Origin of the sequence: Streptomyces sp. NPDC046977 (assembly GCF_040644455.1) — a bacterium.
Taxonomy (GTDB): Bacteria; Actinomycetota; Actinomycetes; order Streptomycetales; family Streptomycetaceae; genus Actinacidiphila.
Genome location: NZ_JBEYWO010000007.1, coordinates 230,686 through 287,174 on the forward strand (window position 1 = coordinate 230,686; position 56,489 = coordinate 287,174).

Annotated in this window: 51 protein-coding genes (2 of these 51 only partly in view); 19 read left to right on the forward strand and 32 right to left on the reverse strand. The window is 71.4% G+C overall.

Features of this window, described 5'->3' with window-relative positions; all coding sequences use genetic code 11:
• Positions 1-511 carry the beginning of an AAA family ATPase gene (locus ABZ883_RS13585; RefSeq protein ID WP_360905775.1) on the reverse strand. The gene continues 716 nt to the left of window position 1, outside the view, so 511 of the gene's 1,227 nt are visible here — the first part of the coding sequence; the start codon lies at positions 509-511; the stop codon falls past the left edge of the window.
• A gap of 102 nt (positions 512-613) precedes the next feature.
• Here ABZ883_RS13585 and ABZ883_RS13590 point away from each other — a divergent pair, with 102 nt between their 5' ends.
• Positions 614-1,153, forward strand: a complete 540-nt coding sequence (locus tag ABZ883_RS13590; protein WP_360905776.1) for a DUF1697 domain-containing protein — start codon at positions 614-616, stop codon at positions 1,151-1,153.
• A 15-nt stretch (positions 1,154-1,168) separates the two neighbouring features.
• Here the strand turns inward: ABZ883_RS13590 and ABZ883_RS13595 are convergent, their stop codons facing one another.
• Complete coding sequence (locus ABZ883_RS13595; protein WP_360905777.1) at positions 1,169-2,164, reverse strand: PHB depolymerase family esterase; 996 nt, start codon at positions 2,162-2,164, stop codon at positions 1,169-1,171.
• A gap of 299 nt (positions 2,165-2,463) precedes the next feature.
• On the opposite strand from ABZ883_RS13595, the gene ABZ883_RS13600 reads away from it, so the two are divergent.
• From ABZ883_RS13600 to ABZ883_RS13615, 4 genes are all read left to right on the forward strand, one after another.
• Positions 2,464-3,039: a TetR/AcrR family transcriptional regulator gene (locus ABZ883_RS13600; protein WP_360905778.1), complete on the forward strand. Its 576-nt coding sequence runs from the start codon at positions 2,464-2,466 to the stop codon at positions 3,037-3,039.
• A 105-nt stretch (positions 3,040-3,144) separates the two neighbouring features.
• Positions 3,145-3,939: an oxidoreductase gene (locus tag ABZ883_RS13605; protein ID WP_360905779.1), complete on the forward strand. Its 795-nt coding sequence runs from the start codon at positions 3,145-3,147 to the stop codon at positions 3,937-3,939.
• Between the two features lie 156 nt (positions 3,940-4,095).
• On the forward strand, positions 4,096-4,488 hold the full coding sequence (locus tag ABZ883_RS13610; protein WP_360905780.1) for a PPOX class F420-dependent oxidoreductase: 393 nt from the start codon (positions 4,096-4,098) through the stop codon (positions 4,486-4,488).
• A 180-nt stretch (positions 4,489-4,668) separates the two neighbouring features.
• On the forward strand, positions 4,669-5,193 hold the full coding sequence (locus ABZ883_RS13615) for an SRPBCC family protein (protein ID WP_360905781.1): 525 nt from the start codon (positions 4,669-4,671) through the stop codon (positions 5,191-5,193).
• On the opposite strand, the gene ABZ883_RS13620 is transcribed toward ABZ883_RS13615, so the two are convergent.
• The gene (locus ABZ883_RS13620) at positions 5,178-5,843 is read right to left on the reverse strand and encodes a hypothetical protein (protein WP_360905782.1); all 666 of its coding nucleotides are present in this window, start codon (positions 5,841-5,843) and stop codon (positions 5,178-5,180) included. The two genes, ABZ883_RS13615 and ABZ883_RS13620, sit on opposite strands and share 16 nt — an antisense overlap.
• A gap of 239 nt (positions 5,844-6,082) precedes the next feature.
• Here ABZ883_RS13620 and ABZ883_RS13625 point away from each other — a divergent pair, with 239 nt between their 5' ends.
• Positions 6,083-6,550, forward strand: coding sequence for an ATP-binding protein (locus ABZ883_RS13625; protein ID WP_360905783.1), 468 nt, complete (start codon positions 6,083-6,085; stop codon positions 6,548-6,550).
• Positions 6,547-6,987, forward strand: a complete 441-nt coding sequence (locus tag ABZ883_RS13630) for a Fur family transcriptional regulator (RefSeq protein WP_360905784.1) — start codon at positions 6,547-6,549, stop codon at positions 6,985-6,987. Before ABZ883_RS13625 ends, ABZ883_RS13630 begins: the two co-directional genes overlap by 4 nt.
• A 90-nt stretch (positions 6,988-7,077) precedes the next feature.
• On the opposite strand, the gene ABZ883_RS13635 is transcribed toward ABZ883_RS13630, so the two are convergent.
• The 5 genes from ABZ883_RS13635 to ABZ883_RS13655 form a co-directional block, all read right to left on the reverse strand.
• Positions 7,078-8,922, reverse strand: coding sequence for an alkaline phosphatase family protein (locus tag ABZ883_RS13635; protein WP_360905785.1), 1,845 nt, complete (start codon positions 8,920-8,922; stop codon positions 7,078-7,080).
• 187 nt (positions 8,923-9,109) lie between these two features.
• The gene (gene efeB / locus ABZ883_RS13640; RefSeq protein WP_360905786.1) at positions 9,110-10,357 is read right to left on the reverse strand and encodes an iron uptake transporter deferrochelatase/peroxidase subunit; all 1,248 of its coding nucleotides are present in this window, start codon (positions 10,355-10,357) and stop codon (positions 9,110-9,112) included.
• The gene (locus tag ABZ883_RS13645; protein WP_360905787.1) at positions 10,354-11,553 is read right to left on the reverse strand and encodes an EfeM/EfeO family lipoprotein; all 1,200 of its coding nucleotides are present in this window, start codon (positions 11,551-11,553) and stop codon (positions 10,354-10,356) included. Before ABZ883_RS13645 ends, efeB begins: the two co-directional genes overlap by 4 nt.
• Positions 11,554-11,737: 184 nt before the next feature.
• Entirely contained in the window at positions 11,738-12,349 is a 612-nt protein-coding gene (wrbA, locus tag ABZ883_RS13650; protein ID WP_360905788.1) for an NAD(P)H:quinone oxidoreductase, read from the reverse strand.
• 195 nt (positions 12,350-12,544) lie between these two features.
• On the reverse strand, positions 12,545-13,933 hold the full coding sequence (locus ABZ883_RS13655) for an MFS transporter (protein ID WP_360905789.1): 1,389 nt from the start codon (positions 13,931-13,933) through the stop codon (positions 12,545-12,547).
• Positions 13,934-14,175: 242 nt separating this feature from the next.
• On the opposite strand from ABZ883_RS13655, the gene ABZ883_RS13660 reads away from it, so the two are divergent.
• The 4 genes from ABZ883_RS13660 to ABZ883_RS13675 all read left to right on the forward strand — a co-directional run bounded on the left by ABZ883_RS13660 (position 14,176) and on the right by ABZ883_RS13675 (position 16,587).
• Complete coding sequence (locus ABZ883_RS13660; protein ID WP_360905790.1) at positions 14,176-14,853, forward strand: TetR/AcrR family transcriptional regulator C-terminal domain-containing protein; 678 nt, start codon at positions 14,176-14,178, stop codon at positions 14,851-14,853.
• A gap of 221 nt (positions 14,854-15,074) precedes the next feature.
• Positions 15,075-15,446 (forward strand): nuclear transport factor 2 family protein, encoded by a 372-nt coding sequence (locus ABZ883_RS13665; RefSeq protein WP_360905791.1) that lies wholly within the window; start codon positions 15,075-15,077, stop codon positions 15,444-15,446.
• 77 nt (positions 15,447-15,523) lie between these two features.
• Positions 15,524-16,093, forward strand: a complete 570-nt coding sequence (locus tag ABZ883_RS13670) for a hypothetical protein (protein ID WP_360905792.1) — start codon at positions 15,524-15,526, stop codon at positions 16,091-16,093.
• A 20-nt stretch (positions 16,094-16,113) separates the two neighbouring features.
• Positions 16,114-16,587, forward strand: a complete 474-nt coding sequence (locus tag ABZ883_RS13675; RefSeq protein WP_360905793.1) for a hypothetical protein — start codon at positions 16,114-16,116, stop codon at positions 16,585-16,587.
• Here the strand turns inward: ABZ883_RS13675 and ABZ883_RS13680 are convergent.
• From ABZ883_RS13680 to ABZ883_RS13695, 4 genes are all read right to left on the reverse strand, one after another.
• Positions 16,551-17,129, reverse strand: a complete 579-nt coding sequence (locus ABZ883_RS13680; protein ID WP_360905794.1) for a helix-turn-helix domain-containing protein — start codon at positions 17,127-17,129, stop codon at positions 16,551-16,553. The genes ABZ883_RS13675 and ABZ883_RS13680 overlap by 37 nt on opposite strands.
• A 385-nt stretch (positions 17,130-17,514) precedes the next feature.
• On the reverse strand, positions 17,515-19,137 hold the full coding sequence (locus tag ABZ883_RS13685; protein WP_360905795.1) for an FAD-dependent oxidoreductase: 1,623 nt from the start codon (positions 19,135-19,137) through the stop codon (positions 17,515-17,517).
• Entirely contained in the window at positions 19,134-19,433 is a 300-nt protein-coding gene (locus ABZ883_RS13690; RefSeq protein ID WP_360905796.1) for a hypothetical protein, read from the reverse strand. The genes ABZ883_RS13685 and ABZ883_RS13690 overlap by 4 nt, the downstream gene beginning before the upstream one ends.
• A 35-nt stretch (positions 19,434-19,468) precedes the next feature.
• Positions 19,469-20,266: an alpha/beta hydrolase gene (locus ABZ883_RS13695; protein WP_360905797.1), complete on the reverse strand. Its 798-nt coding sequence runs from the start codon at positions 20,264-20,266 to the stop codon at positions 19,469-19,471.
• A 377-nt stretch (positions 20,267-20,643) separates the two neighbouring features.
• Between ABZ883_RS13695 and ABZ883_RS13700 the strand changes: the two genes are divergently transcribed.
• Entirely contained in the window at positions 20,644-20,787 is a 144-nt protein-coding gene (locus ABZ883_RS13700) for a hypothetical protein (protein WP_360905798.1), read from the forward strand.
• 430 nt (positions 20,788-21,217) lie between these two features.
• Here ABZ883_RS13700 and ABZ883_RS13705 read toward each other — a convergent pair whose 3' ends face one another.
• Genes ABZ883_RS13705 through ABZ883_RS13715 form a run of 3 tightly spaced genes read right to left on the reverse strand, consistent with a single transcriptional unit; the run spans position 21,218 to position 27,032 of the window.
• Complete coding sequence (locus ABZ883_RS13705; RefSeq protein ID WP_360905799.1) at positions 21,218-22,573, reverse strand: MFS transporter; 1,356 nt, start codon at positions 22,571-22,573, stop codon at positions 21,218-21,220.
• 53 nt (positions 22,574-22,626) lie between these two features.
• A complete protein-coding gene (locus tag ABZ883_RS13710) occupies positions 22,627-23,823 on the reverse strand; it encodes a PLP-dependent aminotransferase family protein (protein WP_360905800.1) in 1,197 nt (398 codons plus the stop codon).
• Positions 23,820-27,032 (reverse strand): BTAD domain-containing putative transcriptional regulator, encoded by a 3,213-nt coding sequence (locus ABZ883_RS13715; protein WP_360905801.1) that lies wholly within the window; start codon positions 27,030-27,032, stop codon positions 23,820-23,822. The genes ABZ883_RS13710 and ABZ883_RS13715 overlap by 4 nt, the downstream gene beginning before the upstream one ends.
• 605 nt (positions 27,033-27,637) lie before the next feature.
• Here ABZ883_RS13715 and ABZ883_RS13720 point away from each other — a divergent pair.
• Positions 27,638-28,237: a cupin domain-containing protein gene (locus ABZ883_RS13720; RefSeq protein ID WP_360905802.1), complete on the forward strand. Its 600-nt coding sequence runs from the start codon at positions 27,638-27,640 to the stop codon at positions 28,235-28,237.
• Positions 28,238-28,250: 13 nt separating this feature from the next.
• The gene (locus ABZ883_RS13725; protein ID WP_360905803.1) at positions 28,251-28,835 is read left to right on the forward strand and encodes a hypothetical protein; all 585 of its coding nucleotides are present in this window, start codon (positions 28,251-28,253) and stop codon (positions 28,833-28,835) included.
• 138 nt (positions 28,836-28,973) lie between these two features.
• Here the strand turns inward: ABZ883_RS13725 and ABZ883_RS13730 are convergent, their stop codons facing one another.
• The 3 genes from ABZ883_RS13730 to ABZ883_RS13740 all read right to left on the reverse strand — a co-directional run bounded on the left by ABZ883_RS13730 (position 28,974) and on the right by ABZ883_RS13740 (position 34,996).
• Entirely contained in the window at positions 28,974-30,935 is a 1,962-nt protein-coding gene (locus tag ABZ883_RS13730; RefSeq protein WP_360905858.1) for a hypothetical protein, read from the reverse strand.
• Positions 30,851-32,155 (reverse strand): BTAD domain-containing putative transcriptional regulator, encoded by a 1,305-nt coding sequence (locus tag ABZ883_RS13735; RefSeq protein WP_360905804.1) that lies wholly within the window; start codon positions 32,153-32,155, stop codon positions 30,851-30,853. Before ABZ883_RS13735 ends, ABZ883_RS13730 begins: the two co-directional genes overlap by 85 nt.
• A 264-nt stretch (positions 32,156-32,419) precedes the next feature.
• Positions 32,420-34,996, reverse strand: coding sequence for an FAD-dependent oxidoreductase (locus ABZ883_RS13740; RefSeq protein ID WP_360905805.1), 2,577 nt, complete (start codon positions 34,994-34,996; stop codon positions 32,420-32,422).
• A 390-nt stretch (positions 34,997-35,386) separates the two neighbouring features.
• Here ABZ883_RS13740 and ABZ883_RS13745 point away from each other — a divergent pair, with 390 nt between their 5' ends.
• Genes ABZ883_RS13745 through ABZ883_RS13755 form a run of 3 tightly spaced genes read left to right on the forward strand, consistent with a single transcriptional unit; the run spans position 35,387 to position 36,694 of the window.
• On the forward strand, positions 35,387-36,106 hold the full coding sequence (locus ABZ883_RS13745; RefSeq protein ID WP_360905806.1) for an alpha/beta hydrolase: 720 nt from the start codon (positions 35,387-35,389) through the stop codon (positions 36,104-36,106).
• A gap of 51 nt (positions 36,107-36,157) precedes the next feature.
• Entirely contained in the window at positions 36,158-36,367 is a 210-nt protein-coding gene (locus tag ABZ883_RS13750) for a 2TM domain-containing protein (protein ID WP_360905807.1), read from the forward strand.
• Positions 36,368-36,406: 39 nt separating this feature from the next.
• Positions 36,407-36,694, forward strand: a complete 288-nt coding sequence (locus tag ABZ883_RS13755) for a DUF4188 domain-containing protein (RefSeq protein ID WP_360905808.1) — start codon at positions 36,407-36,409, stop codon at positions 36,692-36,694.
• A gap of 309 nt (positions 36,695-37,003) precedes the next feature.
• Here ABZ883_RS13755 and ABZ883_RS13760 read toward each other — a convergent pair whose 3' ends face one another.
• Both ABZ883_RS13760 and ABZ883_RS13765 read right to left on the reverse strand, forming a co-directional pair.
• Entirely contained in the window at positions 37,004-38,338 is a 1,335-nt protein-coding gene (locus ABZ883_RS13760) for a class I SAM-dependent RNA methyltransferase (protein ID WP_360905809.1), read from the reverse strand.
• Positions 38,339-38,410: 72 nt separating this feature from the next.
• The gene (locus ABZ883_RS13765; protein ID WP_360905810.1) at positions 38,411-40,462 is read right to left on the reverse strand and encodes an APC family permease; all 2,052 of its coding nucleotides are present in this window, start codon (positions 40,460-40,462) and stop codon (positions 38,411-38,413) included.
• Between the two features lie 137 nt (positions 40,463-40,599).
• On the opposite strand from ABZ883_RS13765, the gene ABZ883_RS13770 reads away from it, so the two are divergent.
• A complete protein-coding gene (locus ABZ883_RS13770) occupies positions 40,600-41,268 on the forward strand; it encodes a TrkA family potassium uptake protein (RefSeq protein ID WP_360905811.1) in 669 nt (222 codons plus the stop codon).
• Complete coding sequence (locus ABZ883_RS13775; protein ID WP_360905812.1) at positions 41,265-41,933, forward strand: TrkA family potassium uptake protein; 669 nt, start codon at positions 41,265-41,267, stop codon at positions 41,931-41,933. Before ABZ883_RS13770 ends, ABZ883_RS13775 begins: the two co-directional genes overlap by 4 nt.
• A gap of 92 nt (positions 41,934-42,025) precedes the next feature.
• Here the strand turns inward: ABZ883_RS13775 and ABZ883_RS13780 are convergent, their stop codons facing one another.
• From ABZ883_RS13780 to ABZ883_RS13835, 12 genes are all read right to left on the reverse strand, one after another.
• A complete protein-coding gene (locus tag ABZ883_RS13780; RefSeq protein ID WP_360905813.1) occupies positions 42,026-42,787 on the reverse strand; it encodes a DUF3159 domain-containing protein in 762 nt (253 codons plus the stop codon).
• 3 nt (positions 42,788-42,790) lie between these two features.
• Positions 42,791-43,189, reverse strand: coding sequence for an OB-fold nucleic acid binding domain-containing protein (locus tag ABZ883_RS13785; protein ID WP_360905814.1), 399 nt, complete (start codon positions 43,187-43,189; stop codon positions 42,791-42,793).
• 31 nt (positions 43,190-43,220) lie between these two features.
• Positions 43,221-43,904 (reverse strand): response regulator, encoded by a 684-nt coding sequence (locus ABZ883_RS13790; protein WP_319659086.1) that lies wholly within the window; start codon positions 43,902-43,904, stop codon positions 43,221-43,223.
• A gap of 70 nt (positions 43,905-43,974) precedes the next feature.
• Positions 43,975-46,518 carry a sensor histidine kinase KdpD gene (locus ABZ883_RS13795; protein WP_360905815.1) on the reverse strand — a complete coding sequence of 848 codons (2,544 nt, stop codon included), beginning with the start codon at positions 46,516-46,518 and terminating at the stop codon, positions 43,975-43,977.
• Between the two features lie 147 nt (positions 46,519-46,665).
• On the reverse strand, positions 46,666-49,212 hold the full coding sequence (locus tag ABZ883_RS13800; RefSeq protein ID WP_360905816.1) for an ATP-binding protein: 2,547 nt from the start codon (positions 49,210-49,212) through the stop codon (positions 46,666-46,668).
• Between the two features lie 170 nt (positions 49,213-49,382).
• Positions 49,383-50,642, reverse strand: coding sequence for a hypothetical protein (locus ABZ883_RS13805; RefSeq protein ID WP_360905817.1), 1,260 nt, complete (start codon positions 50,640-50,642; stop codon positions 49,383-49,385).
• 370 nt (positions 50,643-51,012) lie between these two features.
• Positions 51,013-51,642: a potassium-transporting ATPase subunit KdpC gene (gene kdpC, locus ABZ883_RS13810; protein WP_360905818.1), complete on the reverse strand. Its 630-nt coding sequence runs from the start codon at positions 51,640-51,642 to the stop codon at positions 51,013-51,015.
• Positions 51,643-51,647: 5 nt separating this feature from the next.
• Positions 51,648-53,753 carry a potassium-transporting ATPase subunit KdpB gene (gene kdpB, locus ABZ883_RS13815; protein WP_360905819.1) on the reverse strand — a complete coding sequence of 702 codons (2,106 nt, stop codon included), beginning with the start codon at positions 53,751-53,753 and terminating at the stop codon, positions 51,648-51,650.
• A 35-nt stretch (positions 53,754-53,788) separates the two neighbouring features.
• A complete protein-coding gene (gene kdpA, locus ABZ883_RS13820) occupies positions 53,789-55,450 on the reverse strand; it encodes a potassium-transporting ATPase subunit KdpA (protein ID WP_360905820.1) in 1,662 nt (553 codons plus the stop codon).
• 9 nt (positions 55,451-55,459) lie between these two features.
• On the reverse strand, positions 55,460-55,549 hold the full coding sequence (gene kdpF / locus ABZ883_RS13825; RefSeq protein ID WP_360905821.1) for a K(+)-transporting ATPase subunit F: 90 nt from the start codon (positions 55,547-55,549) through the stop codon (positions 55,460-55,462).
• Complete coding sequence (locus ABZ883_RS13830; protein ID WP_360905822.1) at positions 55,546-55,701, reverse strand: hypothetical protein; 156 nt, start codon at positions 55,699-55,701, stop codon at positions 55,546-55,548. Before ABZ883_RS13830 ends, kdpF begins: the two co-directional genes overlap by 4 nt.
• 133 nt (positions 55,702-55,834) lie before the next feature.
• On the reverse strand, positions 55,835-56,489 hold the 3' portion of the coding sequence (locus ABZ883_RS13835; protein ID WP_360905823.1) for a DUF3710 domain-containing protein. 113 nt of this gene lie beyond the right edge of the window; 655 of the gene's 768 nt are visible here — the last part of the coding sequence; its start codon lies off the right edge, out of view; the stop codon is at positions 55,835-55,837.

Sequence of the window (56,489 nt, forward strand, 5' to 3'; positions counted from 1 at the left end):
GCGGCAGAAGGGAGGTGGCCAGTCGGTCGTCCGGCAGGGGTGCCCGGGTGACCGGGACCAGGCCCGCCGTGTGCCAGGCCGCCTGGACCTGGCGCCGGCCGGGATCACGCAGCGCCGTGGACAGCAGTGTCTCCCCGGCCCCGACCAACCGCTCGCCCACGATGCGCAGTTCGGGCTCGGTCTGCACGGCGACATCGAGCTGCACCGGACCGACCGGGCCCTGCACTGTGCAGCCGATGCGGAATCCGCGCCGGCCCTCGGCGTCCGGCTGGGCGCCGTCCGGCACACAGGCCGCGACTCCTCCGCGCACCCCGTCGAAGACCGCTTCGAGTTCCTCCCCGGCGGCAAGCTGCCCGAGCACGCCCAGCGCCTCCAGCACGCTCGACTTGCCCGATCCGCTCGGCCCGGCGAGCAGGGTGAGGGGGCCGAGGGGGAAGCTCGCGCCGCGGTGCGACTTGAAGGCGGACAGCCGCAACTCGGTCACGGAAGGCCGGTGACTGTTCGTGCTCATGCTCGCGAACGTATCGGTGCCGCGGGGTGGCGAACCGTTACGCCGGGCCACCGGTCCTCCGAAAGTGGGTACCTCTCGCGAGCCCGTCGTTAATGTGGCGTGGTGACCGGATACGTGGCGCTCCTGCGCGGGATCAATGTCGGGCCGACGACCAGACTGCCCATGCAGGATCTGCGGATGCTGCTGGAGGGCATCGGCGGCACGGGGGTGCGCACCCATCTCCAGAGCGGCAACGCGCTGTTCGACCACGACCGCGCCGATCCGGTGGCACTCGCCGACGAACTGGAGAAGGCGATCCGCGGCGAGTTCGGCCGCGACGTGCCGTGTGTGGTGCGCGAGGCGGCCGGATTGCGCACGGTGATCGAACGCAATCCGTTCGACATGACCGGCGTCAACCCGGCGCGCTTCCTCGTCACCTTCCTGTCCGGCCCGGTGGAACCGGACCGCATCGCCGGCCTCGACCCCGCGGACTTCGCCCCGGACGACTTCCGCCCGGGCGAGCGGGAGATCTACGTGCACTGCCCCGACGGTGTGCAGAAGACCCGCCTCTCGCACGCCTTCTGGGAGAAGCGACTGGGCCTGACGGCCACGGCCCGCAACTGGAACACCGTCACCAAGCTGGCCGCGATGGCCGGGGGGTGACCCGGGCGGCGGTGATCAGCCCAGCCCCCAGCTCTGCCCGAGCCGCGCGGCGGCACACAGGTTGACATCGAGCACATAGGGGGCGGCGGTCCCGCACTGGGCCGCGCCGGTACCGGGGTCCACGGGCTGTCCGTGTCCCATGCCGGTGATGCTGTACGTCTCCGCGACCGGGGCACCGGACGGGTCCTTGTACGTGCGGTGCGGGAAGCCGGCGACGGTGTCGCTCGTATCGGCGGTCTGGTCCGCGCCGTGGACGTCCGTCCACTGCCGCACCAGATCGTCCATGTTGACGGGCTTGACCGTGTAGTCGGCCGTTCCCTGGAAGACCGTCAGCCTCGGCCACGGCCCGGTGTACCCGGGGTAGGCGGCGCGTACCCGGTCGCCCCACTGCCGGGGCGTCTGCGTCGCACCGACGTACATGCACACGTACGGCGATCCCGCGGCCTGTGCGCACCCGTAGGGCAGGCCGGCCACGACGCCTCCGGCCGCGTACACGTCCGGGTACGCGGCCATCATGACCGCGGTCATGCCACCGCCCGCGGACAGCCCGGTCACGTAGACACGCGTGGGATCGGCGCCCGTGTCGGCGATCTGACGGGTGGTCATCTGCCGGATGGACGCGGCTTCGCCCTGGCCGCGGGCGATGTCCCCGGGCTGGAACCAGTCGAAGCACTGGCTGATGTTGTTGGCCGTGGTCTGGCCGGGCAGGACGACGGAGAAGCCCCACCGGTCGGCGAGGGCCGTCCACCCGCTCTGCGTCCCGTAGTCGCGGGCGTTCTGCGTGCAGCCGTGCAACGCGACGACGACGGGGCGTCCCTGGGGGAGCCCGGCGGGGACGTACCGGTACATCCTCAGCGCCCCCGGATTGCCGCCGAAGCCGGTCACCTCCTCGATGGCCCCCGCGGCCTTGGCGGCGGTGGTGGGCAGGAAGGCGGCGGCGAGCGCCGCGACCAGGACGAGCAGGACCGCGCGCAGGCGGCCCGTGCGATGTGCTGCTGCGTGAGTGGTCATGGTGTCGGACGGTAAGTGCCCCGCCCCCGGCGCGACATGGGACGGGGCACCACAGCGCGCGGCCCCGGCGTGGTGTCCGGTGCCGCGGTCAGGAACGGTCTCCGCCCGCGGCTCGACGGGGGGCCGCGACCTCCTGGCAGGGACGTCGAGGCCGAAGCGGTGCACGGGCTGGTACACCTTGGTGCCGGCCTGGTGCAGGGCACGCGACGGCGCCAGGGCGGTGAGACCGCGGACCGGGCGGGGCGGGGCGGACGCCGATAGTTTATCGACCGATCCAGAACCGTGGTACGGTGATGCACATGGGACGCAACCGGGAGTTCGACACCGACCAGGCGGTCGATCGCGCGATGGACCTGTTCTGGCGCCGCGGCTATGCCGAGACGTCCCTGCAGGACCTGCTCAAGGAACTGTCGATCGGGAGCGGCAGCCTGTACTCGGCCTTCGGGTCGAAGGAGCAGCTCTACGCCCGGGCCCTGGAGCGCTACTGCGCACTGCAGGCAGGCGGCCTGGCGGAGATCCTGGAGGACGCGACCGAGATCCGGCCCGCGGTGCACAGGGTCCTCACGGACATGGTCGAGGCCGACCTGACGGACCCCGGCCGGGGGTGCCTTGTGGTCAGCGCCGCCACCGAGCGCGGTGACGACCCGGGCACGGTGGACCGCGTCGGGGCTGCCATGCGCATGGTCGAATCGGCCCTGGCAGGCGCCCTGGAGCGGGCGAAGTCACGCGGCGAGCTGTCCCCGGACAAGAATCCGGTGGAACTGGCGCGCTTCCTGACCACCTTCGTCCAGGGCCTCCGCGTCGTCGGCCAGGCGCGACTCGGCCGGACGTTCACGGAGGACGCGGTCGCGACGGCTCTGCGCAGCCTGGACTGACACCCCCCCCACAGGCGCTCACCCCAGCGGCGGCGCTCCCGTCGCGCCGGCGGTCGCCTCTGCGTACCCTAATTGTTTATCAATCAATCCAGAAAAGGAAACGTCATGGAACTGCACCTCAAGGACAAGGTCGCCGTCGTCACCGGGGCCAGCAAGGGCATCGGCCTGGCCATCGTCGAGGCACTGGGCCGCGAAGGAGCCCGCGTCGTCGCCGGCAGCCGCTCCTCCACCCCCGAACTCGACGCGCTGCGCGACACCTACGACATCACGATCGTCCCGGTCGACCTGTCCACCGCCGAGGGCGCCGAGACGCTGGTGCGGCAGGCCGTGGAGCGGCACGAGCGGATCGACATCCTCGTCAACAACGTGGGCGGCGCTGACGCGCGGGCGGGATTCCTGGAGGTGGACGACGCCGAGTGGCACCGGATCTTCGACCTGACCTTCTTCAGCGCGGTGCGCGCGAGCCGCGCGGCACTCCCGCACCTGCTCGCGGCCGAAGGGGCCTCGATCGTCAACATCAGTTCGATCAACGCTCGCCTGCCCTTCCCGATGGTCGTGGACTACTCGGCGGCCAAGGCCGCGCTCACCAGCGTGACCAAGACGCTGTCGGAGGAGTTCGCACCGCGCGGCGTACGCGTGAACGCGGTCTCCCCCGGTCCGGTCCGCACCCCGTTCTGGACGGCCCCGGGCGCCTTCGCCGACGCGACGGCCAGCGCCGCGGGCACCACGGCACAAGAAGCCCTCGACGTCGTCGTGCCGCAGAGCATGGGCATCAGCACGGGCCGGATCACCGAACCGCACGAGGTCGCCGACCTCGTCCTCTTCCTCGCCTCGCCGGTCGCGGCCAACATCACCGGCACCGAGGTCCTCATCGACGGTGGCCAGAACAAGACGATCTGAGCCGCGCCGGGCGAACGCCCCCTGGCCGAGGGCACGATGCGGGGCATCGGCGAGCGGCGCGGGGGGGGGCCGGCGCTGGGGGGGGATCCGTCCCGGCGCCGGCCGAGCGACCCCGTAGGCTGCGCGCGCCAGGAACCACCGCACCGAGGGATCACCGTGAAGCTCTCCGCCGAACTGCTCGATCTGCTGGACCGGCCCAGCACTTGCTACCTCGCGACGACGATGCCCGACGGCTCGCCGCAGCTGACCCAGACCTGGGTCGACACCGACGGCGAGCACGTGCTCGTCAACAGCGTCCAGACGCACGTGAAGACCCGGAACATCCAGCGGGATCCGCGCGTCGCCGTGACGGTCTCGGATCCCGCCACCCCGACGCGCTACGTCCAGATCCGCGGGCGGGTGGTCGAGGTGAGGACCGAGGGCGCGGCGGAGCACATCGAGAAGCTGTCCCACAAGTACCTGGGCGGGCCCTACCCGTGGTTCGGCGGACGCGACCAGGTGCGCGTCCTGTTCGTGATCGCTCCGGAAAGCATCAGCGGCATGGGCTGACCCGGCCACTTCCCGCCGCGTCCACCCGCACCGCACCACACCGCTTCCGCACCGCCGTTGGTTGCACCGCGAACTCGATTTCACTCGTGCGAGAGCACTGCTCTTGACTTCGAGCAATGCACTGCGAGAGCATTGCTCACAGTTCGAAGCATGCCTCACCCGTCACGAATGGGGTTCGTCATGAAACTGCTCTACCGCGGCCCGAACCGGCAGGACCTGCACGACCAGTTCGCCAAGCGCCGCCGGATCGACGCCGACGCGCCGGTCGTGAGCATGTCGGAGATGCGGATCGAGGCACCGCCGGAGCGCGTCTGGCAGATCATCGCCGACCCCTCCGGGTGGTCGTCGGTACTGCCCGGCCGCCGGATCGTGCGGCTCGACAACGGGGTGACCCAGGACGCCGAGTTCGTCTGGGCCATGGGCCGGACCACGATCACGTCCCGTTTCGCCGTGGTCGACGAGGGACGTGAACTGACCTGGACCGGCGTCGCCATGGGCGTCAAGGCGGTGGACCGCCAAGTGCTCACGGCGACGCCGGACGGCGGGACCGTCCTGCGCGTGGAGGAGTCGATGGCGGCCCCGCTGGTCCGCCTCCTGTTCAGCCCCGGCAAACTCCGCGCCCAGCACGAGATATGGATGACCGCGGTCAAGGCCGCCGCGGAGCGCGGAGTCGGCGCCGGGGCGGACACTCAGCCGAAGGGGTAGCCGATCTGCTCGATGTCCTTGGCGAGATCGGCCGGGTCCACGTCAGGATTGAGCGCGGCGATCACCTCCGCGGTCAGCGGGCGGAGGGCAAGGACATGCCGGACGGCCTCCAGGTCGACAGGGGTCTCGTAACGGTCCTCCGCGAACTCCCGGCAGGCCTCCACCGAGCGGTCGGCCATCAGAGCGAAGAGACAGCCCGCACCGTCCGGGTCGTCGGTCCCGTCCTCGGGGAACTCGATCACTCCCGCCCGCCAGGCGGCATCCTGGGGCTGCCTCCACAGACAGACGGTCACCACCGGCATACCGTCCTCGTCCGAGAACGCCGGCTCCTCGACGTACGGACGGAAGACCTCGGGCACCTCGTCGAGGACGCCAGGCCACGGGCCGTCCGCCGCATAGGGACTCATCTGCGATTCGTGGGCGAACCCGCAGACATAGGCACCCGCCGGCGAGAAGACGATCGCGTACTCGTTGCCCGAGCCGTCGCGCATCGAGGCCATCTCCTCGGTCCCGGACCACCGGGAGTCGTAGGAGTGGTACCGGCCGGCCCACTCGGGACTGAGGATCGCATCCAGCATGGCCAACGCGCGGCAGTGGTCGCGGAGTACGGGGATGCCGGGCAGGCGCCGGGCGATGTCGTGAACGGTCATGCCCACATCCAAGAGCATGCCGTCGAACGACCCGCACCCGCCCAGGCGAATCCGGAGGCCGCCCCTCCCCGAAGCCGGGCACCACCGTCCAGCTGTGACGCGGAGTGACGGAGTCCGTTCATTCCAGCGACTGGAGCGACATCTATCGAGGAGCAAGTCGTTTCACTTGACTCTCTCCAGAAGAGGAGTACTGTCCTAATTAGAGCTTTTTATCCACCTTTCTCGAGCTGGTGTTGATCATGGGCGCTGCACTGCTGCCCTCCAAGACGCCTTGTTCCGGCAGCGCCGGAACGCCCTCCGCCGCCGCGGGATCCTGGGCTCTTCCGTGGTCCAGTCAGGCCTGCCACCACGCACGCGAAGCGGTTCGCGGAGCGCTGCGCCAGTGGGGCCTGGACAATGTGGTGGACACCGCCGAACTGCTGGTCAGCGAGCTGGTCGGCAACGCGCTGCGGCACGCCCGCGCACCGCTGGCTCTCAACTGCGTACTTCTGGGGGACACCATCTGCTGCGCCGTGATCGACGGAAGTCCGGACCTGCCCCGGGTCGTGGGGGCGGATTCCGACGACGAGAGCGGGCGCGGGCTGACGCTGGTCGAACTTCTCGCCACGCGCTGGGGCTCGGACACCAACCGGACGGGCAAAGCCGTGTGGTTCGAGCTGCACTGCGGTCCCGGCACGTCCCCGACGCACACGGAGCACACCCTGTGACCACCGTCGAACCCATGGCCGCCGCCACCGCCCGGCTGCGGGCGGCCGGGCTGCGGGTGACGGCGCAGCGCATCGCGCTGCTCATGGCGGTGGACGAGTCACCGGGCCACCCCGACGCCGAGACGCTGCGTCACGTGGCCCTGCGTGTCACGGGGGGCCTGTCCCTGCAGGCCACCTACAACGTCCTGCGCGCCCTCACGGACGCCGGGCTGGTCCGCTGCACCATGATCCCCGGCCAGCCGGGCCGCTACGAGACCGAGCGCGGCGACAACCACCACCACTTCGTCTGCCGCTCCTGCGGCAGCATCCGCAACGTCAAGTGCGCCGTGGGCCGTGCGCCGTGCCTGGACCCCGAGATCCCGGGCACCTACGAGATCGAGGAAGCCGCCGTGACCTTCTGGGGCCGCTGCCCGGACTGCGCCGTCACGGGGGACTGACGGCGGACTGACGGCGAACGCGGACGGAGGGCCCGCCCCCAGGGCAGGCCCTCCGACGTGGCGGCCGTCAGGCCGGCCGCCACATCCGCGTCAGGCGGCGGTACGCCGGCTGTGCCGGACCGTGAACCAGGTCCCGGTGGCACCGGCGGCCAGCAGGGCTCCGACGGCCAGGCCCACCGGCAGGGCCGGGAACGCCGGGGCGTCGGTGGTCGCGGCGGTGGTCCGCATGGCCGGTCCCGGCGTGATGCTCGTGGCGACGGGCGCCACGTGCCGGATCGGGCCGTAGGACTTGACCGAGCCGTCCGCGTTCAGCACCAGCTGCTTGTTGTTCGGGTGCCGGAAGTCGAACATGCCCGCCAGCGAGCCGGCCGTGGCGTCGAAGGAGTGGTCCCCGACCCGGCCGGTGTGCCAGTTGTCCTCGACGAAACGGATGATCGAGGACTGGTCCGTCAGCGTGTGGTCGACCTTGTTGACCTTGCTGTACGGGGAGACCACCAGGAGCGGCTGGCGGGTGCCGGGGCCGCAGCGGTCCGCGTAGCCACCGGCGGCCTTGGGGCCGGCCTGGCAGGCGGGGCTGTCGGTGGTCTTGCCGTTGGAGCCGACCGTGGTGTCCTTCGAGCCGTTGCGCGGCTTGACGAAGGTGTGGTCGTACCAGCCGTCGGAGTCGTCGTACGCGACGACGACAGCGGTGGAGCTCCACTGCGGCGACTGCTGCACGGCGTTGATCTGCTGGACGAGGAAGTGCTGCTCGTCGATCGGGTCGGAGTAGGCGCCGTGGCCGTCCTGGTACTCGGGCGCCTTGACGAAGCTGACGGCGGGCAGCTTGCCCGCCTTGAGGGCCGCGTCGAAGTCGGTCAGGTCGTAGTTGTGGTTGGCCTGGCCGTTGTGCCCGATCTCGTCGACGTTGCGGGGCGGGAGGTGGTGCGGGTTGGACGTCGACTTGTAGTACTCGAACGGCGAGTGGTGCGGGCTGTAGTCCACGGCCGCGGCGCCGCCGATGTTGGCGTGCGTGGTGTCGCACTTGGCGTAGTCGCCCTGCTTGCCGTCCCACGGCGTGGAGGGCCGGAAGCCGCCCTGGAACCAGCCCCAGCTGACGTTCTTGGCGTTGAGCACGTCGCCGATGTTGCGGCCCTGCATCGCGCCGAGCGCGTTGGTGCTGGTGTGGTCCTTGTCGGAGCAGTCGTCGTACGCCGGGTCCGGGTCGTTGATGACCGTGCCGACGCCCTTGGAGTTCGGGGAGAGCACGGTGTAGGCGTCCGGCGTGGACGTCTGCTTCGGGTGCTCGGTGCCCGAGGCCGGGTCGACGGAGACGACACCGTGCGTCTGACCCGCGATCAGGTTGAGGGCGCCGGGGGTGGACGGACCGTAGACCGAGCTGAAGGAGCGGTCGCCCAGGGTGTAGTGCTGGGCGTAGTTCCACAGCGCGGTGACGGTGTTGCCGTCGTAGTAGTCCATCACCAGGCCCGGCTCGCCGAAGAGGCCGCCGCTGCAGGTGTCGACATTGGTGTTCTGCACGAACTGGTCGGCCTTGCCGCCGTTGTAGGCGTACTGCTCAGGCCCGTAGTTGTGGTTCTGGTCGCAGGTCAGCGCCTGCGAGGAGGCCAGCCGCTGGGGCGCGTACTGGTTGGGGTTCTTCTTCAGCAGCCCGGCGTGCGCGAGGGTGTCGATGTCGCGCGGGGTGTCCTTGGCCGCCGTGAACTTGGTGCCGTCGGTGTTGGCGGCCGTCGGGTAGGTACCGAAGTAGTGGTCGAACGAGACGTTCTCGTCGAACAGGACGACCACGTGCTTGATGGGCGTGGCCGTCGAGGGGGCGGGGTGGTGCCAGTTGGGCGTCGCGGCGTAGGTGGCCGCGCTGCCGCCGAGAACGGTGAGGGCGGCGGCGCCCGCAAGCGCCCCCAGGCTCCGCATCGCCGCTCGTCTCTTCCTGCTGATCATGTTCTGTCACGCTCCGCAGAGGATCGTTGCCTTGGCGTACGTTCTGGGATGCTCCGCCCGTGGAGCGGCGTGATGTCGGAGCGTTGGTGGCGGCGGGATGAACAGGCGGTCAGGGAAGCCGGGCCAAAACTTGACCATCAGTTGACCCGGGGTACGTACGGCCCTCGCATGGTGTATTGCGGGCGCTCTAGCCGAGCAGGGCGCGCCCGTACCAGTCGTCCGCGTCCTTCACACCGGGCAGTGCGAAGAAGTAGCCGCCGCCGAAGGGCTTGATGTAGTCGACGAGCGGTTCGCCCGCCAGGCGGTGCTGGACGGTCTCGAACTGGCGGGCCAGGTCCTGCTGGTAGCTGCAGAAGAGCAGGCCCATGTCGAGATTGCCGTTGGCGTCCGCGCCCCGGTCGTAGTTGTACGGGCGCCGCAGGATGCGCTGGTCCGCGGTGTCCGCACTGCGCGGGTTGGCGAGCCGGATGTGACTGTCCAGGGGGATGACGTCGCCCTTGGGGTCGTCGGCGTAACGGGGCGTGTCCCGCTCGTGGTTGCCGTCCAGGGGCGCTCCGGACTCGCGGGCCCGGCCGAACATCCGCTCCTGCTCCGGGAGCGAGACCCGGTCCCAGAACTCCACGAGCATCCGGATCAGCCGGACCACCTGGTAGCTGCCGCCGACCCCCCAGTCCGGTTCGCCGGCGCCCTGGCCGACCCACACCAGGCGGTCCATCTCACGGGCGTCGGAGGAGTCCGGGTTGGCGGTGCCGTCCCTGAAGCCCAGAAGGTTGCGCGGGGTGCCGGCAGGACGCGGCGGGCTGCTGAACCCGTCCATCCGCCAGCGGACCTGCATGCCGCCGCGGGTGTGCCGGGCGATGTCGCGCAGCGCGTGCAGCACGGTGTCCGTGTCGTCCGCGTGCAGTTGCAGGCTGAGGTCGCCGTGGCACCACTCGGGCAGCAGGTCGTCGTCGGGGAAGGCGGGCATCGCGGTCAGCCGGCGGGGCCTGCGGTCGGCGAGGCCGAACCGGCCGTCGAAGAGGGAACCGCCGACGCCCACGGTCACCGCGAGCGCGCCGCCGGGGACCCGCTCCCCGAGCAGCCCGGAGTCGGCGGGCGGTCCGGTGATGCCGACCGGCCGCGGTGTACCGCCGGAGGTCAGCGCCCGGGCGCGGTCGGTCAGGGTGCGCAGCAGGTCGGTCAGTTCGGCGCGGGTGCCCGCGGTCACGTCGAGCGCGGTGAACGCGGTGACCCGGCGCGCGGTCGCGATCACCGACTGCTGGTGCCGGCCGTGGAACGGGGCGACGGGCGGTGCGGCCGCCTCGCCGTCGTCCGCCGCACCGGCGAGGGGCGGCGCCGCGCCGCCGGCGGCGAGCCCGGCGCCGGCAAGTGCCGCGCCCCGCAGGAAACCGCGCCGTCCGACTCCTCCGGCTCCCGGCCGATCCACGGAGCTCACACCGTCCTCCGCGGTTCGCACAAGGTGGCCACCGAGGCCAGCCGTTCCACCAGTTCGTCGAGGGCGGCGTCCACCTTCTCGCGCTGGGCCCGGGTCAGCCGGGTCAGCGGGATCCACTCGCCGTCCGGGGCGAGCCCGTCCAGGGTGTCCTGCGCCGCGTCCAGTTCGTGGTCCAGCTGCGGCAGTTCCTGGTACCGGGTCGCCAGCAGGGGGCGCAGCCGGGACAGGACCTCGCGGGTGCCGTCGAGGTTGGCGCGGGCGGTGGCCAGATTGCTGCCGCTGCCGTAGTCGGTGCGTCCGGTCAGCTCGAACTGCACGGTGTTCTCCAGGATCTCGTGTGCCCGCAGGCCCAGTTGGGCCGGGTCCATGCGGGCCTGCGACCAGCTGTCGCGCAGCGCGGTGACGGCCGCCACGAGGGCAGTCGCGGGGGCGCGCAGACTGCCTGCGGACCTGCCGTGCCACAGCCCGTACTCGATGCGGTGGAAGCCGGTGAAGGACGGGTCGGCCACGCCGCCGGGCAGGCCCGCGTCCGTCCCGTTGATCTGCCCGTCCGCGTCGCCGAAGGCGTCGTACGCGGCGCCGAGCCGCTCGTACTCCAGGTGCGCCGGCAGCCAGGCCTTGCGTGCCCCGGCGAGATCACCGCGGTCGACGGCGTCGCGCAGATCCCCGGTGAGCCGCACTACGCGGTCCAGCCCTCCGGCGACCCACTTCTGGTAGGCGATCGACGGCGGGATCAGGTCCTGTCGGCTGACCGGGGCGGCGGCGGGCCCGCCCTGTCCCGACGTGATGCGGACGGTGGGCCCGGTGATCGCGTCGCCGTCGTCGGGCACGCACTGGAAGGCGTACGCGCCCTTGCCGATGTCTGCGGTCAGCGAACGGGTCGTGCCGGGGCCGATGTCCTCGACCTCGCCGTACACGGCCTTGCTCGCCGCGTCCTCCAGGTAGACCTCGGTGGCCACGTCGGAGGAGTTGTGCAGGTCGAAGACCTGCAGGCCGGGCCGTGCGTCGTCCCAGCCGGTGCCGCAGGCACCGCGGGAGACCTGGACGGTGGTGTGCGGTGGTCCGGCCGCGGCCGCCCGCGCGGCAGGAGGTGAGTCCTGCCACAGGACGACGGCGGCGAAGACGGCCAGCACCACCACGATGCCGGTGGCGCCCCACAGACGGGGTGAGCGCGGTCCCGGGCCGGACAAGGGCATTCCGGGCCTCCCCCGGTGTCGTACGGTGCGTTGATCACCTCATGCTAGGCAGCGGAATCAGGTCAAAACGCTTCCCTGAGAAATCGATGACCAAGAGTTCCCTCCTGGTTCACCCGCCCCCGCCCGCGAACGCGCGAAGGCCGCCGCCCCGAGAGGGACGACGGCCTCGGCCGGACCGGAAAGGTCAGAGGGAGCCACCGGGCTTGAGCGCGGTGGCGATGCGGGTCACACGGGCACCCAGGTAGTGGGCGGCGTCCAGACGGGCGGTGTCGGGAAGGTCGGCACCGTTGTTGGAGGGGTGCGAGGGGCCGTAGGGGTTGCCACCGGCCGCGAAGAGCAGCGGGTCGGTGTAGCCGGGGGACGCGATGAGTCCACCCCAGTGGTAGAAGGTGTTGTTGATCGCGAGGATGGTGCTCTCCTGGCCGCCGTGGGCGTTGGCCGCGGAGGTGAAGGAGGCGTAGACCTTGTTCGCCAGCTTGCCCTGGGCCCACAGCGGACCGGTCTGGTCGATGAACTGCTTGAGCTGCGCGGCCGGGAGGCCGAAGCGGGTCGGCGAGCCGAAGAGCACGGCGTCGGCCCACTCGAGGTCGTCGTTCGTGGCCTCGGGGATGTCCTGCGAGGCGCGGTGGTTCTCCGCCCACACGGGGTTGCTGTTGATCGCGGCCTCGGGCGCGAGTTCCGCCACGCGGCGCACCCGGACCTCAGCCCCCTCCTTCTGCGCGCCTTCGGCGATCGCCTGCGCCAGGCTCCGCACCGAGCCGGTGGCCGAGTAGAAAATGATCGAGACGCGTGTCACGTGTTTCGCTCCTTGCTGTGCCGGATCTTGCGGGCAGGGCGCCGCCCTGCACATGGTTGAACATTAAACGACACTGCCCCTGTCCGCCAGTCCGGCCGCAGTGGCGCGCGTCTCATTCCGGCCCGGACTTCCGACCGCGGCACGAAGCCCGCCGACTTCAGGCGCCAGGCAGAGCCGTGCGGAACTGACGGAGCGTCAGGCGGTCGCCGCGGCCTCGGCGATCTGCTCCGCGCTCGGCGCGATCCTGGGCGAGGCGAGGGTCACCACCACATTGACCACGGCGAAGGCGGCAGCGACGAGCAGGCCGCGGTGGAACCCCTCGACCAAGGCCTGCTGCTGAGCCATGCCGTCCGCGAGCGCGGCCTGGGCGCGCGAGACGGACAGGGTCGTCGCGAGGGCCAGTCCCAGCGCGCCGCCGACCTGGTAGAAGGCGGTGACAACACCCGAGGCCGCGCCGGCCTCATGGTGTTCGACGTCCACGACGGCCGCGATCTGCGCGGGGACACCGACGGCGATGACACCGGCCCCGAACAGGATCAGGCCCGGCAGCAGATGCGAGGCGTATCCGCTGTCCGCGCCCGTCCCGGCGAGGAGCAGCAGGCTCAGCGAGCTCAGCGCGGCGCCGCACAACTGGACGGTACGCGTCCCGAATCGGTGCACCAACGGCGGCGTGACGACGGCGACGAGGATGGCGGCGGCACCCATCGGCAGGATCTCCATGCCGGTCCTCAGCGCCGAGGCTCCGCGGACCTGCTGGAGGTAGATCGCGGTCAGGAAGAACATCGCCAGGAAGGACGCGCCGTTGAGGGCCAGGGCACCGCTCGACGAGCTGAGGGCCCGGGAGCGGAACAGCCGCAAGGGCACGAGGGGGGCCGCGGAACGGGCCTCGACCGCGACGAAGGCGACCAGCAGGACCACTCCCGCCACGAGGCAGCCGACAACCTCCGCCGATCCCCAGCCCACCGGCTCGGCCCGCACCACGCCGTAGACGACGGCCAGCAGTCCCGCGGTGCTCAGCACCGAGCCGAGGAGGTCGAAGCCGTGACCCGTCCTGCGGGCGACGGCGCGGATGATCAGCGGGGTGGCCGCGATCAGGGCCACGACGACGGGGACGTTGACGAAGAAGACCCAGCGCCAGCTGAGCGAGTCGACGAGCAGGCCGCCGGCCACCACCCCCAGCGTGCCGCCGAGGCCCGCCAGTCCGCCCCATACACCCATGGCGATGTTGCGCTGCCTGCCGTGCGCGAAGGTGACGGTCAGGATCGACAGGGCCGCCGGGGACATCAGCGCTCCGCCCAGGCCCTGCACGGCCCGGGCGGCGATGAGCGCGCCCGGGCTGCCGGCGAGGCCGGCGACGAGCGAGGTGACGCCGAAGAGGGCGAGGCCGGCGAGGAAGACCCGCCGGGATCCCAGCAGGTCGGCGGCGCGGCCGCCGAGCAACAGGAACCCGCCGAACACCAGGGTGTACGCGCTGATGACCCACTGCAGGCCGTCGGCGGTGAAGTCGAGATCCGTCTGGATACGGGGCAGTGCGACGTTCACGATCGTCACGTCGAGCACCACGATGAATTGTGCGAGGGCCAACACCGTCAGGGTCGCCCAAGGGCTGCGCCGCATGGAATTCCTCATCAGAACAGAGAGCTGGTGCGGAGAAGTTGACGCGTCGTCGAATGCCGCGCGCCGGACCGGAACGCGTCGGGGCGATTCCGGAAGAATGAGGTTTACAGCGTAAGCATAGGCATGAGATTACAGCGTAAACAAGCCCGTCCCCACATCAGCCCCTCGCACATGTACGCTGTAAACCCGGTCGGTCAGGGAGGTCGCACATGGAGTCACCGAGGAAGCGTCTGGACCGCGACGTCCTCGTGACCACCGCCCTCGCCCTCGCGGACGCGGAAGGACTCACCGCCGTCACCACGCGGCGCGTCGGCCAGGAGCACGGGGTCTCCGCAATGGCCCTCTACCGGCACTTCCGCGACAAGGACCAGATCCTCGACGCCATCGCCGAGCGCCTCCTGTCCGAGGTCCGCCTCCCGGAACCGGACGACCGCCCCTGGGACGCCCAACTCCACGGCGCCCTCTCGTCGTTGCTCACCGTCCTGCGGCCGCACGCCGCCGCGGCCGGGCTCGTCACCACCCGGATCCTCGGCTCGCCGTCGGGTCTGGCCATCGCGGAGCGGACGCTGGAACTGCTGGCCGGCGCGGGCTTCGAGGTCGAGCAGGCCGCGGAGATCGCGAGCCAGTGCCTCTGCTCGATGGTCACGCTCGTGGTGACGGAGCCCGGCGGCGGCCGGGCCGAGGAACCGCCGGCACGGGACGACGCGGTCCAGGCCAAGCGGGCATCCCTGGAAGCGCTCCCCGCCGAGCGCTACCCGCACGTCGTCGCGGCCGCGGCCGCCCTGGCGTCCTGCGCGAGCGACGACGTCTACTACGCGCGCGGTGTCGACCTCCTGGTCGCCGGCATCCGCGGCGTCCGCACCGGCGCGCACACCCCCGCCGTCTGACGCGGGGCGCGACCGCGCCGCCGCAACCGCCACGGGCGCACGACGCCCGCACATCCGCCACGCCACCACGTCGCACAGGCGCGGCCACCAGGTGCCGCCACCTGCCCTCGCGCCCGTATGACGGTCCTCACGTTGGTACCGGACTCATGGGTCCGGTAGCGTTCCGGTCATCCGGACCTCAGAGTCCACATCCTCCCCGGCCCTTCAGAAAGGCGCCCGCGATGACCCACGCGCGGATCAGCGAAGCCCTCCGAGCCCTGGTGTTCGAGCCCCGACTCCCCCTGGACGAGGCCCTGGACACCTACTACGCCCCCGACTACACCCACCGCAGCGACGGAACAACCATGGACCGCGCCGAGTTCGCCGCCATGGTCGCCCGCACCCGCGCCGGCATCACCAAGGGCACCGTCACCGTGGTCGACGAACTGCGGGACGGCTCCGTCTACGCCGAGCGGCACGTCTTCGAGATCACGCTGGCCGACGGCTCCACCCAGCACCGGGAGATCGCGATCTTCGGAACGCTGGCCGAGGACGGCCGCTTCCGGCACCTGAGCGAGACCGGCTTCAGCCTCGCCCCGGACCCGGCACCCTGACCCGCAGAAAGCATCACAAGCACCACCAGCACCAGAAGTACCAGAAGCACCGAGCCACCCGACGTACGGAGAACCCCATGCCCCGCCTGCCGAACCCCGACCCGCACGCCCTCCCTGCCGACGTGCGCGAATTCCTCTCCTTCCTCCCGCCGGACCCGCTGGTCAAGATGCTGTCCCACTCGGCCGGCACGGTGCGGCCCTTCATCGAGCTCGCCAAGGCGCAGTTCACCGCACTCGAACTGCCCGCCCGCTCAAGGGAACTGGTGATCCTCACCGTCGCCGAGTACGCCGACTGCGCCTTTGTCACCGCCCAGCACGAGCCGATGGCGGAGGCCGCGGGAGTCGACGCACCGACGCGCCGGCTCATCGCCGGCCGGGAGCTGGAGAGCCCCGCCCTGTCGCCGTACGACAGGGCCCTCCTACGCCTCACCGCCGAGGTGGTGCGGAGCCCGCGCGTGTCCGACGAACTCTTCGCCGAGGCGCGGCGGTTCCTCAGCGACCGGGAGGTCGTCGAGGTGCTGCAAGTGGCGGGCTACTACTGGTCGTTCAGCCGGGTGTGCACGGTGCTCGATGTCGAGATCACCAAGGTGTACGGCGACGAACCCGTCCTCAACGACGCTCCCGGCCCGGAATCCGGCACCCGCTGACCCCACCCGAGGCGGTCCCCGTGAACATGCTCCCCCATGCGGACGGCGACGAGACCCCGCTCGTCCGTGTCGACTTCTCCGACGACGCGGCCTGGCGCCTGATGCGCCGGGCACTCGCGACCCCCTCCGAGGACGGCTTCATCGCCTACCTGCACATCGTGGAGGACCCCGCCTGCCGCGACCTGGCGCCCGCGCGGATCGCGGCACTCTCACCGGCGCGAGAACGGCCCCGGGACCGGCTGGTCATCATGGCCGACAGGACCTCGCTCGCCTCCCCCGAGATGCCGCTGCTCGCTCTGCGGGTCGGCGAGCAGGGGCGGTTCGACACGCTGCGCGTCGTCGCGCGTCAGCTGTACTCGATCGAGAACAACCTGGCCCTGGCGAACATGGCCTGGGAGGACTTCACCGAATTCGCGGACGACGACGGCGTCTTCCGCGGTTTCCGAAGCTCGACGCGTCAGGGCCGCAGGGCCTGGAGCACCAGTTCCCCGTAGCGCCGCCAGACCGCCGGGTCGCGTTCCGCGACGGTCATGAGCTGAAGCGCGGCGCCGCACAGGATGACCCTCAGGTCCAGCAGCGTCGCGTCCTCGCGGACCGTCCCGGACGCCTTGGCCGCCTGCATCAACTCCGTGAGCACGGTGAGGACGGAGCCGGCAGCGGGCGAGGCAGCCTCCGCCAGCCGTCCGGTCAGCAACCGGTCGCGGGCCAGCGTCTCGAAGAGCCGCAGCACATAGGCGTGGAACGCGCGTCCGGGGTCGGTCTCGCCGAGCGCGACCTCGGTCTCCCGCCGGAGCTCCTCCAGGCGCAGCCGCGCGATCGCCTCGACCAGGTCCTCCTTGGCCGGGAAGCTCCGGTAGACGGTGGCCTTGCCGACCCCCGCCCTGGCCGCGATCTGCGGCACGGTGGCCTGCGGGCCGAGCTCGGCGAACACCTCGATCGCGGCGGCGACGACCCGCTCGTGATTGCGGCGCGCGTCCGCCCTCTTCAGGGGTGCGGCCGGCGCCGCTTCCCCCGGCCCGGCCTCGGAAGTCTGCATGCCACCAGTCTGCACGGCCCTGCCCCGCGGCCCCGGCTCGCCCCCGCCGGGACGTCATCGGCATTGCGCCACACCGAGCCGGGGCGGGGAAGTACCAGTTCAGAGGCGATTTTCCAGCTCCTCGGGCGAGTCGTCGAGGCCTCAGAGCACCAGATGAGCGTCAGAGCCGAGGTACGCCGCCCCGCAGACGAGGGCCGTCGGTACTCGCGTGTTCTTCGCTTCCGGCGACCGGGACGGAGGCCGACACCCCTGAGCAAGGGAACTCCTCGGGAGGTCTCGCGGCAGCGATGCCAGGCGCCCGTTGGGAGGGCGGTGTCCGTCCGGTCGCCGACTCAGCCCTTCGTCATCGGCAGAGGTGGAACCCCGGCGGCGGCCGAGGGACGTGTCAGTCGCCGGCCAGTGCCTCGTGGACGGAGGAGACCGCGCCGGCGCCATCGCCGACGGCGGCGGCCACTCTTTTGGTCGAGCCGGCACGGAGGTCGCCGACCGCGAAGACCCGCGGTGCGCTCGTCTGGAAGGGCAGGGCCGTACCCGACGGTTCGGCGGGCAGGCGGCTGTCCGTGAGGACGAAGCCGTTGTGATCCTTGGCCACGCCGTCCAGCCAGCCCGACACCGGGTCGGCCCCGATGAAGCAGAACAGGGCGCGGCAGGCCAGTCGGGCCCGCCGGCCGTCGGACCTCTCGGCCACGATCGACGCGAGGGTGTCGTCGCCGTCCAGTTCGCGGATCGTGCTGCTGGTATGGACCCGGATCCGCGCGTGCGCGCGGATCCGGTCGGTCAGGTAGGACGACATCCGGGCTCCGAGATCGGCGCCGCGGACGATCAGATCCACCGTCGCACCACCGGCGGCGAGGGACAGGGCCGCTTGCCCGGCCGAGTTGGCGCCGCCGACGACCGTCACCGGCTGGTCCTCATAGCCTCGGACGTCCAGCTCGGTCGCGGCGTACCGGATGCAACCGGACTTCTCGAAAGTCGTCCACTGGGGCAGGCCGAGGTGCCGGTAGTGCGCCCCGGTCGCGGCGATCACCGCGCGGCACGGGATGCGTGCGCCGTCCTCCAGAACGACGGCCGGCCGTCGTTCCTCGGTGAGGTCCAGGCCGGCCACGGCGCAGGGCGCGTGGATCCGTACACCGAACTTGAGCGCCTGGACCATCGCCAGACGGGTCAGGCTCTCGCCGCTGATTCCGTGCGGGAAGCCCAGGTAGTTCTCGATGCGGGCGCTCTTCGCGGCCTGGCCGCCGAGCCCGGCGCGGTCCAGCAGTACGGTGACGAGACCCTCGGACGCGCCATACACGGCGGCGGCCAGGCCCGCCGGGCCGGCGCCCACCACGACGAGATCGACCGGACGCCCGTCGGCTCGGTAGGTGAGTCCGAGCACCTCGGCAACGGCTCTGGGCGTCGCGCGCCTCAGCAGCGAACCGCCTGCCATCGCGGCCGGGAGGTCGTCCTCGCCGAGCCCCGCCAGTCCCATCAGCGAGCGTCCGGGTTGCGAGGCCGCGTCGAACCAGGAGTGCGGCAGGAGCATCTGCGTCACATAGGTGCGTAGTTCCAGCGTCTCCGCGGCGTCCGACCGGCCCACGAGCTCCAGGGCGTTGCCCGCCGCGCCGCGGATCACCTCGCGGCGTTCCCTGAACGCCTCGATCAGTGTGTCGGCGACGTCGGCGTGCTCGGCGAGAGCCCGGCGCAGCATCGCCGCCCGGATCCGGACGACCGTCCCGGCGGACACCACCCGGGCGGTCAGGTAGACGTGCTGACCGGTCAGCAGGTTGAGCTCGCCGAGGAAGTCTCCGGGGCCGCCCCGGTAGATCAGGCGCTCCGGCTCGATCGCCGTCGCGTCGCGGACGATGTCCACGGTCGCCGACAGGAGCAGGAAGAAGTCGTAGGTGTCGTCGCCGGACGTGTACAGGTCCTGGCCGGACTCGGCGTGCTCCACCTCGCCGTACCCGGCGAGCCGGCGGAACTGCTCGTCGTCCAGGACCGGCCCGCGCTGTGCTGCACCGTCGTTCACGTGATTCCTCCGTCACGCCGGACCAGAAGGGTGACGGCTCGCTCGAACGCCGGGTCGTCGACTGTCGTGCCGGAGCCGGTGTACAGGACCACCGCGTCGCCGCCGGTCCTGCCCGGCGTCGCCTCGGCATGCGCGAGTGTGCGCGAACTCTCGCCGGCCGGGTCGTCGAACCCTCCGGTGGTCAGCGAACCGAAGACCTGCGTGCCCCAGATGCCGCCGAGCCCCGGGAAGGGCGCGGCCAGGCCGATCACCCACCACCGTCGGCCGACCGTCGTCCGCCCCGACTTCTCGAACATCGCCGTCCCTTCCTGGCCTCGTCGGCTCGGTGGTGTCAGCGTGCGGCGCGCTTGACGAGGGCGGCCGTCGCCCCGGGCTGCGCGATCATCGCGACATGCGAGGTGTCGGCCTCGAAGGTGTGCGCGCCGGCCCGACGCGCCATGAACCGCTGCGCCGCCGGGGGCAGCACCTGGTCGTCGCGGCCCACGAGGTACCAGGACGGGATGGTTTTCCAGGCCGGGGCGCCGGACGGCTCCCCGAGGGCGCGCACGTCCGCCGGCCGCTGGCCGGCCCACATCAGCTCGGTGGTCGCCCTCGGCAGGTCCCCGGCGAACACGTCGTGGAAGAGCTCCTTCTTGATGTAGCCGTCGACGAGGCCCTCACCGTAGGGACGGAAGTCCAGCGCCTCCTCGCTGAGCCTGCTTCCCGGGTACTTCGTCTGCAGGCCCAGCAGCGTCTCACCCTGGTCGGGCACGAACGCGGCCACGTAGACCAACGCCTTCACGTTCGGGTTGCCGGTCGCGGCGTTCGTGACGACGATCCCGCCGTAGGAGTGCGCGACGAGAACGAGCGGGCCGCTGAGGGTCGCGAGGATGCCGGCCAGGTAGGCGGAGTCGGAGGCGACGCCGCGCAGTGGGTTGGGCGGTGCGATGACCGGATAGCCGTCGCGGATGAGCCGGGAGGCGACCCCGTTCCAGCCGGAGGCGTCGGCGAACGCGCCGTGCACGAGTACCACGGTGGGCTTCCGGCCGCTGCCGCCTCCGGTGTGTGCCTGCGCGGCGGGCGCGTCGAGTGCGGCGCCCACTACGACGGCGGCGGAACCGGCCAACAGCCCCCGGCGAGTTGTCGTCATCGAAATGTACCCTTCGGTATCCGGTGTTCTCAGTGGTGATCGTGGGCCAGCGTAAAACCGGTTACTTGACGATCACTGAACGGAAATCCGGGCACGCTCCGGGGCCGCTTCACCATCGGTTCCGTTGCTGTCCAGCACGTCGGACGAGCCTGCGGACATGAAGCCGACAACCAGCGAAGCCGCTTTCGCCCAAAGCCGGAATGCGCGTCGGTGACGTGACCGTCGGCGGAATTGGGCGACGGCTACGCAAACTTCCCCTTGATCGCGGCCACCAGGAGAGCGACATCTTCGGGCTTCCGGAGGAAAAGCCACCAGGTGGGGGGCATGCAACTAGCGGCACACCGAGGAGTCCAAGCGCGGCTGGAACCGCCGGGCCAGTGCGGAAGGAAGGCGAGGCCGCCCGCGCGGAAGCCGTTGACGGCTCGCTCGCGCACGAGATCACCGTGCTGCGCGTCCCCTCCCGCCACACCTGCGGTGTCCCGGTACCCACGCCGAACTGCGCTGCCTGGGACGACGGGTGAACCGTAGGCGTGATGCGCGAGCCTGGCATCCGCGGCATCACCCGGCGCAGGAGGCATTCACCGGCCCGGCAGGATGTGACGGCACAGCAGGCCCCGGACCTGATCGGCGGCGACGTCCCTGGCGAGCGTCCCGGGACCCGGCTGGTACGGCGACATCACCTGATGGGAAACGGTGGGAGCCGGAGAGGCCACGGCCGGCACATCCCGGAGCCAGGCTGCGTGATCCGGCGATCGCAGCGGCGAATACACGGCGGCCCGGTTCCGGCACCGAACAGGTGAGCTTGGGCTACGGCACATTTGCGGGCGTGCCGGATCCCGTTTCCCCCACGTGGCCCGACTGGCCACCCCCCGCGCCGAGGTCTTCCCCTTCACCGAGGTCTTCCCCTTCACCGAGGTCTTGGCCGTCTCACCCCGGCCGAGACCGGAGAATTCACCTCACCGCTCTTTCCTTGGCATCGGCACGCGGCACCACAGTGTGGGCAGCCTTGTCCAGGGTGTACCGGCGTTGCAGCACGATGGCGATCGCCATGAGCACGGCCGGCACCAAGGTGAAGCCATAGCGAACGGCCGCCACTGCGCCGGAAGACTGCGTGGTGTGCTCGCCCGCGGTACTGGCCACGAACCCGCCGGCAGCCAGGCAGATCGAGTACACGTACGGCCCCAGTGCGCCGCCCGTGGCCTCGGCGGCGGTCCACAAGCCGGTGTAACTGCCCGCACTGACGGTACCGGCCGGCCCGGCTGCAGCGATGACGTCGGGAACCATCGACAATGGCATCAGCTGCATCGCGGCGAACGCGACGCCCAGCATCGCCACGGCTGCGATCAGCAGAGGCAGGCCGGCCCCGGCGCCCAGGGCCAGCACCAGCGAGCCGGCCACGAACACGGCCTGGGCGGCGAGCAGGCTTCGCTGCTTGCCGAGACGCCGCGCCACCACTACCCACACGGGCGTGGTCAGGACCGCAGGCGCCATGAACGCCGCGATGAGCACGGTCGTGAGCCCGGAGCGGCCCAGCACGTACTCGGCGAAGTACGGCATGGCGGCCAGTACCAGGTTCATCGTGATCGCGACGGTCAGATAGGACGCGGTCAGCGCACGGAACTGCCGGTCGCGCAGCGCCACCAGCAGCCCGCCCCGGTGCCCCGGCTCCGCCGGGGTGCCCGGCGCGACCCGGTTGAGGCGGGCGACGCCGGTAATGCCGACCAGCATCGCCGCAAGCATGACCGCGCCGAGCAGCAGGGCCATTCTCGTGTAGTCGCCGACGCCCGGATCGTCGCCGGCGACCGCCGGCGCGGCTACACCGGCGAGCAGGACGCTCACGGTGATCACGACATTGCGGTAGCCCATGAGGCGTGTCCGCTCGTGGTAGCCGATGCCCAGGTCGGCCGGTGTGGCCAGGTAGGACACCTGGTAGCACGAGTAGAGCAGGTTGCCGGCGACCAGGGCCACCGCGACCCATATCGCTGCGGTTGTCCCGTGCACGTCCGACGGCACGGCGAACATGGCCACGAATGCGAGCACCACAACGCAGCCGCCCAGCATCAGTCTCCGGCGGTGACCACGGCCGGTCAGGCCGGCATCGGAGATCCGGCCCACCCACGGGTGCACCACGATATCGGCGACATTCGGCAGCAGCAGCGCGAGGCCGGCCACATGCGGCGGCACGGCCAGGACGTCGGTCAGGAAGTACAGCAGGAAGATGCCCGGCACGGTGACCCAGATGCCCATGCCGACCGAACCGGTGGCGAACGGGACGAGTGCGCGCAGGGGGAGCCGAACGTCGCTCATGAGCCGCCTTCAGGAAATCCGTAACAGGGGACTGTCGTTGCTCGCATGCGTCCTCAGAAGGCCAGGGCCAGCCGGCGTACGGCCTCCCGGAGTTCTTCCGGAGTACGGTCGCTGTAGGCGAACCGCAAGTGTCGGGCCGAAGACCGCCGCTGGGGGTCCGCGGCGAAGAACTCGCCCGGCTGGTAGACCACGCCGTGGGCGGCCGCCCGCTGGAACAGCGCCGCGGGGTCCACTGCGTCGTCGGTGAGCCGCGGCCAGAGGAACAGCCCTCCTTCGGGGGCCACGACGTCGAGTGCGCCCGGGAGTTGTTCCTGCAGAGCGTCGACCAGCACGCCGGCACGTTCCTGGTACAGCGCGACGGCGCTGCGCACGACACGGTCGAACCAGTCGGCGTCGTCGGTGAGCATCCGCTCGATGATCGCCTGGGTCACCGATGACGTATGCACGTCGAGCCGGTTGCGCAGCCGGATCACGGGGTCCACGAGGTGGTCCGGCAGCACCAGCCAGCCCACGCGCCAGCCGGGGCCGAGGGTCTTGGTGAAGGTGTTGACGTGGATCGCCCGGTCCGACTGGTTGAAGACCTCGACCCCCTGGTCCTGGCCGCCGAAGCGCAGTTCGCGGTACGGATTGTCGACGATCACGTAGAAGCCGTACCGCTCGGCGAGCTCGATCAGTGCCTGCCGCTTCGGCGCCGAGAGACTGACCTGGGCGGGGTTGTGGAAGTCGGGCACGGTGTAAGCCGCGGCGATCCGGGCGCCGGTGGCGAGCCGCCGGGCGAGGTGTTCGACATCGAAGCCGTCGGCCACGACCGGCACCGGCAGGGTCCGCGTCGTCGACACCTCCAGGGCCCACAGGAAACCGGGGAACACGGGATCGTCCACCGCGACGGTGGCACCGCGCTCGACGACGGTCAGCACCGCCAGTGCGAGGCCGTGCATGCCACCGTTCGTCACCACGATCCGGCTCGGGTCGACGCCCTCCCGTTTCGCGATCCAGTCGCGCAGCACGTCGGATCCGCGCGCCGGCGCATACTGCAGGCTCGCGATCGCGGCGTCGGGGTCCTGCCACAACTGTGCCGCTGCCCGGCCGATCGCCTCGGCCGGCAAGGCCTCGGGCGCGGGGATGCCACCCAGCAGCCTGATCGTTCCGGGGGCAGGGGTGGCCAGGCTGGCGTCGACGAAGCCCTTCGGCGCCGAGAGCCCCCGGGCCAGGGCCGTCAGCCCGCTCTGTGTCTCAGGGCCCGTGGTCATGTGGTGCCTCCAGGTGCTGCGAGGAGTCGTTCGGCGCGTCGCGCGAACAGGTGCGCCTCGGATGCGGTGGATTGCGTGTAGGCGCGTTCGGCGGCGGCCCGGACGGCGGTGAGAGGTGCGCCGCGGGCCTGCAGCAGGCGCGCCTTCAGCAGCAGGAGCAGACCTTCGGCGTACCGCTGGCCGTAGTCCCACAATGCCTGGTCGGCCCGGTCGAGAGCGGCTTCGGCCCGGTCGGGCGATCCGGCTGCCAGCCACATCTCGGCGATCAGCGCGTACTGGTAGGCAATGCCCCATTGCGGCGGATCGAGCAGGTGGGCGACCAGGAGTTCCTCGGCCTCGGCTGCGGCGGCGGCCGGGTCCTCGCCGGTGAGGGCGCGTGCCCAGCACCAGAACTGCCGGATGTAGTGGTCGATCTGGGCGCCGAGACGGGCGAGACCGGCGGCGGCCCACCGCTCGCCGGCTCGCCGCGCGGTTTCGGCGTCCCCGGCCATGGAAGCGATCATGGTCGTGTAGTAGACCCAGACCGAGGCGGCGTACGGGTCCCCCGGGGTGTCCCAGGTGTCGACGAAAGCCAGCGCCGCGTCGGCATCACCGTGCAGCGCGGTCATGACGGCCCGCCAGCCGGGCCCTTCCCCGGGGATGCTGCCGTCCCGCCGGAGCGGTGTCTCTTCGTCCGGGGCGAGGATGCCGCCGGGAGCGGCGGCATCCTCCTTGGTGAAGGACCGGTACGCCTCGCCGATGTTGCCGATGTCCCACTGGTGCAGGCCCCACATGTGCCGGCCGTAGCGTCGGACGGCCGGATCGGAGGACACCTGACCGAGTTCGTGCAGTCGGCGGGCCAACTGCCCGCGGCCTTGCTCGATGGCGGTGTAGGCACCCATCGTGCGGATGAAGAGGAAGTCGGCGGCCTCCGCCTCCCGGCCGAGGGTGCGGGCCAGGTATTCGGCCCGCTCCAGCAGATCAAAGGTCGAGGCGTCGTACCCCGCCTGTCGTCTGACGACGATGGCGAGCAGTGTGAGGGCGGAGAACTCCAGCTCCATGAGTCCGGAGGCCCGGGTGACCTGGATCGCGGAGCGCAGCTGCCGATGGGCGGACGCGAAGGCGAGTTTGGCTGCCGCGCGGCGCCCGGCGCGGATCAGCGCCTCCGCTGCGCGGACGGGCTCGGCGAGGGGGCCGGCGGCCCACAGGTGGTAGGCGAGGCGTTCGGCGACGTCCTCGTCGTCGGCGTGGATCTGTTCGAGCGCGTCCGCGACGCGCAGATGCATGTGGGTGGCCTGCCGTTTCGTCGCGGTCCCGGAGACCGACTCGCGTACCAGGTCGTGCGCGAAGCGGAGCGAGGACGGGTCGTTCGGCCCGGGTTCGAGCAGCCCGAGCGTGTGCAGCGGTTCCAGGCGGTGGAGACAGTCCGCGACGTCCACACCGGTGGCGCGGGACAGCAGCCTGAGGTCGACGTCGCGGCCGATGAGCGCGGCCATGTGCAGCAGGTCGCGGGCCCGGTCGTCGAGCCCGGCCATCCGGCCGCGGACGACGTCGTGGACGGTGGAGGGGACCCCCGCCGATGCGGACGTGTCACCGTCGCCGACCGCGCCGACCGCGCCGACCGCGCCGATTTCGCCGGCCCTGCCGATCGCGCCGCCTCCGCTGAGGAGGCGGGACAGCTCGCGGACGAAGAAGGGATTGCCGGAGGTTCGGGCGTGGATGGCGCGGGCGACGGCGTCGCCGGGGTCCTGGCCGGCCTCGTGGCGGACGAGTTCGGTCACGTCGGCCAGACCGAGCGGGCCGAGCCGGAACCTGCGGTGACCGGGCCGCCGGCTGGCGGCGGCCAGCACCCGGGACAGGTCCGGGCCGAGTGCGGGTGCACGGTCCCGCAGCGCACCGATGATCGCGGTGCCACGGGGCAGCCGCCCCGCCAGATGATCCAGCAACTGCAGGGAAGTGGCATCGGCCCATTGGAGATCATCAAGGATCAGCAGTGTCGGCCGCCCCGCCGAGGCCTGTCCCAGCAGGGCGACGACCTGTTCGAACAGCCGGAACTGGGCGTTGCCGTCGGGCAGTTCCCGCGCGGCATCGTCCCGCGGGGCCAGAAGGCTTCCCAGCCCGCCGGTCAGCCACCGTTCACCCGCCGGAGCGGGCAGACTGCGGACGACCTGGCCCAGCGCCTGCTCCCACGGCCACATCGCCGGTGTCCCGTCACCCTCCAGGCACGAGCCCCAGACGGTGAACGCACCCAGCCCGCCCGCCACAGCGGCGGCCTCCTCCAGCAACCGGGTCTTGCCCGCACCCGGTTCACCCTCGACAACACCGATCGCGGTGTCACCGGCGAGCGCACGCTCCACGATGCCCCGCAACGCGGCGAGTTCCTCGGCCCGGCCGATCAAGCCGGCCCCCGTCATCCGCCCGACCTCGCCTCCCGCCTCCCGCGCACGCGGCGACGCCTGGGGCTGGGTGAGAATCCGCCGCTGTGCGTCCTCCAGCGCCGGCCCCGGCTCGATGCCCAGCTCCTCGGCGAGCCGGTCGCGGGTCTGCCGAAACACCGACAGCGCCTCCGCCTGACGCCCCGTCGCGCCGAGAACGCCGACGAGAGCGGCCAGCACGGGTTCGTTGAACGGCGCCATCGACGCGGCCAGTTGCAAAGCCGCAAGCACCCGCTCCGGCCGGCCCAGCGACACGGCGAGCCCCGCCGCCGCCGTGCACGCGTCGTAGAACTCGTTGTCGAGCGCGGCGAAGACCGTCGTACCGTCCGTCCCGCCGGCGATGCCGTCGCCCGCCGGGCCGTGCCAGAGCCCGAGCGCTCCGACGTAGTGATCGAGGGCCGCCTCGCGATCGTGCCGAGCCACCGCGTCCCCGGCGGCATCGACGCCCTCCCGGAAAGCCAGGAGGTCCAGCGCGGCCGGGCCGGCGGCGAACAGGTAGGAATTACCACGCCGGTGAAGGAACGCGCCGGCCTCACGGACGGGCAGCGCAGGCTCCAGCAGCCGCCGCAACGCGCCCACGTACTTCTGAAGGATGTTCACCGCCGACACCGGGACGTCCTCGGCCCAGATCAGATCGACCAACTCGCTCGTACTGACCGGCTTGCCCGCACGGGCGAGCAGAACCGCAAGCAGGTACGACTGCTGCCGCGGCCCGGCGTCCAGTTCGACACCGTCCCGCCAGACCCGCAACGGACCGAGAATCTGCAGACGCAGATGTCCGCCGGAGGACGTCATCCCCACCCCTACCCCTACGCACAGGCCGACCACGTCCGCTGGAGCGTAACCCGCTTCACCGCTGGTCCGCGGCCTGAACCCATCCACCGGGACGGCCATCGGGCGGTGCTGTCGTGGCGGAACCAATTCCTGACAACGTTATCATCTTGCGAACAAATGCTCGTCGAGCCGGCATGGCGGCCGCGGGTTACCGATCGGCGGGTACCAATGCGGCGGCTCCCGTGGCCGGTCCACCCGCCGATCTGCGGAGCAGCGCGGTTCCAGAGGGAGTTCCGTCCCGGACCGCACAGCGCGGATGCTGCTCCGGTCACCACCACGCCGATTGCGTGCCGGCATTCGCCGGGGGCTTCGCCGCCTCGTGCGTTCCACGCCCGAACACCCAGGAGCCGATTCCTCCCGAGGCCGAAGCCCCGGGCTTCCTCGGCAGAACGCGGTGAAAGCCGGAGCCCTGCTCGCCGGGCGTGCGCGCCGAGACGGACTTTACGGACACCCGGGCGCCGTCCACAAGCGGTCAAGTCCACGTCAAGTGCCGGGTGCCAGCCTTTCGGTGCGCGGGCGGCGCCCATGCCGCCAGGCCGCTGACCTCATTGACGCATTGACCATCCATGCCCAAATCCACTGAAAAGAGCAGGACTTACCCTATGAGCCCAGTGCAACCGTTCCGGCGAATCGTGACCGGCCATGACATCTCCGACCGTGCGGTGATCACGCAGGACGCGCCGCCGACTCGCGTGGCGGAGATCGGTGGGCCTGGTGGCCCGATCTTCTACGAGGTGTGGAACACACGCCAGACGCCGGCCGTCATCGACCGGCAGTCGGGTGAGCCGGCGGAGGACGGTCTGGTGCTCGGGCCTCCCGAGCGTGGCACTCGTATCCGGGTGATCGACTTCCCTCCGGAGGACGACCGGATCCGGAACCTGACGGGGGCCGAGGCGGCCGCGAAGTTCGCGGAGATGGGCGGTGCCGACGCCGCACGGTCCGTTGCCGGCGCCCCGCATCCGTTGATGCACCGTACGCAGACCATCGACTACGGGATCGTCATCGAGGGCGAGCTCACGCTGGTTCTCGACGAGGGCGAGACCGTTGTCCGCGCCGGAGACATCGTGATTCAGCGGGGCACCAACCACGCGTGGACAAACCGGTCGGCCGCGAACTGCCGGGTCGCCTTCGTACTCATCGACGGCCAGTACACCGACGGACTCTGAGAAGGAGCATCGTATGCGTATTCGACCCATCCCACCCGATGAGCTCAGCCCCCAACTCCGCGAGGTGCATGACGGCATCGCCGGCCTCGTCACCGAGGAGCAGGGCCGCGTCGTCATCCTCGACGACGACGGCGCGCTGGTCGGGCCGTTCGCGGCGATGCTGCGCTTCCCCACGTTCGGGGTGCCGGCTCTGTTCCTGCAGCGGGCGGTCGCGGCCGAGGCTCGCCTCGACCCCATCGTTCGCGAGGTGGCGATCCTCACCGTCGGCGCCGCCTACGGCGCCCGGTACATGCTGTACGCGCACGAGCGGACGGCGGACGAGGTCGGGCTTGCGGCGGCACAGGTCGCGACCCTGGCGGCGGGCGGGCGGCCCTCCGGGCTGAGTGACGAACAGGCCGTCGCCCACGATGTCGCGATGGCGTTGACCTCCGGGCGCATACTGCCGGACTCCACATATGACCGGGCCACGCAGTTGCTGGGCCATGACGGGGTCGGCGAGCTCGTGTTCCTCATCGGCAGCTACTGCCTCATCGCGATGGTGCTGAACTGCTTCGATGTGCCGGTTCCCGGTCGGGCACAGCCAACTGCCCAGCCGTGACGACGACAAGGTGTCTGCCGGCGGCTGCGGCGTTGCGGATCGTCGCTTCGTAGTGCTCGGACATCCGGGCCTCCGGCCGTGGCATCCAAGGCACACGTTCAGGCCGCCCGCCGGCGGTGGGCGGCCTGAACGCGGATGTCAGCGGGGTGTGCCGTCCGCAAGCTCGGCCAGCAGTTCCTCGGCACGGCGGGCGAACAGGTGGGCCTCGCGCTCGACGGACAGTGCGTGCGCCCGCTCGGCAAGGGCCCGAGAGGAGGCGACGGGCTCGCCGCGCGCCCGCGACACCCGTGCCCGGAGCAGAAGCAGCAGGCTTTCGACGGAGCGCTGGCCGTACGTTTCGACGGCCGAGTCCGCCCGGTCGAGTGCTGCGTCGGCCTCGTCCAGCTTTCCGGCTGCCAGCCACATCTCGCCGAGGAGCCCGTACCAGGTGGCCAGGCCCGAGCGTGGCGGGTCGGCCAGCGCCGCGGTGATCAGCCGTTGCGCTTCCATCGCGGCTCCGGCCGGGTCCTCGCCGGTCACGGCGTGCGCCCAGCACAGGGCCAGCCGCTGGTAGCTGCCGAAGAAGGCGAAGGAGAAGTCCCGGTCCACGGTCATCCCGCGCTCCGCCACATGCAGCGCCCGCTCAGGGGTGCCGGCCACAGCCGCGGCGGTACAGGCGAACGCGGCCCAGACGGTGGTCATATAGGGGTCGGCGTCAGCGGCGGACTGGATGGTGTCGAACAGCGTCCGCGCCGTGCCGAGGTCGCCGTGCAGGGCTGTTGTCAGAGCGAGCATGACCGGCCCGAGCAGCCGTAGATCGCGCCGCAGTGGGTTCGCCCCGCCGCCGGCCAGGTCGTCGAGCATGGTCGAACCGGTTCGGCTCAGGTACCGGAACGCCTCGCCGATGTTGCCGACGGACCACTGGTGGATGCCCCACGCGTACTGGCCGTACGTGCGGACGACCGGGTCGTCGGATGCCTCGCCCTGCTCCAGTAGCCGTCGTGCCAGTTGTCCGGCACGGTCGATCTGGATGCCCTGGGAGTGGGCGGCCCAACGAGCGAAGAGGAAGTCGGCGGCCTCCCGCTCCTGGCCCAGGCCACGCGCCAGGTGCTCGGCCCGCTCCAACGATTCGGGCGTCGAGCCGAGTTGCCCCGCCCGTATTCCGCCCACCGCGGTGAAGAGCGACAGGGCGGACAGTTCCAGCTCTGCCAGGCCCGCTCTTCGCGCCACCTGCGCGGCGGACCGCAACTGTCGTGCGGCGGCCGTGAACGCCGACTTTCCCGCGGCGCAGCGGCCGGCACTGACGAGCGCCGCCGCGGTCCGGGCCGGATCCGCGAGCGGTCCGGCGGACCACAGGTGATGGGCGAGGCGCTCGGCCACCAGTTCGGTGTCCGCGGCCTTGTCATCCAGGGCATCGGCGACCAGCAGGTGCAACCGGGCCGCGCGCTGCTGCGACACGGTCTCGACCACCGATTCGCGGATCAGGTCGTGCGGGAATCTCCATGAGTAGGGATCGCCGGGCGAGGGTTCGAGCAGGCCCAGCCCTTCGCACGCCTCCAGGCTGTCCAGACACGTCTGGTGGTCCAGGTCGGCGGTGCGGGCGAGGAGAGCCAGGTCGACGGTACGGCCGATCAGCGCGGCGATCTGCAACAGACTCCTGGCCTCTTCCCCCAGCCCGGTCATCCGGTCGCGGACGACGTCCCGGACGGTTGCCGGTACCGCGGTCCGGGCCGCGGCGGCCTCCGTGAGGACAGCGCCATCACCATCGGCGAGGAACCGGGACAGCTCGCGGACGAAGAAGGGGTTGCCACCGCTGCGGCTGTGGATGAGGCCGGTGGCCCCCGGGCCCGGGTCCTGCCCCGTCTCACGGCGGACGAGTTCGGCCACCTCGGCCGGGCCGAGCGGGCCCAGCGGGATCCTGCGGTGACCGGGCAGCCGACTCGCCGCGGCGAGCAGCCGTCCCAGTTCCGGGCTCGGCGCGGGCGCACGGTCGCGGAGCGCCCCGATCACGACGGTGCCGCACGGCAGCCGGGCCATCAGGTGGCCGAGCAGATCCAGCGAGGCGGCATCGGCCCACTGGAGGTCGTCGACGACGAGCACCACAGGTCGCCGCGCCGACATCTGACGGACGAGCGCCACGGCCTGCTCGAAGAAGCGGAACCGGACGCCGCTGTCCGGCAGCACCGACGTCGTGTCCCCGCGCGGCGCGACGAGACGACCGAGTTACCCGCCTGCCATTCCCCCCGGGCCGCGGCCGGCACGTCGTCCAGGAGCGCTCCGAGGACCTGCGACCACGGCCACATCGACGGTGTGCCGTCCCCTTCCAGACACCGGCCCCAGACGACGAGCGCGCCCTGCCGGTTCGCCGCGGCGCCGGCCGCCTCGAGCAGACGGGTCTTGCCCACCCCGGGCTCTCCTTCGACGAGCACAAGCCCCGTGGATCCGGCGAGTGCCGACTCCACCGCATGCCGCGCCACCGCCAGTTCCTCGGCCCGCCCGACCAGGCAGTCGGCAGTCGGCGCCCCGGTGGGGGGTACCGCCGGAGGTTCGGAGGGCATTCCCTCAGCCGGTGCCCGTTCCAGCACCCGCAGGTGAGCGGCCACCAGCGCCGGGCCAGGGGCGACGGCCAGCTCCTCGGCCAGCCGGGCGCGGACGGTCCGGAACACCCACAGGGCCTCGGCCGGCTGGCCGGCGGCAGCCAGGGCGGCGATGAGACTCGCCTGCACCCTCTCGTGCAACGGCGCCATCCGCGCGGCCATGTGCAAGGACGGGAGCACACGTTGGGGCCGGCCGAGCCGTGTCGCCAACTCGGCTGCCGCCACGCAGGCCTGGTGGAACTCGTCGTCCAGCCCGGCGAAGATCGCCATACCGGTCGAGCCGTAGGCGACCCCGTCGCCTGCCGAACCCTGCCAGAGCCCCACCGCTTCCAGGTACCCGTCGAGTGCCGCGGCGGGTTGCCGCTCCGCGACGCGACCCTCCGCTGCGTCGACCAGTTCACGGAACCTCACGATGTCCAGCGTCCCGGGGGCAGCCTCGAACAGGTACGCGCTGCCGCGACGCCGCAGGTACGAGCCGGGTTCACGCGCGGCCAACGCCGGTTCCAGCAGCCGCCGCAGCGCACCGGCGTACTTCTGGAGGATGTTGACCGCCGAGGCCGGGACGTTCTCGGCCCAGATCAGGTCCACCAACTCGCCGATGCTGACCGGCTCGCCCGCACGGGCGAGGAGAACCGCGAGCAGATACGCCTGCTGCGGAGGACCTGCGTCCAGTTCCGCACCGTCCCGCCAGATCCGCAACGGACCGAGCACCTGCAGACGCACAGAGGCGTCGGAGGAGGCCATTCCCTTTTCCACTCCCAGTCCAGGTCGCCCCCGCGGCCGTCCGCTGCCCGTGGCGACCGAAGTCACGCCGCGGCGAAGGCCACTGGTGCCCTTCGACGGCCGGAAGGGCCGGGCAAACGGCCAGGGGCGACAGCAGTGATCGCGACAGGTTGTTCAGCCCGTCCACGCGCCGAACGCCGCTGGACCGGACAGGCTGGAGTCAGAAGCCGTTGCCCCTCGTGCTGTCGACGAGACGACGCGGACAGCAACCGCGGCAGGCCCGCCCTACCGGTCGATCACCAGGTCCTCGGTCGGCAGTGTCTGGCACGCCAGCCGCCAGCCGGCCGCCAACTCGTCGGCGGAGAACATCCCCCGGTCGTCCGTCTCGTAGGCGCCGGAGAGCACCCGCACCCGACAGGTACCGCAGGCGCCCTCGCCGCACGACTGGGGCAACGCGACGCCGGCGGTGTTGGCGGCGTCGAGGACCGACTGCCCGGGGCTGCACGGGAACGCCGGGACGCCGCCCACCGTGCCGATCACAAACTCGGTGACGCCGGCCGCCACCGCGGCGACGGCGATGGCGTGCGCCTTCTCCCGGCGGGTCTCCTTGCTCCGGCCCGACACGAACGCCTCGCTGCGGATGGCCTCTCGCGGCACCCCCAGTACTCCCAGGCGGCCGATCAGGTCCTGCATCATGGACGCCGGCCCGCACAGGTGCACTCGGGTCGTCGGCCTCGCGTGGGGCAGCAGGTCGTCGAGACCGATCCGCCCTTGCCGGTCGGTCGTGAAGACCGACACCTCCAGCCCCGGCAGCCGGGACCGCAGCGCCGCGAGCTCCGGCCCGAACAGCACCTCGTCCTCGGTCCGGAAGCTCGCGAGCAGGACGATCCGCCCCGTGTGACCGGCGTCGGCGGCCGCGAGCAGGACGCTCATCAGCGGGGTGATCCCGACGCCCCCGGCGATGAGCAGGAGTGAGTCCGCCGCGCCTTCCTCGGTGCCCGGCTCCCAGGTGAACTCGCCGTGCGGGCCGCTCACCCGCAGTGCCAGGCCGGCCTCCAGCTCCTCATTCAGGAATCCCGAGCCCAGCCCGTCCGGCTCGTGCTTCACGGCGATCTCGACGAAGCCGCTCTGCCCGGGACTGCTGCAGATCGAGTACGACCGTTCGACCGGCTCGATAGCGACGGGCAGGTCGACCTTCACGTACTGCCCGGCGGCGAACGAGAACGGCATCGTGTCCCCGGCCATGGGTTCGAAGCGGATCCTGCGGACGGTCGGGGTCAGCACCTCGATGCCGGCCACGCGCAGATAGCCCTCCCAGGGCGTGGCCGGATCCCGGCTCGCCCCGCCGGCAAGGATGGCCCGCCACATCGTCCCGAGCTGCCGCGGTTTCAGGACCGCGTTCGCCGCCATCAGCCCGCCCGCCAGCGCCCCCACCACGCCGGACCCCCAGGCGTCCTGCCCGGCCACGAAGAGGCCCTTGACCGGAGTACGGCATCCCGCGCGCGCCGAGCGCAACCGCTGGGGAGTCGCCGCGAGTCCGTAGAAGGATCCCCGCACGCTGTGCTGATACGTCTCGAACGACAGCGGTGTCGCCAGCTCGGCGAATGCGATCGTCTCCTGGAGGCCGGGCCAGCGTTCCTCCAGGCGGGCGACCAGCCGGCCGGTCAGCTCGTCCTTGAACTTCCGGTAGCTGTCCGGCCGCTCGCTCTCGGGAGTGCCGCGCCACTGGTCGACCACCTTCGGATCGACGAGTTCCAGCAACTCCACCGTGTGGAACCGGGCGGCCGGGTTGTTGAGCGAGGCGAACGAGACGTACAGCGTGCCTTCCCCCGGAGGACGGTGAACGCTGTCGTGCTCGTCGAGATCCGGCATGAACCAGTGGTTCTCGCCGCGCAGCCCGAACGCGGCCGGCGACCGGTCCAGTCCGAGAAACAGCATGACCGCCGACCGTTCCTCAGGCAGATCTGCCAGTTCGTGGCTCTTCCCGATCAGGGCGTAGGTGTTGCGCACTCCGGCCGCCGAGACGACGGTGTCCGTCCGGACACGGTAACGGCGGCCGGCGGCGGTGTCCTCGACGTCGACACCGGTCACCTTGCCGCCCTCGACGACGACCTCATGGACCTTCTGCCGGGAGCGCAGCACCACACCGTGCCGGCGCAGGATCTCCAGAACGACCCGGTTGAGCTCCTGCGGGCCGCCCACGGGGTGCGCGGTGCCTTCCATGAAGAAGGTCAGCGGGACCGCCGCGTGACAGCCGAACGCGCTCGACGCCGGCGGAGTGCCGTAGAGCCCCCATCGAGCGGCCAGAACGGCCCGCAGCCGCGGATCGCGGAAGCTGCGGGACACCTGGTCCCGCAACGATCGGAACGCCGACGGGAAGAGCCGTTCGACGATGGGCGCACCCGTTCTTCGTACGCCGGCGGGGAACGATGCGAAGACGTTGCGCGCGGTCAGCCCGGCCATGGCCCAGCGCATGGTCCGGAAGAATCGGTCGATCGCGTCGGACTCGGCAGGGAACCGTTCCTTCAGAGACTCGCGCAATCGTTCCTTCGTGGCGGGGACGGCGAAATCGAACCCCGGGAAGTGCAGCGCGTCGTATTCGTCCGGCAGGGGCGAGAGCTGCGCCCTCCCGTCCGTCATGAACCCGAGGAACGGGCCGGCGTTCGCACTCATGTAATGCAGCCCGGTACCGAACCGGTAGCGCCCGGCGCGGGAGAACTCGTGCGTCATCCCACCGAGCGTGTAGTGCTGTTCGAGGACGAGAACACGCTTCCCGCCGAACTGCGCGATCGCGCGCGCCGCCGCGAGACCGCCCATACCCGACCCGATCACCACCACATCGGCTGCCTCGTCCGACACCATCGGCCACCCCCCACGTCATCTGTCCGCCGAGGCGCTCAGATTGGCCGAACCGGCTTGACGTCGACTGAATCATCAGTGAAGGCCACCCGGAACCAGGTCCCGGTCCCATTCAATTCCTGTCCAGTGCGGCGCCATAGCTTTGCGCCGAGCGTGAGGGTGCGGAGCCGCGGCGTACTTCGCCGAGTTGATCCGCGAACCCGGCACGGCCGCCGCGGTCACGCCCCCGGTTCGTCGACCGACGTGTCCGGACACCTCCGGCGGTCGACGTCGCCGGCGGACGTTCCCCGCGGGCGCGGTTCGAAGAAGTGGTCGTCACCCGGACGGTGCGGGAAAACCCGACACCCGCTCCGGTCCTTGGCGGCCGTCATCCGAAGGAGAGGTTGGTCCACAGTGAGCGGGAATCCGACGATCGTGCTCGTACACGGAGCCTTTGCCGACAGCAGCGGCTTCAACGCCGTCGCCAAGCGGCTTGTCGCCGACGGCCATCCAGTGGTCGCCGCGCCGAATCCACTGCGAGGGCTCGCCTTTGACGCCGCTCAGGTCAAGGCACTGCTGGACAGCATTGAGGGACCGATCGTGCTGGTCGGCCACTCGTACGGGGGTGCGGTCATCTCCACTGCCGCCGTGGGGAACGCGAACGTGAAGGCACTGGTCTACCTGGCGGCGTTCGTGCCCGAGACGGGCGAGAGTGCGCAAGCATTGGTCGAGAAGTTCCCGGGCAGCACCGTGGGCGAGTCCCTCAAGCCGGTGCCGCTGCCCGACGGTCAGGTCGACCTGTACATCGACCCGAAGGTCTTCCATCCCCACTTCGCGGCCGACGTGCCGGCGGAGGAAGCCGCCCTCTACTCGATCACGCAACGCCCGGCCACCGGCGCCGCCCTGGGCGAGCCTGCCACCGGTCCGCAGGCATGGCACACGATCCCGAGCTACAACCTGATCAGCGGATCCGACCGGATCATCCCACCGGCGACGCAGGAGTTCATGGCCCAGCGCTCCGGCGCGAAGACCCAGGTGGTCGAGGGTGCCTCGCACATGCTGTTCGTCTCCCGGCCGGGCGCGACGGTGGCCCTCATCGAGACAGCCGTGCAGGAGCAGACGCTCCCGCAGTAGTACCGCCGGCCACCGCAAGTGCACCGATCCGACGATCCGTGGGAGGAAACAATGCAGAAGAGCGAAAAGGCCATGAAGTGGGGTCTGAGGATCCACCTTTTCTGGTACATCATCGCCAACGTGACCCAGGTGGTGCTGTGGTGGATTCTCACACCCGACCACTTCTTCTGGCCCCTGTGGTCGGTTCTGGGCTGGGGCATCGGGCTGGCGATCCACTACTGGGCGATTCGTTCGAAGTCCCGCTCGCTCGTCCGGCCATGACCCGAACCATCGAGGAACCTCGTCGTCTTCCAGACCGGAATGCGGATCAACCGGCTGCGCGCGTTCTCCAGCCGGCTCCCGGCATTCATGTCGATGCCGCGCATGGTGCGTGAGCTGTGGCAGGAAGAGGCCGACGGGCTTCTCGACCACAAGGTGCTCCACGGCGGCCCCCGAGACTTCTACGTCGTCCAGTACTGGCCCGACAAGGAACGGCTCCTCGCCCATGCCCACCAGCAGAACAAGCAGCACCGGCCCGCGTGGACGGCGTTCAACCGACGAGCACGCGCCGGGAAGGGTCATGTGGGTACCGTTCGGTCGGCGCGGTGACGCCGCGGCCCAGCGTCTGCGGGCAGCAGAAGGCGTCCGTTCCGCGAGGATCCGACCGCGCGCTTCACGCGCGGCACCTTCCAGCGCTTGACCGCAGCCGCGAGAAGTGCGCCTGAGCCGCAGCGGCAGGAGTCGTCGAGGTGCCTGTCGGGGGCTTGCCCAGACCCCGCGGGCACCTGACGGAACGTCGGCCCGCACGTCGTTCATGCGTCCTTCGCATCACTCCGCACGAACGAACGGCGTCCCGATCCCGCCACCAAGCCGCCGCGGAAGGGGCCGAGTACACCGGAAAGAGCCGAGAATGGCAGCTCAGCGGCCCTTTTCAGCGGGCTCCAGGATCGCCACGCACTCCACGTGGTGCGTCATCGGGAAGAGGTCGAACGCCCGCATGCGGCGCGGGACATAGCCCGCTTCGCCGAACCAGCGCAGGTCGCGGGCGAGGGCGGCCGGGTCGCAGGCGACGTACGCGATACGGCGCGGGGCCAGGGAGGCGACGTGGGCGACCGTTGCGCGGCCGGCGCCGGTGCGGGGCGGGTCGAGCACGACCAGGTCGGCCTCGGTGATGCCGGTACGCGGCAGGACCGTCTCGACCTTGCCCTGCTCGATGCGGACCCGGTCGAGGTCGCCGAGGTTGTGGCGGGCGTCCTCCACCGCGCGCTTGCCGGACTCGATGCCGAGGACGGCACCGGTCTCGCCGACCCGCTCGGCCAGCGCGCCGGCGAACAGTCCCACTCCGCAGTACAGGTCGAGGGCCGTCTCGCCCTTGCGGGGCGTGAGGCCCTGCATGACGGCCTCGACGAGGAGTTCCGCGGCCATCGGGTGGACCTGCCAGAAGCCGCCGGAGCCGACGCGCCAGGTGCGGTCGTCCGCGCGCTCGCGCACGAAGCCGCGGCCGTGGACGCGGTGCACACCGCCCTGCTCGTCGACGCGCATGACCGACACGGGCCGGTCGAGCTCCACAATGGGGAGCCGGCCACCGGGGCGCGGCGTGATGATGACCTGCCGGTCGGAGGAACCGGTGGCGGAGATCGCCTCGACGGTGGCGATGCCGGGCCAGTCGCGGGACTCGACGCCCAGTTCGGAGACGCCCGGAGCGGCGATCAGGCAGCGGTCGATCCGCTCGACCTCGTGGGAGCGGTGGCGGCGCAGACCGGCGTGCCCGTCGGCGTCGACGGCGTACTGGACGCGGGTGCGCCAGGCCGGGACCTCGCCCTTGGCGACCTTGTCGCCGGGCGCGGGCTCCACGGTGCCGTCCCAGCCGGCCTCCTGGGGGGTGAGGCCGCCGAGCCGCTCCAGCTGCTCGGTGATGACCTGGACCTTCAGCCGCCGCTGCGCGCCGGGCGCCGCGTGCTGCCAGTCGCAGCCTCCGCACTTGCCCGGTCCGGAGAAGGGGCAGGGTGCCTCGACCCGGTCCGGGGAGGCCTGAAGGATCTCCACCGCGTCGGCGCGCAGGAAGCGCGAGTCCGGGCCGCCCTCGGTGACCTGGGCGATCACGCGCTCGCCGGGGAGGGCGTGCCGGACGAACAGCACCTGGCCCTCGTGGCGGGCGACGCAGTGACCGCCGTGCGCGACGGGACCGACCTCGACCTCGTAGCGCTCGCCGACGAGGGCGTCGGCCTCCGGGGCCTTCGTACGGTGCTGCATCTCGGAACGGGCTCCTGACAACGGGGACGAGGACGGCAGCTCACCAGTCTACGGTGCGCCGCCGCCCTCCTCTCACGTCCGTTCGCTGGGCTCCCGGCGCCTGCGCGGGCGGCCGACCTCGCCGCGGCGCACCGAACCGGGGGCGTTCCACTCGGCGCCCTTGCGGGCCCGGACCTTGGCACGCTCGGAGGACTCCAGCTGCCAGGGCACCGAAGTGACCATCACACCGGGGGTGAACAGCAGCCGGCCCTTGAGCCGCAGGGCGCTCTGGTTGTGCAGCAGGTGCTCGTACCAGCGGCCGACCACGTACTCCGGGATGAAGATCGAGACGACGTCGCGCGGGCTGCTGCGGCGCAGGCTCTTGACGTAGTCGACGATCGGCCGGGTGATCTCGCGGTAGGGCGAGTCCAGCACCTTCAGCGGTACGTCGATGCCGCGCCGCTGCCAGTCCGCCTGCAGCGCCTTGGTGTCGGCCGGGTCGACGTTGATGCTGAGCGCCTCCAGCGAGTCCGAGCGGAACAGCTTGGCGTAGGACAGGGCGCGCAGCGTGGGCTTGTGGACCTTGGAGACCAGCACGATCGAGTGCACCCGCGACGGCTTGGCCTCCTCCTCGCCGGGTTCCTCCGCGGCCGCGAGCTCGCTGGAGACCCGGTCGTAGTGGCGGCGGATGGCGGTCATCGTCGCGTAGAACAGGCCCATGCCCAGGACCGCGACCCAGGCGCCGTGGGTGAACTTGGTCAGCAGGACGACCACCAGCACCAGGCCGGTGAAGAAGGCGCCGAAGGTGTTGATCGCGCGCGAGCGGATCATGTGGCGGCGCACCGCGGGGTCGGTCTCGTCGGCCAGGTGCCGGTTCCAGTGCCGGACCATGCCGATCTGGCTCAGGGTGAACGAGACGAAGACGCCGACGATGTAGAGCTGGATCAGCCGGGTCGAGTCGGCCCCGTAGAGGTAGACGAGCACGGCGGCGAAGGCGGCCAGCAGCACGATGCCGTTGCTGAAGGCCAGCCGGTCGCCGCGGGTGTGCAGCTGCCGCGGCAGGTAGCGGTCCTGGGCGAGGATCGAGCCGAGCACCGGGAAGCCGTTGTACGCGGTGTTGGCGGCCAGGAAGAGCACGAGGGCGGTGGCCCCCGCCAGGAAGATGAAGGGGATCGAGCCGTCGCCGAACACCGCCGAGGCGACCTGCGCGATCACCGGGTCCTGGGTGTAACCCGCGCCGACCGGCTTGCCGTTCACGAGCAGGTCGGTGGCCGGGTTCTCGGCCATCCGCACCTTCGTGTACAGCGCGAGCGCGATGATGCCGCAGAACATCGTCACCGCGAGCAGACCCATGGCGGCCAGCGTCGTGGCGGCGTTCTTCGACTTCGGCTTGCGGAAGGCGGGCACGCCGTTGCTGATCGCCTCGACACCGGTGAGCGCCGCGCAGCCGGAGGAGAACGCCCGCAGCAGCAGGAAGACCAGGGCGAAGCTCGCCAGTCCGGTGTGCTCGGCCTTGATCGTGTAGCCCGCGGTCGGCGCGTGCATCTCGCTGCCGGTGGCAATCTTGAAGATGCCCCAGAGCAGCATGCAGAAGACACCGAAGACGAACGCGTACGTAGGGATCGCGAAGATCGTCCCGGACTCGCGCACACCGCGCAGGTTCATCAGCATGAGCAGCACGATCATGCCGATCGCGCCGATCACCTTGTGCTCGACGAAGAACGGCACCGCCGAGCCCAGGTTCTCCACGCCCGAGGCGACCGACACCGCCACGGTGAGCACGTAGTCGACGAGCAGCGCGCTGGCCACGGTGAGCCCGGCGCGGGGCCCGAGGTTGGTGGTCGCGACCTCGTAGTCGCCGCCCCCGGAGGGGTAGGCGTGCACGTTCTGCCGGTACGAGGCGACGACCGTGAACATCAGCACCACGACCGCGACCGCGATCCAGGGGCTGAAGTGGTAGGCCGACACTCCCGCGATCGACAGGACGAGGAGCACCTCGCCCGGCGCGTAGGCAACGGAGGACAGCGGGTCCGAGGCGAAGACCGGGAGAGCCAGCCGCTTGGGCAGGAGGGTCTCCCCGAGCTTGTCGCTCCGCAGCGCCCGCCCGATCAGGATCCGTTTCGGAAGGTCGGTCAGTTTGGACACCCGAGGATGTTAGAGGATCGTCAAGGTTTCCGACCCACCGCCCACCTATCGAGCGGTTACGTGCGTGTGTAGCTTTGGCCGCGGTCTGAGACCCTGAGAGGGAATCGGCCACATCGTTGACAGCCGGAAGGACGGTCGTGCACGTCGTGATTATGGGTTGCGGGCGAGTGGGTTCCACTCTCGCGCACTCCCTTGAGCAGCAAGGTCATACAGTGGCCGTGGTGGACCAGGATCCGACGGCGTTCCGCCGCCTGGGCTCGGGTTTCAGCGGACGCCGCGTGACCGGGGTCGGGTTCGACCAGGACACGCTGCGCGAGGCGGGCATCGAGGAGGCCGGCGCCTTCGCCGCCGTCAGCAGCGGGGACAACTCCAACATCATCGCGGCCCGGGTGGCCCGTGAGATGTTCGGCATCGAGAACGTGGCCGCCCGCATCTACGACCCCCGCCGTGCCGAGGTGTACCAGCGCCTGGGCATCCCGACCGTGGCCACGGTGCGCTGGACGGCCGACCAGATGCTGCGCCGCCTGCTGCCGTCGGGGGCGGAGCCGTTGTGGCGCGATCCGAGCGGTGGGGTGCAGCTCGCCGAGGTGCACACCGACACCGCGTGGGTGGGCCACAAGGTCAGCCGGCTCCAGGAGGAGACCGGAGTGCGCGTGGCGTTCCTCACCCGGCTCGGCGAGGCGATGCTGCCGACGTCCGAGACCGTTCTGCAGGAGGGCGACCTCGTCCACGTGATGATGCGCACCAATGAGGTCGAGCAGGTCGAGGCCGCGTTCGCCAAGGGTCCCGAGGAGACGAGCCGATGAGGGTCGCCATCGCAGGGGCGGGTGCCGTGGGCCGCTCGATCGCGGGTGAGCTGCTGGAGAACGGCCACGAGGTCCTCCTGATCGACAAGAACCCGACCTCGATCTCGGTCGAGCGGGTGCCGCAGGCGGAGTGGCTGCTGGCCGACGCCTGCGAGATCACCTCGCTGGACGAGGCGGCGCTGCAGCGCTGCAACGTGGTGATCGCCGCCACGGGCGACGACAAGGTCAACCTCGTGGTGTCGCTGCTCGCCAAGACGGAGTACGGCGTGCCGCGCGTGGTCGCCCGGGTGAACAACCCCAAGAACGAGTGGCTGTTCAACGAGGCCTGGGGCGTGGACGTCGCGGTGTCCACCCCGCGTCTGATGTCGGCCCTGGTCGAGGAGGCGGTGAGCGTCGGCGACCTGGTCCGGCTGATGCGCTTCAGCCAGGGTGACGCGAACCTGGTCGAGTTGACGCTGCCCGAGGAGGCCGCGCTCGTCGGTACCCGCGTCGGCGACGTGCACTGGCCCGAGGACACGGCGCTGGTGACCATCATCCGCGGTCACCGGGTGCTCACCCCGTCCAAGGACGACGCGCTGGAGGCGGGCGACGAGCTGCTCTTCGTCGCGGCCCCGCACCGCGAGGAACAGCTGGAGGACCTGCTCTCGGTCCGCAGCGGCGCCTGAGCCGCGGGCCCGGCGCACACGAAGGGGCGCCCGGAACCAGGTGGTTCCGGGCGCCCCTTCGTGACGTGCGGAGGGACCGCCGGCGGGCGGTCTCAGCGCTCCGCGGCCTCCTTGGCGGCCCGTTCCTCGGCTTCCTTCGCCTCCGCGGCCTCCATCTCGGCGATCACGTCGATCGGCGGCGGGGCCTTCGCGAGGAAGATCCACGTCAGGTAGACGGCGAGCAGGAACGGCGGGATGCCGAGCGCGACCTTGACCCAGCCCAGCTGGGTGGCGTTGCCCCAGAAGTACAGCGGGAACAGCACCGCCGACTTCGCCAGCAGGATGATGCCCCAGGCCCAGGTGGCCTTGGTGTACGCCACGAGCCGCCCGGGGTTCCTGGTCTTCCAGGACAGGTTCTCCTTCAGGATCGGGCCGAGCAGCAGCCCGATCAGCGGGTATCCCACCAGCGCCGAGATCACGTAGGCGACCGCGAGCCCCAGGGTGTAGAGCATGCCCGGCAGGTAGAAGTTCTTCGCGTCCCCGGAGAGCATGGCGAAGACCGCGCCGAAGGCGACGCCGAAGACACCGCTGAAGGCGTGCTTGAGCGTCTGCTTGCGCACCAGCCGGGCGAGCGCCAGCACCAGGGAGAGGCCGAGCGCGGCCACCGCCGCCGTCTTGATGTCGTGGTTGATCGTGTAGATCAGCACGAACACCAGGCCGGGCACCGTGGTGTCCACCATGCCCCAGACGCCGCCGAAGGCCTCCAGGAGCGCATGGTCCGCGGCTGCCCTGGAGGCCGCCGCGTCGTGCTCCGGGCCCTGCGGCCCGGCATCGGTGCCGGGCTCTGTCCCGGTCCGCTTGTCGATCGACGCCACCGGCTACTCCTGTCCGACCGGACGCAACTCGTACTTGGGGTTGAACAGCACCGGACGGCCGCGGTTCATGGAGATCCGCCCCGACGCGATGATCCTGCGGCCCGGCTCGATACCGACGATGCTCCGCCGCCCGAGCCAGACGACGTCGAGCGCCGCCGAGCCGTCGAACAGCTCCGCCTCCAGCGCGGGGACGCCGGCACGGGGACGCAGGGTGACTGCGCGCAGTGTACCCGTCACCGTGACGATGTCACGGTCGTGGCAGTCGCAGATCCGTGTGCACCCGACGTCCGCGGTGTCCCGCCGCAGCTCGTCGGAGTGCAGCTCCTCCTGGGAGGTGGACAGGCGGTCGAGCATCCGGCGAAAACGGCCGGCGGGTCGGTCCGAACGGGTGGTACCACTCATACTCCGAAGGGTACCGGGCCAGGTGCCGGGTTCACTTCTCGAAGCGGTAGCCCATCCCCGGCTCGGTGATGAAGTGCCGGGGATGCGCGGGGTCCGCCTCCAGCTTGCGCCGCAGCTGCGCCATGTAGACCCGCAGATAGTTGCTCTCCGTGCCGTACGAGGGCCCCCAGACCTCCTGGAGCAGCTGCTTCTGGCTGACCAGGCGGCCGGTGTTGCGGACCAGGACCTCCAGCAGGTGCCACTCGGTCGGCGTCAGGCGGACGTCGGCGCCGTCGCGGTTGACCTTCTTGGCGGCCAGGTCGACGGTGAACGACTCGGTCTCCACGGTGGCGGCGCCGTCCTCGGGGCCGCCGGGCGTGGCCCGCCGGACGGCGGCACGCAGCCGGGCCAGCAGCTCGTCCATGCCGAAGGGCTTGGTGACGTAGTCGTCCGCGCCCGCGTCCAGCGCCTCGACCTTCTCGTCGGACGCCTGGCGGGCGGAGAGCACGATGATCGGCACCCGGGTCCAGCCGCGCAGGCCGCGGATCACCTCGACGCCGTCCATGTCGGGCAGACCGAGGTCGAGCACGATGACGTCGGGGTGCCGGGCGGCCGCGAGCGCGAGCGCGGTCGCACCGTCATGGGCGGCGTCGACCTCGTATTTGCGGGCACGCAGGTTGATCACGAGAGCCCGCACGATCTGCGGCTCGTCGTCGACCACGAGCACCCGGTTCATGGGGCCTGCCTTTCGTTCACTGCAACGGTCTGGGGGACTGCGGACACGGACACGGGACCGGGCGACGCGCTCATGTCGTCGCCTCGGCGGGGAGGTCCGGCGTTGCGGGAGGACTGCCGGGCGCGGCTTTGAGGCTGAGCACCATGGTCAGGCCGCCGCCGGGGGTGTCCTCCGGGTGCAGGGTCGCGCCCATGGCGTCGGCGAAGCCGCGGGCGACGGCCAGGCCGAGGCCGACGCCGTTGCCCCGGGGCGCGTCGCCGTAGCGCTGGAAGGGCTCGAAGATGCGGTCCTTGGCGGTGTCCGGGACGCCCGGTCCGCGGTCGACCACGCGCAGGTCGACGCGGTCGCCTAGGGCGCTGGCGGCCACCAGCACCCTGGTGCCCTCGGGGCTGTACTTCACGGCGTTCTCGACGATGTTGGCGACGCTGCGCTCCAGCAGTCCCGGGTCGACGGAGACCATGGGCAGCGTCTCTGGGACATCCAGGGTGACGCTGCCGTCGGGGACGCCGCGCAGTGCCTTGGGCACGACCTCGTCCAGGTCGATCTCGCGGATCAGCGGATTGACGGTGCCGGTCTGCAGCCGGGACATGTCGAGCAGATTGCCCACGAGGTTGTCCAGCCGGTCGGCGCCGTCCTCGATGCCCGCCAGCAGTTCGGCCTCGTCCTCCTCGGACCAGGCGACGTCGTCCGAGCGCAGCGAGCTGACCGCCGCCTTGATGCCCGCGAGAGGGGTCCGCAGGTCGTGGGAGACGGCGGCGAGCAGGGCGGTGCGGATCCGGTTGCCCTCGGCGAGGCCTCGGGCGAGGGCGGCCTCGTCCTCCAGCCGCTGCCAGTCCAGGACGCCGGCGGCCTGGGCCGCGAAGGCCGAGAGCACACGGCGGTCCGAGGCGGGCAGCACGCGGCCGGTGAGGGCGAGCGAGAGGTTGTCGCTGACCGGCACCTCCACGTCGGCGTCCTCGGGACGCAGGCACCCTGTGCCGCCGACACCGGCGGCACAGGTCCACGCCTCGTGCTCGCCCGACCGCTCCAGCAGGACCACCGACTCCATGCCGAAGGTCTCCCGCACCCGCTCCAGCAGCGCCTCCAGCGAGTGCTCGCCGCGCAGCACGCTGCCCGCCAGGTAGGACAGGATCTCCGCCTCGGACTGGAGTCTGGCCGCCAGGTGCGTGCGGCGGGCCGCCAGGTCCACGACCGAGGCGACGGCGAGGGCGACCACCACGAAGATCACGATGGCGATCAGGTTCTCCGGCTTGGAGATCGTGAAGGTGTGCAGGGGCGGCGCGAAGTAGTAGTTCAGCAGCAGGGAGCCGCCGACGGCGGAGACGAGCGCGGGGTACAGGCCGCCGGTGAGCGCCGCCGCGACGGTCAGGGCCATGAACAGCAGCATGTCGGTGGCCAGGCCGAGGCCGCTGTGCAGATGCGTCAGCACGGCGCACAGCACGATCGGGCCGAGCACGCCGGTCAGCCAGCCCGCGATCACCCGCGAGCGGCCGAGGCGGGCCCCGCGCGCGATGGGCAGGCCGCGGCCCTTGGCGGCCCGCTCGTGGGTGACGATGTGCACGTCGAGGTCGGGACCGGACTCCCGGGCCACGGTCGCGCCGACGCCGGGGCCGAGCACGTACTGCCAGGCCGGGCGGCGGCTGGTGCCCAGCACGATCTGGGTGGCGTTCACGCCGCGCGCGAAGTCCAGCAGGGCGGAGGGCACGTCGTCGCCGACAACGTGGTGGAAGGAGCCGCCGAGATCCTCCACCAGGGTGCGCTGGACCGCGATCTCCTTGGGCGAGCCGGCCGCCAGGCCGTCGCTGCGGGCGATGTGGACGGCGAGGATCTCGCCGCCCGCGCCCTTGGCGGCCATCCGGGCCGCGCGCCGGATCAGGGTGCGCCCCTCGGGGCCGCCGGTCAGTCCGACGACGATGCGCTCGCGGGCCTGCCAGGTGGTGGAGATGTGGTGGTCGGCGCGGTACTGCCGCAGGTACTCGTCGACCCGGTCGGCGACCCACAGCAGCGCCAGTTCGCGCAGCGCGGTCAGATTGCCCGGCCGGAAGTAGTTGGACAGGGCCGCGTCGACCTTGTCGGGGGCGTAGATGTTGCCGTGCGCCATGCGGCGGCGCAGGGCCTGGGGCGACATGTCGACCAGCTCGATCTGGTCGGCCCTGCGCACCACCTCGTCGGGGACGGTCTCGCGCTGGCGCACCCCGGTGATCGACTCGACGGCGTCGCCGAGCGACTCCAGGTGCTGGATGTTGACCGTCGATATGACGTTGATCCCGGCCTGGAGCAGTTCCTCGACGTCCTGCCAGCGCTTCTCGTTGCGGCTTCCGGGGACGTTGGTGTGGGCGAGCTCGTCGACAAGGGCGACCTCGGGACGGCGGGCGAGCACCGCGTCGACGTCCATTTCGGTGAACGTCGTGTCCCGGTACTCGATCTCCTTGCGCTGAACGACCTCCAGGCCGTGCAGCATGACCTCGGTGCGGGGCCGCTTGTGGTGCTCGACGAAGGCCACGGCCAGGTCGGTGCCGCGCTCCAGCCGCCGGTGCGCCTCGGAGAGCATGGCGTAGGTCTTGCCCACTCCAGGGGCGGCCCCCAGGTAGATCCGCAATATGCCGCGTGCCATGACTCCACGTTCCGCTTCGTTGCGCCGGCTGTCCGGCGCGCCGACGTAGCAAATCCTATGGTCCCAGCAATGGACAAACAGGACACGATGCGCGGCACCCGGTCATGTTGACGTGGCCTTGACGCCTTCCGGCCGCCCCGGCCGTGCTCAGGCGGCCGTGCGCTCCGGTGCCGGTGCGGCGGGCAGGGACAGCACCATGGTGAGCCCGCCGCCCGGTGTGTCCTCGGGCACAAGGGTGCCGCCCATGGCCTCGGCCAGGCCGCGGGACAGGGCGAGGCCGAGGCCGAGCCCGGTGCTGTTGTCGGTGTCGCCCAGGCGCTGGAACGCCTCGAAGACCCGCTCGCGCGCGTCCTGCGGCAGTCCCGGTCCCCGGTCGGCGACGCGCAGCTCCACCCGGTCGGCCAGCGAGCCGGCGGTGACCAGCACGGGCTTCCCGGCGGGCGCGTACCGGACCGCGTTCGCGACCAGATTGGCGAGCACCCGCTCCAAGAGGGGCGCGTCCGCCAGGACGTCGGGAGCGCGCTCCAGCTCCGGGGCGAGGACCGGCGCGCGGTCCTCCGGAAGGCTGTCCAGCGCGAGCGGCAGCACCTCGCAGAGCGCCGTGGGCACCGGCCGCAGCGTGAGCGCGCCGGCCTGCAGCCGGCTCATGTCGAGCAGGTTGTCCACCAGCCGGCTGAGCCGGGCCATGGACTCGTCGGCCGTGGCGAGCAGTTCCTCGCGGTCCTCCGCGGAGAAGTCGACGTCGCTGCTGCGCAGCGAGCTGACCGCCGCCCAGCCGCTGGCCAGCGGCGTGCGCAGGTCGTGGCTGACGGCGGCCAGCAGCGCGGTGCGCATGCGGTCGGCCGCCCTGACCGGCTCGATCTCGGCCGCCGCCTCGGCCAGCCGGGCGTGGTCGACGGCGGCGGTCAGGTAGGCGGCGAACGCGGTGAGCACGCGGCGTTCCGAGGCGGCCAGGCCGCGTCCGCGCAGCACCAGGCGGGCGTCGGCCCCGATCGGCACGGTGACCGGCGGCGGCCCCTCCCCCGCAGGCGGACCCTCGGCTCCGGTCAGCTCGGCGCTGTCCATCCCGAAGACCTCGCGGGTGCGTTCCAGCAGCAGCGGCACGGCCTGGTCGCCGCGCAGGACATCACCGGCGAGCGAGGACAGCGTCTCCGCCTCGGCCGTCGCGCGGGCGGCCCGGCGGGACAGCCGCAGCGAACGGTCGACGACGGCCGCCACGGTCACGGCGACCACGGCGAACACCACGGTGGCCAGCGCGTTGTCGGTGTCGTTGATCGTGAACCGGCCGACGGGCGGGATGAACCAGTAGTTGAGCAGCAAGGAGGCCGTGACCGACGCGAGCAGGGCGGAGACCACCCCGCCGAGGCAGGCGACGCCGACGACGGTGAGCAGGAAGAGCAGGGCCTGACTGGTCAGGTTGAGGTGCCCGCGGGTGTGCGCGAGCAGGACGGTCAGCAGCGCCGGCAGCACAAGGCCCGCTACCGGCCCGGCGGCCTTGCGCACGAAGGGCAGGTCACTTCTGAGGGCGGGCAGCAGGCGGCCGCGTCCCGCGCGTTCGTGGCCGACCATGTGGACGTCGATGTCCCCGGAGCGTTCCACGACGGTCTCGCCGACACCCTGCCCCGTCGCCAGCAGGGCCGGCCGGCCGCGCCGGCTCACCCCGACGACCAACTGGGTGGCGTTCTCGGCCCGGGCGAAGTCCAGGAGCGCGGTGGGCACGTGGTCGCCGACGACGGTGTGGTAACTGCCGCCCAGGCTCTCCACGAGCTGCCGCTGCTCGGCGAGGGCGCCGGGCGGAACACCGGTGGGGCCGCTCTCGCCGCGCACCACGTGCACCGCCAGGACGTCACACCCACGGCCCGCACCGGGGGCGCCGCCGCCCGTCGCCCGGTCGGCGATCCGCACCGCCCGGCGGATCAGCGTCTCGCCCTCCGGCCCGCCGGTCAGCGCGACCACGACGCGTTCGCGGGTCTCCCACACCCGTCCGATGCCGTGCTCGCTGCGGTACCTCTGCAGGGCCTCGTCGACCCGCCCGGCCAGCCACAGCAGGGCCAGCTCGCGCAGTGCGGTGAGGTTGCCGACGCGGAAGCGGTGGGCGAGCGCGGCGTCGATGCCGCCCGGTGCGCACACGTTGCCGTGCGCAAGGCGCCGGCGCAGCCCTTCGGGCGGGATGTCCACGAGCTCGATCTGATCGGCGCCGCGCACCATGGCGTCGGGCACGGTCTCGGGCTCCGCGACTCCGGTGATCTCCCGCACCACGTCGTTCAGCGACTCCAGGTGCTGGATGTTCACCGCGGTCACCACGTCGATCCCGGCGGCCAGCAGCTCGGCGACGTCATGCCACCGCTCGGCGTTCCGGCCGCCGGGCACATTGGTGCGGGCGAGTTCGTCGACGAGCGCGACCGCGGGACGGCGGGCGAGCACGGCGGCCACGTCGAGTTCCGCGTGCTCCGCGCCCTGGTGCGGGCGCCGCGTCGTGGGCAGGGCCTCGAGGCCGTGCAGCATCTCCAATGTGCGCGGGCGGCCGTGGCACTCCGCGAGGGCGACGACCACGTCGGTGCCGCGCGCGGCCCGCCGCCTGCCCTCGTCGAGCATCCGGTACGTCTTGCCGACACCCGGAGCGGAGCCGAGGTACACCTTGAGCCGGCCGGGCGCGCGGCCCGGCGGATCGTCCACGACGACGCTCTGCGCCATCCGATGCGCCTCCTTGCGCGGGATGTGCGGTGCGCGGCACCGCCTCACTGGTAGCGAAACGCCTCGGCGTCGCCGCCGCCCAGGGCGTTGGCAAAGCCATGACGTCGCACGGAGGCCCTTTGACGCCGCCTTGACACCGGCGGCATCGCGCGCCCTGACGACGGCTCCGGTCAGCGGAACTCGGCGAGGCGGGGGCGCAGGCCGAGCAGGACCAGACCCGCCGCCGCGGCCACGCCGCCCGCGAGCCCCAGCGGCAGCGGGAGCGCGTCGCGGGCACCCTCGGCGGAGGCGCGCTCGTAGGCGGACATGTTGATGGCGATGAGGTCGCGCAGCGCCGCGTCGAAGGCGGCGAAGTCGTGATTGGACTCACCGGGGGCGTACCCGGTGCCGTAGGCCACGGCCTCGGTGTGCCGGCCGGACCGGGCGAGGGTGCGAATGGTGCGGTCGTCGCGCTGGTAGACCCGGTAGCGATCGAGCACGCGGGCGGCGGCGGCGCGCTCGCCGGGGAAGGTGATGTTGCGGAACTCGTCACCGAGGAAGCCCGTCGCACGGTCGTCGACGCGGACGGCGTCGAGCCCGGCGGCATAGGTGTCGATCGTGGCGTCCGGCACCCGGAGCAGCCGCTGGCTCTTGCCGAGGAAGGCGGCCTCCTGCGCGCCGGCGTGGGCCCGGTCGAGCAGGTAGCGGGACTCGTCCGCGTTGGCGTCGTAGGCGACGGCGCGGGCGCGGGTGAGGGCCAGGACGGAGTCGAACGCGTCCCGTCGCGCGACGTCCAGATCGTGTCGCTGCGCCCCGAGGCCCGCGGCGCCCGCCACGGTCGCGGCGAGCACGAGCAGGGTGGCCGCCGCGGCCCCGGGGTTGATCACGCGGCGGAAACGCCCGGCGAGGTGGATCTGCAGCGCGACAAGGACCGCAAGCAGCGCCAGGCCCGCAGCGATCAGCGCGTCGCGCGACCGCGCCTCCCGCGCGAGCGCGTCCCGGTAGGTGTGCTCGAAGGCGCGGTCGTTCCCCGTCACCAGGGCGTCGGCCTCGGGCAGCAGGCGTGTGCGCATCAAACGCGTGGCGTCGCGGTACTCCGCCACGCGGCCCAGCGCCAAGGCGCGAGCGGCCAGTTCCTCGTACGCCCCGAAGTCCGCGATGGCGGCGGCGACCGCGCGCTCGCCCTCCGGATCACCGGCGGCCGCCCCGGCGAGGTCGCGGAGGTACCCGGCGGCCTCGACGCGGCGCTGTTCGTAGACGCGAGCCGCGTCGGAGCGTGTCCGGGCGAGCGACGCGGTGCGGTCGGCCAGCAGCTGGTTGGCGATCTGGGCGTCCATGTCGTTCAGGGCGAAGTACAGCCCGGTCGCGCTGGTCACGCGGGGCGCGGAGTGGTCCCTGACCGCGTCCCACGAAGCGTCGGCGGCCAGGCCGCCCGTCACCAGGACGGTCACGAGCGCCGCGCACGCCGTCAGGACGAGCGCGCGGAGGCCGCGCAGCCGTGCCGGTACGGTGACCGGGCGACGGTCGCGCGGCCTCCGTGGGCGACGCGTGGGGGCCTCCGGTGGGACGCGGTGGCGCCCTCCCGGGTCCGGTTCCGGCGCCCCCGCAGGCGCCTCCCGGTCCTTCGCAGCAGTGACGGCGATCGCCATCGGGCTGCGCCCCCCTTCGCACACCGCGGAGCGGCCTCCTCGGGCCCCCCTCGCGACCACCACTCTTCCCGCGATCGCGGCCCCGGCCCGCCGCCTTGGCGGGTTCCGTACGCCGCCGGCGCCGCCCCTGACGCGTCCCTGATGCCACGGGGCGGGGCGGAGGGGCGGCGGGTCAGCCGGCCAGCCGCTCGAGGGCGAGGTTGAGCTCCAGGACGTTGACGGTCGGCCCGCCGAGGAAGCCCAGCTGCCGGCCGTCGGTGTGCTCCTTGACGAGCTCGGCGACCTCGGCGGTGGGCAGGCCGTTGGCGCGGGCGACGCGCGCGGTCTGGAGCGCGGCGTAGGCCGGGGAGATGTCCGGGTCGAGACCCGAGCCGGAGGCCTGGACGGCGTCGTCCGGGACCTGGGACTGCGGCACATGGTTGAACGCGGCGACGTCCTTCTTGCGCTCCTTCACCAGGTCGGTCAGCGCCTTGCTGGTGGCCGCCAGGTTGGAGGCGCTGGTGTACGTCGGGTCGTAGGGGCCCGCGCCGGTCCCCGCGTCGGCGGCCGAGGGACGCGGCTGGAACCACCTGGGGTCGGGCGCGAAGTCCTTGCCGGTCGTGAAGTTCTGGCCGATGAGCTCCGAGCCGACGACCCTGCCTCCGGCCGTCACCTGGGAGCCGTTCGCCTGCCGGTGGAAGGCCGCCTGGCCCACGCCCCACACCGCGAGGGGGTAGACGACGCCGGTCACGACGGTCAGCACCAGCAGCGCGCGCAAGGCGCTCCACAGCAGCCGGGCGGAGTGGCGTGCGGAAGTGTTCATGGTGGTCAGCCGATTCCGGGAATCAGGGAGATGAGCAGGTCGATGATCTTGATACCGATGAACGGGGCGATGAGGCCGCCGAGGCCGTAGACCGCGAGGTTGCGGCGGAGCATCCGGTCGGCGCCGGTCGGCCGGTACCGCACCCCGCGCAGGGCGAGCGGCACCAGGGCGACGATGATCAGCGCGTTGAAGACCACCGCGGAGAGGATCGCGGACTCCGGCGAGGACAGCTGCATGATGTTGAGCTTGTCCAGGCCCGGGTAGACGATCGCGAACATCGCGGGGATGATCGCGAAGTACTTCGCCACGTCGTTGGCGATGGAGAACGTCGTCAGCGCGCCGCGGGTGATCAGCAGCTGCTTGCCGATCTCCACGATCTCGATCAGCTTCGTGGGGTTGGAGTCCAGGTCCACCATGTTCCCGGCCTCCTTGGCGGCCGAGGTACCGGTGTTCATGGCCACGCCTACGTCGGCCTGGGCCAGCGCCGGCGCGTCGTTGGTGCCGTCACCGGTCATCGCGACGAGCTTGCCGCCCGCCTGCTCCCGCTTGATCAGCGCCATCTTGTCCTCGGGCGTCGCCTCCGCGAGGAAGTCGTCGACCCCGGCCTCGTCCGCGATCGCGCGGGCGGTCAGCGGGTTGTCACCCGTGATCATCACCGTTCGGATGCCCATCCGCCGCAGCTCGTCGAACCGCTCCCGCATGCCCTCCTTGACGACGTCCTTCAGGTGGACGACGCCCAGGACCCGGGCCGCGCCGGCGTCCTTGACCGCGACCAGCAGCGGGGTGCCGCCGGCGGCGGAGATGGAGTCCACGGTGTGCTGGGCGTCGGCCGCGACGTCGCCGCCGTTCCCGGTGACCCACGCGGTGACCGCGGACGCGGCGCCCTTGCGGACCTGCCGGTCCTCCAGGTCGACGCCGGACATACGGGTCTGGGCGGTGAAGGGCACGAACTCGGCACGGCCGAGCTCGCCCTCGCTCCGGGCCCTCAGGCCGTACCGCTCCTTCGCCAGGACGACAACGGAGCGGCCCTCGGGTGTCTCGTCGGCCAGCGACGACAGCTGCGCGGCGTCCGCCAGTTCCGCCTCGCCCGCACCCGCCACGGGGACGAACTCCGCGGCCTGGCGGTTGCCGAGGGTGATGGTGCCGGTCTTGTCCAGCAGCAGGGTCGAGACGTCGCCCGCCGCCTCGACGGCGCGCCCGGACATCGCCAGCACATTGCGCTGCACCAGGCGGTCCATGCCCGCGATGCCGATCGCCGACAGCAGCGCGCCGATGGTCGTCGGGATGAGGCAGACCAGCAGCGCGACCAGGACGATCATCGACTGCTCGGCGCCCGCGTAGACCGCGAACGGCTGCAGGGTCACGACCGCCAGCAGGAAGACGACGGTCAGCGAGGCCAGCAGGATGTTGAGCGCGATCTCGTTGGGCGTCTTCTGCCGGGCGGCGCCCTCCACCAGGGCGATCATCCGGTCGATGAAGGTCTCGCCCGGCTTGGTGGTGATCCGGACCTCGATGCGGTCGGACAGCACCTTGGTGCCGCCCGTGACCGCCGAACGGTCGCCGCCGGACTCCCGGATGACCGGGGCCGACTCACCGGTGACCGCCGACTCGTCCACCGAGGCGACACCCTCGATGACGTCACCGTCGCCCGGGATGATGTCGCCGGCTTCGCAGACCACCAGGTCGCCGATCCGCAAGGAGGCGCCCGGGACGTGCTCCTCCCTGCCGTCGGTCAGCCGGCGCGCGACGGTGTCGGTCTTGGCCTTGCGCAGGGTGTCGGCCTGGGCCTTGCCGCGTCCTTCGGCGACGGCCTCCGCCAGGTTGGCGAAGATCACGGTCAGCCACAGCCAGACGGTGATCGCCCAGCCGAACCAGTCGGCGGGGGACAGCGCCGCCAGCACGGTGGTGAACACCGAGCCGATCAGCACGACGAACATGACGGGCGACTTGGCCATCACCCGGGGGTCGAGCTTGCGCAGCGCGTCCGGCAGCGACCTCAGCAACTGCGCCGGGTCGAACATGCCGCCCGAGACACGGCCGCGCTGTCCCGCGGCGGGGGCGTGCGGTGCCGTCCCTGCCCTGGACCCGCGCGGGGACGATGCGGTGGACATGGCTTCCTCTTCTGGGGTGGGTCGGTCCGCGCCGCTCATGACAGTCCCTCCGCCAGCGGCCCGAGGGCCAGTGCCGGGAAGTAGGTCAGGCCCGTGATGATCAGGATCGCGCCGACGAGCAGACCGGCGAAGAGCAGCTTCTCGGTACGCAGGGTGCCGACGGTGGCCGGGACCGGCTTCTGCCCGGCGAGCGAGCCCGCCAGCGCCAGGACGAAGATCATCGGCACGAAGCGGCCCAGCACCATCGCCAGGCCGAGCGTGGTGTTGTACCACTGCGTGTCGGCGCTGAGGCCCGCGAAGGCGGAGCCGTTGTTGTTGCCTGCCGAGGTGTAGGCGTACAGCACTTCCGAGAAGCCGTGCGGGCCGCTGTTCAGGATGGAGTGCGGCGGGGTCGGCAGCGCCATGGCCAGGGCCGTGAAGCAGAGCACGATCGCCGGGGTGACAAGGATGTAGAGCGCGGCGAGCTTGATCTCGCGCGTGCCGATCTTCTTGCCCAGGTACTCGGGCGTACGGCCGACCATCAGGCCCGCGATGAAGACCGCGACGATCGCCATGATCAGGATGCCGTAGAGGCCGGACCCGGTGCCGCCGGGGGCGATCTCACCGAGCATCATCGACAGCAGCGTGATGCCGCCGCCGAACCCGGTGAGGGAGGAGTGGGCGGCGTCCACCGCGCCGGTCGAGGTCAGGGTCGTGCTCACCGCGAAGAGCGACGAGCCCCCGATGCCGAAGCGCTGCTCCTTGCCCTCCATGGCACCGCCGGCGATCTGGTTCGCCGAGCCGGGGTGGGCGAACTCCGCCCAGCTCATCAGGGCGACGAAGGCGATCCAGATGACGCCCATGGCGGCGAGGATCGCATAGCCCTGCTTCACGCTGCCGACCAGCCGGCCGAAGGTCCGGGTGAGCGAGACCGGGATCACCAGGATCAGGAAGATCTCGAAGAGGTTGGTGAACGCGTCCGGGTTCTCGAACGGGTGGGCGGAGTTGACGTTGTAGAAACCGCCGCCGTTCGTGCCCAGCTCCTTGATGGCCTCCTGGGACGCGACCGGCCCGCCGGTCAGCGTCTGGTGGCCGCCGGCGAGGGTGGTCACGTCGTGCCAGCCGGCGAAGTTCTGCACCGCGCCGAAAGCGATCAGGACGATCGCGGCGACGAAGGCGATCGGCAGCAGGACGCGCACGGTGCCGCGGACCAGGTCGGCCCAGAAGTTGCCGAGGTCGCCGGTGCGGGACCGGGCGAAGCCCCGGACCAGCGCCATGGCCACGGCCATGCCGACCGCCGCCGAGACGAAGTTCTGCACCGCCAGCCCGGCGGCCTGGGCGGCGTGCCCCATGGAGTTCTCACCCATGTACGACTGCCAGTTCGTGTTGGTCACGAACGAGGTCGCGGTGTTGAACGCCTGGTCGGGGCTGATTGCGGCGAATCCGAGGGAGAGCGGGAGATGGTTCTGGACCCGCAGGAACAGGTAGAGGAAGAGCACACCGACGAACGAGAAGGCCAGGACCGCCCGCAGATAGGACGGCCAGCGCATCTCGGCGTCGGGGTCGGCGCCGAAGCAGCGGTAGAGGACGCGCTCGACCCGCAGGTGCCTGCCGGAGCTGTAGACGGCGGCCATGTAGTCGCCGAAGGGCCGGTACACCAGGGCCAGCGCCGCCACGAGGGCGACAACCTGGAGCACTTGGGCGGGTACGGGGCCCATGTCCGGGCCTCAGAACTTCTCGGGGAAGACGAGCGCGAGGACGAGGTAGCCCAGCAGCACGACGGCCACGACGAGCCCGACGATGTTCTCCGCGCTCACAGCTTCGTCACCGCCTTGGCGATGAGGGCCACCAGCGCGAACACCGCGACCGTGGCGGCCACGAAGACCAGATCGGCCATCACGTGCTCCTCAATCGGACAGAACGGACATTGACCAGGACAGCAAACATCCGATCCACCGGCCGCCCCCACGCGTTGACGCCTCCCTGACGGGCCCTGGCGCCGACTTGACGGCCCCTTGATGACAACCCGCTTGACCTGCGAAAACGCCGATGGGCCGACCCGCTGAAGCGGATCGGCCCATCGGTCGGGTCGTACGGCGGCGCTAGTGCACCTCGGTGATCTCCGGTCCACGGCGCATCGGGTCGATGCCGTCGGAGAAGCGCCCGCCGTCATGGTCCTGGGCGATGCCCTCGGGAACCATCTGCGCGTCGTTCGGCAGCTTCAGCACGATCGGGTCGCGCGGGGCCATCGGGGTGTCGCCGCGCAGGACGACAGTGTCGCGGAAGATCTGCTCCAGCAGGCCCGCGGTCTCCGGCTGGACGGCGCCCTGGCCGGAGATGACACCGCGCAGGAACCAGCGCGGGCCGTCGCAGCCGACGAAGCGCACGACCTGCACACCGTTGTTGCCGTTGGGCAGCTGGACCGGCACCTGGGCGCGCAGCTCCCAGCCGAGCGGCCCCTCGACCTCGTCGACGATGCCGCCCTGCTTGGTGATCCCGGACGCGATCTCGTCACGGACCTCGCCCCAGATGCCTTCGGACTTCGGCGCGGCGAAGCCCTGCAGCTGGATGGCGCTGTCCCGCAGCACCACAGTGGCGGCGACGATGGACTCACCGGCCACCTCGACCCGCAGTTCCATGCCCTGGACACCGGGCACGAACAGGCCACCGAGGTCGACCCGGCCCTCGCCGGGTGTGCCGACCTCGCTCACGTCCCACGGACCGTCCGGCCTCGGGGCGGGCGGAAGGTTGTACCGA

What these genes read in the sequence shown, in the direction of transcription:
- ABZ883_RS13595 (WP_360905777.1), bottom strand. Translation starts at nt 2,164, where the DNA reads ATGACCACTCACGCAGCAGCACATCGCACGGGCCGCCTGCGCGCGGTC.
- ABZ883_RS13600 (WP_360905778.1), top strand. Translation starts at nt 2,464, where the DNA reads ATGGGACGCAACCGGGAGTTCGACACCGACCAGGCGGTCGATCGCGCG.
- ABZ883_RS13605 (WP_360905779.1), top strand. Translation starts at nt 3,145, where the DNA reads ATGGAACTGCACCTCAAGGACAAGGTCGCCGTCGTCACCGGGGCCAGC.
- ABZ883_RS13615 (WP_360905781.1), top strand. Translation starts at nt 4,669, where the DNA reads ATGAAACTGCTCTACCGCGGCCCGAACCGGCAGGACCTGCACGACCAG.
- ABZ883_RS13620 (WP_360905782.1), bottom strand. Translation starts at nt 5,843, where the DNA reads ATGACCGTTCACGACATCGCCCGGCGCCTGCCCGGCATCCCCGTACTC.
- ABZ883_RS13625 (WP_360905783.1), top strand. Translation starts at nt 6,083, where the DNA reads ATGGGCGCTGCACTGCTGCCCTCCAAGACGCCTTGTTCCGGCAGCGCC.
- ABZ883_RS13635 (WP_360905785.1), bottom strand. Translation starts at nt 8,922, where the DNA reads ATGATCAGCAGGAAGAGACGAGCGGCGATGCGGAGCCTGGGGGCGCTT.
- ABZ883_RS13645 (WP_360905787.1), bottom strand. Translation starts at nt 11,553, where the DNA reads ATGCCCTTGTCCGGCCCGGGACCGCGCTCACCCCGTCTGTGGGGCGCC.
- ABZ883_RS13660 (WP_360905790.1), top strand. Translation starts at nt 14,176, where the DNA reads ATGGAGTCACCGAGGAAGCGTCTGGACCGCGACGTCCTCGTGACCACC.
- ABZ883_RS13665 (WP_360905791.1), top strand. Translation starts at nt 15,075, where the DNA reads ATGACCCACGCGCGGATCAGCGAAGCCCTCCGAGCCCTGGTGTTCGAG.
- ABZ883_RS13670 (WP_360905792.1), top strand. Translation starts at nt 15,524, where the DNA reads ATGCCCCGCCTGCCGAACCCCGACCCGCACGCCCTCCCTGCCGACGTG.
- ABZ883_RS13680 (WP_360905794.1), bottom strand. Translation starts at nt 17,129, where the DNA reads ATGCAGACTTCCGAGGCCGGGCCGGGGGAAGCGGCGCCGGCCGCACCC.
- ABZ883_RS13690 (WP_360905796.1), bottom strand. Translation starts at nt 19,433, where the DNA reads ATGTTCGAGAAGTCGGGGCGGACGACGGTCGGCCGACGGTGGTGGGTG.
- ABZ883_RS13695 (WP_360905797.1), bottom strand. Translation starts at nt 20,266, where the DNA reads ATGACGACAACTCGCCGGGGGCTGTTGGCCGGTTCCGCCGCCGTCGTA.
- ABZ883_RS13705 (WP_360905799.1), bottom strand. Translation starts at nt 22,573, where the DNA reads ATGAGCGACGTTCGGCTCCCCCTGCGCGCACTCGTCCCGTTCGCCACC.
- ABZ883_RS13710 (WP_360905800.1), bottom strand. Translation starts at nt 23,823, where the DNA reads ATGACCACGGGCCCTGAGACACAGAGCGGGCTGACGGCCCTGGCCCGG.
- ABZ883_RS13715 (WP_360905801.1), bottom strand. Translation starts at nt 27,032, where the DNA reads ATGACGTCCTCCGGCGGACATCTGCGTCTGCAGATTCTCGGTCCGTTG.
- ABZ883_RS13720 (WP_360905802.1), top strand. Translation starts at nt 27,638, where the DNA reads ATGCCCAAATCCACTGAAAAGAGCAGGACTTACCCTATGAGCCCAGTG.
- ABZ883_RS13725 (WP_360905803.1), top strand. Translation starts at nt 28,251, where the DNA reads ATGCGTATTCGACCCATCCCACCCGATGAGCTCAGCCCCCAACTCCGC.
- ABZ883_RS13730 (WP_360905858.1), bottom strand. Translation starts at nt 30,935, where the DNA reads ATGTCGGCGCGGCGACCTGTGGTGCTCGTCGTCGACGACCTCCAGTGG.
- ABZ883_RS13735 (WP_360905804.1), bottom strand. Translation starts at nt 32,155, where the DNA reads ATGGCCTCCTCCGACGCCTCTGTGCGTCTGCAGGTGCTCGGTCCGTTG.
- ABZ883_RS13740 (WP_360905805.1), bottom strand. Translation starts at nt 34,996, where the DNA reads ATGGTGTCGGACGAGGCAGCCGATGTGGTGGTGATCGGGTCGGGTATG.
- ABZ883_RS13750 (WP_360905807.1), top strand. Translation starts at nt 36,158, where the DNA reads ATGCAGAAGAGCGAAAAGGCCATGAAGTGGGGTCTGAGGATCCACCTT.
- ABZ883_RS13755 (WP_360905808.1), top strand. Translation starts at nt 36,407, where the DNA reads ATGCGGATCAACCGGCTGCGCGCGTTCTCCAGCCGGCTCCCGGCATTC.
- ABZ883_RS13760 (WP_360905809.1), bottom strand. Translation starts at nt 38,338, where the DNA reads ATGCAGCACCGTACGAAGGCCCCGGAGGCCGACGCCCTCGTCGGCGAG.
- ABZ883_RS13775 (WP_360905812.1), top strand. Translation starts at nt 41,265, where the DNA reads ATGAGGGTCGCCATCGCAGGGGCGGGTGCCGTGGGCCGCTCGATCGCG.
- ABZ883_RS13785 (WP_360905814.1), bottom strand. Translation starts at nt 43,189, where the DNA reads ATGAGTGGTACCACCCGTTCGGACCGACCCGCCGGCCGTTTTCGCCGG.
- ABZ883_RS13790 (WP_319659086.1), bottom strand. Translation starts at nt 43,904, where the DNA reads ATGAACCGGGTGCTCGTGGTCGACGACGAGCCGCAGATCGTGCGGGCT.
- ABZ883_RS13795 (WP_360905815.1), bottom strand. Translation starts at nt 46,518, where the DNA reads ATGGCACGCGGCATATTGCGGATCTACCTGGGGGCCGCCCCTGGAGTG.
- ABZ883_RS13800 (WP_360905816.1), bottom strand. Translation starts at nt 49,212, where the DNA reads ATGGCGCAGAGCGTCGTCGTGGACGATCCGCCGGGCCGCGCGCCCGGC.
- kdpC (WP_360905818.1), bottom strand. Translation starts at nt 51,642, where the DNA reads ATGAACACTTCCGCACGCCACTCCGCCCGGCTGCTGTGGAGCGCCTTG.
- kdpB (WP_360905819.1), bottom strand. Translation starts at nt 53,753, where the DNA reads ATGTCCACCGCATCGTCCCCGCGCGGGTCCAGGGCAGGGACGGCACCG.
- kdpA (WP_360905820.1), bottom strand. Translation starts at nt 55,450, where the DNA reads ATGGGCCCCGTACCCGCCCAAGTGCTCCAGGTTGTCGCCCTCGTGGCG.